Annotated in this window: 50 protein-coding genes and 1 pseudogene; 20 read left to right on the forward strand and 31 right to left on the reverse strand. The window is 63.0% G+C overall.

What is annotated here, in order from left to right; translation table 11 throughout:
• Positions 1-114 precede the first annotated feature (114 nt).
• Together pdxT and pdxS are read right to left on the reverse strand one after the other, a co-directional pair.
• A complete protein-coding gene (gene pdxT / locus QP884_RS10370; protein ID WP_284821961.1) occupies positions 115-705 on the reverse strand; it encodes a pyridoxal 5'-phosphate synthase glutaminase subunit PdxT in 591 nt (196 codons plus the stop codon).
• Entirely contained in the window at positions 699-1,601 is a 903-nt protein-coding gene (pdxS, locus tag QP884_RS10375) for a pyridoxal 5'-phosphate synthase lyase subunit PdxS (RefSeq protein ID WP_040424867.1), read from the reverse strand. Before pdxS ends, pdxT begins: the two co-directional genes overlap by 7 nt.
• 81 nt (positions 1,602-1,682) lie before the next feature.
• Between pdxS and QP884_RS10380 the strand changes: the two genes are divergently transcribed.
• The 4 genes from QP884_RS10380 to metX all read left to right on the forward strand — a co-directional run bounded on the left by QP884_RS10380 (position 1,683) and on the right by metX (position 5,790).
• Positions 1,683-2,987 (forward strand): PLP-dependent aminotransferase family protein, encoded by a 1,305-nt coding sequence (locus tag QP884_RS10380; protein ID WP_239278051.1) that lies wholly within the window; start codon positions 1,683-1,685, stop codon positions 2,985-2,987.
• 37 nt (positions 2,988-3,024) lie between these two features.
• Positions 3,025-3,186, forward strand: coding sequence for a hypothetical protein (locus QP884_RS10385; protein WP_239278052.1), 162 nt, complete (start codon positions 3,025-3,027; stop codon positions 3,184-3,186).
• A 172-nt stretch (positions 3,187-3,358) separates the two neighbouring features.
• Entirely contained in the window at positions 3,359-4,675 is a 1,317-nt protein-coding gene (locus tag QP884_RS10390) for an O-acetylhomoserine/O-acetylserine sulfhydrylase (RefSeq protein WP_284821962.1), read from the forward strand.
• Complete coding sequence (gene metX, locus QP884_RS10395; protein WP_284821963.1) at positions 4,672-5,790, forward strand: homoserine O-acetyltransferase MetX; 1,119 nt, start codon at positions 4,672-4,674, stop codon at positions 5,788-5,790. Before QP884_RS10390 ends, metX begins: the two co-directional genes overlap by 4 nt.
• A 114-nt stretch (positions 5,791-5,904) precedes the next feature.
• Here the strand turns inward: metX and QP884_RS10400 are convergent, their stop codons facing one another.
• The 3 genes from QP884_RS10400 to QP884_RS10410 form a co-directional block, all read right to left on the reverse strand.
• A complete protein-coding gene (locus QP884_RS10400; RefSeq protein WP_284821964.1) occupies positions 5,905-6,885 on the reverse strand; it encodes an HNH endonuclease signature motif containing protein in 981 nt (326 codons plus the stop codon).
• Positions 6,886-7,010: 125 nt separating this feature from the next.
• A complete protein-coding gene (locus QP884_RS10405) occupies positions 7,011-7,325 on the reverse strand; it encodes a DUF3017 domain-containing protein (RefSeq protein WP_284821965.1) in 315 nt (104 codons plus the stop codon).
• The gene (locus tag QP884_RS10410) at positions 7,322-8,170 is read right to left on the reverse strand and encodes a bifunctional methylenetetrahydrofolate dehydrogenase/methenyltetrahydrofolate cyclohydrolase (protein ID WP_284821966.1); all 849 of its coding nucleotides are present in this window, start codon (positions 8,168-8,170) and stop codon (positions 7,322-7,324) included. Before QP884_RS10410 ends, QP884_RS10405 begins: the two co-directional genes overlap by 4 nt.
• Positions 8,171-8,193: 23 nt before the next feature.
• Here QP884_RS10410 and QP884_RS10415 point away from each other — a divergent pair, with 23 nt between their 5' ends.
• Entirely contained in the window at positions 8,194-8,664 is a 471-nt protein-coding gene (locus QP884_RS10415) for a tRNA (cytidine(34)-2'-O)-methyltransferase (protein WP_005322648.1), read from the forward strand.
• Here the strand turns inward: QP884_RS10415 and QP884_RS10420 are convergent.
• Both QP884_RS10420 and QP884_RS10425 read right to left on the reverse strand, forming a co-directional pair.
• The gene (locus QP884_RS10420; protein ID WP_284821967.1) at positions 8,648-10,003 is read right to left on the reverse strand and encodes a PH domain-containing protein; all 1,356 of its coding nucleotides are present in this window, start codon (positions 10,001-10,003) and stop codon (positions 8,648-8,650) included. The two genes, QP884_RS10415 and QP884_RS10420, sit on opposite strands and share 17 nt — an antisense overlap.
• Complete coding sequence (locus QP884_RS10425; protein ID WP_179387420.1) at positions 10,000-10,461, reverse strand: PH domain-containing protein; 462 nt, start codon at positions 10,459-10,461, stop codon at positions 10,000-10,002. The genes QP884_RS10420 and QP884_RS10425 overlap by 4 nt, the downstream gene beginning before the upstream one ends.
• A gap of 111 nt (positions 10,462-10,572) precedes the next feature.
• Between QP884_RS10425 and QP884_RS10430 the strand changes: the two genes are divergently transcribed.
• Genes QP884_RS10430 through QP884_RS10445 form a run of 4 tightly spaced genes read left to right on the forward strand, consistent with a single transcriptional unit; the run spans position 10,573 to position 12,135 of the window.
• Positions 10,573-11,121 carry a hypothetical protein gene (locus QP884_RS10430; RefSeq protein ID WP_284821968.1) on the forward strand — a complete coding sequence of 183 codons (549 nt, stop codon included), beginning with the start codon at positions 10,573-10,575 and terminating at the stop codon, positions 11,119-11,121.
• The gene (locus QP884_RS10435) at positions 11,114-11,332 is read left to right on the forward strand and encodes a helix-turn-helix domain-containing protein (RefSeq protein WP_255632123.1); all 219 of its coding nucleotides are present in this window, start codon (positions 11,114-11,116) and stop codon (positions 11,330-11,332) included. Before QP884_RS10430 ends, QP884_RS10435 begins: the two co-directional genes overlap by 8 nt.
• Before the next feature lie 42 nt (positions 11,333-11,374).
• Positions 11,375-11,638, forward strand: coding sequence for a helix-turn-helix transcriptional regulator (locus QP884_RS10440; protein ID WP_005322660.1), 264 nt, complete (start codon positions 11,375-11,377; stop codon positions 11,636-11,638).
• A complete protein-coding gene (locus QP884_RS10445) occupies positions 11,638-12,135 on the forward strand; it encodes a hypothetical protein (RefSeq protein WP_284821969.1) in 498 nt (165 codons plus the stop codon). Before QP884_RS10440 ends, QP884_RS10445 begins: the two co-directional genes overlap by 1 nt.
• Here the strand turns inward: QP884_RS10445 and QP884_RS10450 are convergent.
• On the reverse strand, positions 12,132-15,251 hold the full coding sequence (locus QP884_RS10450) for an error-prone DNA polymerase (RefSeq protein ID WP_284821970.1): 3,120 nt from the start codon (positions 15,249-15,251) through the stop codon (positions 12,132-12,134). The genes QP884_RS10445 and QP884_RS10450 overlap by 4 nt on opposite strands.
• 137 nt (positions 15,252-15,388) lie before the next feature.
• Here QP884_RS10450 and QP884_RS10455 point away from each other — a divergent pair, with 137 nt between their 5' ends.
• The 3 genes from QP884_RS10455 (at position 15,389) to QP884_RS10465 (ending at position 18,037) form a co-directional block, all read left to right on the forward strand.
• On the forward strand, positions 15,389-16,252 hold the full coding sequence (locus QP884_RS10455; RefSeq protein ID WP_284821971.1) for a MetQ/NlpA family ABC transporter substrate-binding protein: 864 nt from the start codon (positions 15,389-15,391) through the stop codon (positions 16,250-16,252).
• Between the two features lie 70 nt (positions 16,253-16,322).
• Positions 16,323-17,360: a methionine ABC transporter ATP-binding protein gene (locus tag QP884_RS10460; protein WP_284821972.1), complete on the forward strand. Its 1,038-nt coding sequence runs from the start codon at positions 16,323-16,325 to the stop codon at positions 17,358-17,360.
• The gene (locus tag QP884_RS10465; protein WP_005322670.1) at positions 17,357-18,037 is read left to right on the forward strand and encodes a methionine ABC transporter permease; all 681 of its coding nucleotides are present in this window, start codon (positions 17,357-17,359) and stop codon (positions 18,035-18,037) included. The genes QP884_RS10460 and QP884_RS10465 overlap by 4 nt, the downstream gene beginning before the upstream one ends.
• 38 nt (positions 18,038-18,075) lie before the next feature.
• Here QP884_RS10465 and QP884_RS10470 read toward each other — a convergent pair whose 3' ends face one another.
• Positions 18,076-18,936 carry a sucrase ferredoxin gene (locus QP884_RS10470; protein ID WP_284821973.1) on the reverse strand — a complete coding sequence of 287 codons (861 nt, stop codon included), beginning with the start codon at positions 18,934-18,936 and terminating at the stop codon, positions 18,076-18,078.
• A 110-nt stretch (positions 18,937-19,046) separates the two neighbouring features.
• On the opposite strand from QP884_RS10470, the gene QP884_RS10475 reads away from it, so the two are divergent.
• Positions 19,047-19,604, forward strand: coding sequence for an AMIN-like domain-containing (lipo)protein (locus QP884_RS10475; protein ID WP_284821974.1), 558 nt, complete (start codon positions 19,047-19,049; stop codon positions 19,602-19,604).
• Here QP884_RS10475 and QP884_RS10480 read toward each other — a convergent pair.
• Both QP884_RS10480 and QP884_RS10485 read right to left on the reverse strand, forming a co-directional pair.
• Complete coding sequence (locus tag QP884_RS10480; RefSeq protein ID WP_284821975.1) at positions 19,601-21,124, reverse strand: DNA polymerase Y family protein; 1,524 nt, start codon at positions 21,122-21,124, stop codon at positions 19,601-19,603. The two genes, QP884_RS10475 and QP884_RS10480, sit on opposite strands and share 4 nt — an antisense overlap.
• Positions 21,121-21,717, reverse strand: coding sequence for a hypothetical protein (locus QP884_RS10485; protein WP_284821989.1), 597 nt, complete (start codon positions 21,715-21,717; stop codon positions 21,121-21,123). The genes QP884_RS10480 and QP884_RS10485 overlap by 4 nt, the downstream gene beginning before the upstream one ends.
• Positions 21,718-21,847: 130 nt before the next feature.
• On the opposite strand from QP884_RS10485, the gene QP884_RS10490 reads away from it, so the two are divergent.
• Both QP884_RS10490 and QP884_RS10495 read left to right on the forward strand, forming a co-directional pair.
• Complete coding sequence (locus tag QP884_RS10490) at positions 21,848-22,267, forward strand: hypothetical protein (protein WP_005322680.1); 420 nt, start codon at positions 21,848-21,850, stop codon at positions 22,265-22,267.
• A gap of 137 nt (positions 22,268-22,404) precedes the next feature.
• A complete protein-coding gene (locus QP884_RS10495; RefSeq protein WP_284821976.1) occupies positions 22,405-23,442 on the forward strand; it encodes an HNH endonuclease signature motif containing protein in 1,038 nt (345 codons plus the stop codon).
• Positions 23,443-23,508: 66 nt separating this feature from the next.
• Here QP884_RS10495 and guaA read toward each other — a convergent pair whose 3' ends face one another.
• Complete coding sequence (gene guaA, locus QP884_RS10500) at positions 23,509-25,083, reverse strand: glutamine-hydrolyzing GMP synthase (protein WP_284821977.1); 1,575 nt, start codon at positions 25,081-25,083, stop codon at positions 23,509-23,511.
• 33 nt (positions 25,084-25,116) lie between these two features.
• Between guaA and QP884_RS10505 the strand changes: the two genes are divergently transcribed.
• Positions 25,117-25,488 carry a hypothetical protein gene (locus QP884_RS10505; protein WP_284821978.1) on the forward strand — a complete coding sequence of 124 codons (372 nt, stop codon included), beginning with the start codon at positions 25,117-25,119 and terminating at the stop codon, positions 25,486-25,488.
• Between the two features lie 111 nt (positions 25,489-25,599).
• On the opposite strand, the gene QP884_RS10510 is transcribed toward QP884_RS10505, so the two are convergent.
• Positions 25,600-26,763 carry a GuaB3 family IMP dehydrogenase-related protein gene (locus QP884_RS10510; RefSeq protein ID WP_005322688.1) on the reverse strand — a complete coding sequence of 388 codons (1,164 nt, stop codon included), beginning with the start codon at positions 26,761-26,763 and terminating at the stop codon, positions 25,600-25,602.
• A gap of 7 nt (positions 26,764-26,770) precedes the next feature.
• Entirely contained in the window at positions 26,771-28,291 is a 1,521-nt protein-coding gene (guaB, locus tag QP884_RS10515; protein WP_284765977.1) for an IMP dehydrogenase, read from the reverse strand.
• A 119-nt stretch (positions 28,292-28,410) separates the two neighbouring features.
• Here guaB and QP884_RS10520 point away from each other — a divergent pair, with 119 nt between their 5' ends.
• Complete coding sequence (locus QP884_RS10520) at positions 28,411-28,782, forward strand: DUF5319 domain-containing protein (RefSeq protein ID WP_005326826.1); 372 nt, start codon at positions 28,411-28,413, stop codon at positions 28,780-28,782.
• A 3-nt stretch (positions 28,783-28,785) separates the two neighbouring features.
• Here QP884_RS10520 and QP884_RS10525 read toward each other — a convergent pair whose 3' ends face one another.
• Positions 28,786-29,541 (reverse strand): hypothetical protein, encoded by a 756-nt coding sequence (locus tag QP884_RS10525; RefSeq protein WP_284821979.1) that lies wholly within the window; start codon positions 29,539-29,541, stop codon positions 28,786-28,788.
• Between the two features lie 65 nt (positions 29,542-29,606).
• A complete protein-coding gene (locus QP884_RS10530) occupies positions 29,607-30,179 on the reverse strand; it encodes a sigma-70 family RNA polymerase sigma factor (RefSeq protein ID WP_284821980.1) in 573 nt (190 codons plus the stop codon).
• Between the two features lie 306 nt (positions 30,180-30,485).
• Between QP884_RS10530 and QP884_RS10535 the strand changes: the two genes are divergently transcribed.
• Entirely contained in the window at positions 30,486-30,788 is a 303-nt protein-coding gene (locus tag QP884_RS10535) for a WhiB family transcriptional regulator (protein WP_005326832.1), read from the forward strand.
• Between the two features lie 28 nt (positions 30,789-30,816).
• On the opposite strand, the pseudogene QP884_RS10540 reads toward QP884_RS10535, so the two are convergent.
• From QP884_RS10540 to QP884_RS10560, 5 genes and pseudogenes are all read right to left on the reverse strand, one after another.
• A pseudogene (locus tag QP884_RS10540) lies at positions 30,817-31,705 on the reverse strand (AAA family ATPase); the annotation flags it as partial.
• A gap of 64 nt (positions 31,706-31,769) precedes the next feature.
• Positions 31,770-33,386, reverse strand: a complete 1,617-nt coding sequence (gene groL / locus QP884_RS10545; RefSeq protein ID WP_284792314.1) for a chaperonin GroEL — start codon at positions 33,384-33,386, stop codon at positions 31,770-31,772.
• An 8-nt stretch (positions 33,387-33,394) separates the two neighbouring features.
• The gene (gene groES, locus QP884_RS10550; protein WP_005322702.1) at positions 33,395-33,688 is read right to left on the reverse strand and encodes a co-chaperone GroES; all 294 of its coding nucleotides are present in this window, start codon (positions 33,686-33,688) and stop codon (positions 33,395-33,397) included.
• A 186-nt stretch (positions 33,689-33,874) separates the two neighbouring features.
• Positions 33,875-35,116: an FtsX-like permease family protein gene (locus QP884_RS10555; protein ID WP_284821981.1), complete on the reverse strand. Its 1,242-nt coding sequence runs from the start codon at positions 35,114-35,116 to the stop codon at positions 33,875-33,877.
• Complete coding sequence (locus QP884_RS10560; protein WP_284821982.1) at positions 35,100-35,705, reverse strand: ABC transporter ATP-binding protein; 606 nt, start codon at positions 35,703-35,705, stop codon at positions 35,100-35,102. Before QP884_RS10560 ends, QP884_RS10555 begins: the two co-directional genes overlap by 17 nt.
• Before the next feature lie 112 nt (positions 35,706-35,817).
• Here QP884_RS10560 and QP884_RS10565 point away from each other — a divergent pair, with 112 nt between their 5' ends.
• Positions 35,818-36,960, forward strand: a complete 1,143-nt coding sequence (locus tag QP884_RS10565; RefSeq protein ID WP_284821983.1) for a sensor histidine kinase — start codon at positions 35,818-35,820, stop codon at positions 36,958-36,960.
• The gene (locus QP884_RS10570) at positions 36,957-37,592 is read left to right on the forward strand and encodes a response regulator (protein ID WP_005322707.1); all 636 of its coding nucleotides are present in this window, start codon (positions 36,957-36,959) and stop codon (positions 37,590-37,592) included. Before QP884_RS10565 ends, QP884_RS10570 begins: the two co-directional genes overlap by 4 nt.
• An 18-nt stretch (positions 37,593-37,610) precedes the next feature.
• On the opposite strand, the gene QP884_RS10575 is transcribed toward QP884_RS10570, so the two are convergent.
• The 10 genes from QP884_RS10575 to QP884_RS10620 form a co-directional block, all read right to left on the reverse strand.
• Entirely contained in the window at positions 37,611-39,074 is a 1,464-nt protein-coding gene (locus QP884_RS10575; RefSeq protein WP_284821984.1) for a metallophosphoesterase family protein, read from the reverse strand.
• A 122-nt stretch (positions 39,075-39,196) separates the two neighbouring features.
• On the reverse strand, positions 39,197-39,625 hold the full coding sequence (locus QP884_RS10580; RefSeq protein ID WP_005326848.1) for a hypothetical protein: 429 nt from the start codon (positions 39,623-39,625) through the stop codon (positions 39,197-39,199).
• A 91-nt stretch (positions 39,626-39,716) separates the two neighbouring features.
• Positions 39,717-40,760, reverse strand: coding sequence for a tRNA (adenosine(37)-N6)-threonylcarbamoyltransferase complex transferase subunit TsaD (gene tsaD, locus QP884_RS10585; RefSeq protein WP_005326850.1), 1,044 nt, complete (start codon positions 40,758-40,760; stop codon positions 39,717-39,719).
• A 9-nt stretch (positions 40,761-40,769) separates the two neighbouring features.
• Positions 40,770-41,258 (reverse strand): ribosomal protein S18-alanine N-acetyltransferase, encoded by a 489-nt coding sequence (gene rimI, locus QP884_RS10590; protein WP_284821985.1) that lies wholly within the window; start codon positions 41,256-41,258, stop codon positions 40,770-40,772.
• Complete coding sequence (gene tsaB, locus QP884_RS10595; protein ID WP_284821986.1) at positions 41,255-41,962, reverse strand: tRNA (adenosine(37)-N6)-threonylcarbamoyltransferase complex dimerization subunit type 1 TsaB; 708 nt, start codon at positions 41,960-41,962, stop codon at positions 41,255-41,257. Before tsaB ends, rimI begins: the two co-directional genes overlap by 4 nt.
• The gene (locus QP884_RS10600; RefSeq protein ID WP_284814307.1) at positions 41,962-42,471 is read right to left on the reverse strand and encodes a hypothetical protein; all 510 of its coding nucleotides are present in this window, start codon (positions 42,469-42,471) and stop codon (positions 41,962-41,964) included. The genes tsaB and QP884_RS10600 overlap by 1 nt, the downstream gene beginning before the upstream one ends.
• Positions 42,472-42,634: 163 nt before the next feature.
• Positions 42,635-44,224: an aspartate:alanine exchanger family transporter gene (locus QP884_RS10605; RefSeq protein WP_284821987.1), complete on the reverse strand. Its 1,590-nt coding sequence runs from the start codon at positions 44,222-44,224 to the stop codon at positions 42,635-42,637.
• 89 nt (positions 44,225-44,313) lie between these two features.
• Positions 44,314-44,814 (reverse strand): tRNA (adenosine(37)-N6)-threonylcarbamoyltransferase complex ATPase subunit type 1 TsaE, encoded by a 501-nt coding sequence (gene tsaE / locus QP884_RS10610; protein WP_284821988.1) that lies wholly within the window; start codon positions 44,812-44,814, stop codon positions 44,314-44,316.
• Positions 44,804-45,907, reverse strand: a complete 1,104-nt coding sequence (gene alr, locus QP884_RS10615) for an alanine racemase (protein WP_284821990.1) — start codon at positions 45,905-45,907, stop codon at positions 44,804-44,806. Before alr ends, tsaE begins: the two co-directional genes overlap by 11 nt.
• 82 nt (positions 45,908-45,989) lie before the next feature.
• Entirely contained in the window at positions 45,990-47,513 is a 1,524-nt protein-coding gene (locus tag QP884_RS10620) for an ABC-F family ATP-binding cassette domain-containing protein (RefSeq protein WP_150850432.1), read from the reverse strand.
• Positions 47,514-47,698 lie beyond the last annotated feature (185 nt).

The following is a 47,698-nucleotide window of genomic DNA, read 5'->3' on the forward strand; positions in this document are numbered from 1 at the left end:
ACGTGCTCTCAAAGAAAATGCTCCCCACTAGTTGTTGGCAACTGATTTCTCAGTCCAACTAATGGGGAGCAGTTCATTGATTCGCTGCGGGGCGGCTTTGGTGTGTCTGCATGCTTAGAAGCTGTCGAGCCAGGCGGCGTGCACGCGGGCGTCGCCATTTTCTTCTGGGTGGAAGCTCAGCGCCGTTACGCGGCCCTGGCGCACGCCGACCACCGCGTCGCCGTCCTCGCCCGGCACCGTCGCGATGACCTCGACGCCCTCGCCCACGCGGGTGACCAGCGGGGCACGAATGAAACTCGCCTCAATGTCGAGCGTTTCCTCGCCCGCCGTCACCGGAACCGTGCGCTCTTCGGAAAAGCGCTGGTTGCCAAAGGCATTGCGGCGTACAGTCACGTCCAATAGCCACAGGGTTTGCTGCCCCGGCGCGGGGTTTTCGAGCTCGCGGGCGCAATAGATAAGCCCCGCGCAGGTCGCGAGCACCGGCATTCCTGCGGCCGCGGCGTCGCGCAGCGGCGCGGCCAGCCCGAAGCTACGCGCCAGCTTGTCGATAACACTCGACTCGCCGCCCGGGATCACCAGCCCGTCGAGCCCGTCCAGGTCGCGCGGCACCCGCACCCGGCGCGTAGCAACACCGAGCACGTCCAGAATGCGCTGGTGCTCCTCGACGCCGCCCTGCAGCGCCAGCACCCCGACGGTGGCTACCATCCGCGCTCGGCCAGGCGGTGCGGTGCAGGCACGTCGTTGACGTTGATGCCCACCATGGCCTCGCCCAGGCCGCGGGAAAGCTTGGCGAGTTCTGCGGGGTCGTCGTAAAGCGTGGCAGCCTTCACGATGGCTTCCGCGCGCGCTGCTGGATTGCCGGACTTGAAGATGCCGGAGCCGACGAAGACGCCTTCGGCGCCCATCTGGCGGACAAGGGCGGCGTCGGCAGGCGTGGCCACGCCACCGGCCACGAAGAGCACAACCGGAAGCTTGCCGGTCTCCGCAACCTCTGCAACCAGGTCGTACGGTGCCTGCAGCTCCTTGGCCGCGACGTAGAGCTCGTCTCGGTCCAGGTGGCGCAGGCGGGCAATCTCGGCCTTAATCGTGCGCAGGTGCTTCACGGCCTCGGAGACGTCGCCGGTGCCGGCCTCGCCCTTGGATCGAATCATGGCCGCGCCCTCGGTAATGCGGCGCAGCGCCTCGCCCAGGTTGGTGGCACCGCACACGAACGGCACGTCGAAGTCCCACTTATTGATGTGGTTGACGTAATCGGCCGGGCTGAGCACCTCGGACTCGTCGATGAAGTCCACACCCAGCTCGCCCAGGATCTGCGCCTCCACAAAGTGGCCGATGCGGGCCTTGGCCATGACCGGGATATCCACGGCCTCGACGATGCCCTCGATAAGCTCCGGGTCAGACATGCGGGCCACGCCGCCCTGCGCGCGGATATCGGCCGGCACGCGCTCCAGCGCCATCACGGCCGACGCTCCCGCATCTTCCGCAATGCGCGCCTGCTCCGGCGTGACGACGTCCATGATGACGCCGCCCTTCAACATATCGGCCAGTCCTCGCTTCACGCGCGTGGTAGCGCGTCCTTGTTCATTTACCTGTTCAGTCATAGGTGCCATAGTGGCCCACATAATTGGTACAAGACAAGAGCCATTTTCAGCGTGTTGGATTAGACCACTTATGATGGGCCCGTGCCCCTTCGCCTCGATCCCTCTGATACGCGGCCGCTGCCCGTGCAAATCGCCGCCGCCTTGCGTGCCCAGGTCGCCGCCGGCGTCCTCCTGCCCGGCGAGCGCGTTCCTTCGACCCGCCACCTGGCTTCGCAGCTCGGCATTTCCCGAGGCAGCGTGGTCACCGCCTACGACCAACTCACGGCCGAGGGCTACCTCACCGCCGCGGTTGGCTCCGGCACCGTCATCAACCCACTGCTCCCCCACGCGCGTGCCCCACGGCCGGAGCCAGCCCCCGAACCGGCCGCTGAGCCCGAACTGGTGTCGCTGACACCCGGCCTGCCCGACACCGCCGGCATCCTCACCCCTGAATGGAGGGCCGCGTGGCGTGCGGCGGCCGTCGACCCCTCCGGCGATCTGCCCCGCGAGGTCGCCGCGCACCTGCGCCACATGCGCGGGCTCACCGTGGACCCAGCCTGCGTGCTGATCACGGCCGGCGCCCGCGACGGCCTCTCCGTTCTCCTGCGCTCCCTCAGCCGCCACCTGCGTGTGGGCGTGGAATCCCCCGGCTACCCCAGCCTTCGCCGCGTACCCCAGGCTCTCGGCCACACGTTGGTGGAAATCCCCACCGACCCCGACGGCGTCACCGTGCCTGCGGCCGATCTCGACGCCCTCATCGTCACCCCCAGCCACCAATACCCCTACGGCGGCTCGCTGCCCGCAGCCCGGCGCGCCGAACTCGTCGAATGGGCCCGCGCACACGACGCCCTCCTCATCGAGGACGACTTCGACTCCGAACTGCGCTACGTCGGCCAGCCACTGCCCGCCCTAGCCGCGCTCGCCCCGGAACACACCGTGCTGCTGGGTACCTTCTCCTCGGTCATCTCCCCCTCGATTGCCTGCGGCTACCTCGTCGTTCCACCGCGCCTGCGCCCGGCCGTTGACCGCGTACGCGATATCTTCGGCCAACCCGTCGGTGCCATTCCCCAGGCCGCGCTCGCCCACTATCTTGCCAGCGGCGCTTTACGACGCCACACCGGCCGCATGCGCCGCACCTATAAACGCCGCCGCAACCTCGTGGCCGAAACGCTCGGCACCATCGAAGGCGCACAACTCCTCCCCATCCACGGTGGCCTCCACGCGGTATTGCTGTGCGACCCGGCTGTGGTCCCCCGCGCCGCCGCCCGCGGCATTAAGCTCACCCCGCTGCGCGACTATTGGGGCGGCGCCGACGCCGAAGACGGCGTCGTCCTCGGCTTCGGCCACCTCAGCGACTCCGAGCTGCGCACGAGCCTCACCGCGGTCGCGGCCGCATTAGGCGAGTGATACCGTAGCCCCAAAGACCATAAAAGAAAGGTGATAAATGTCCCTCGGCCCGCTTGAATTTCTACTCATACTCATTCCGTTCCTCATCCTCGCCGGAATCATCGCCATCGTGGTCAAGCTCGTGCGCAATAGCAACGAAACTCGTGCAAACACCCGCCGCATTGCCGATCAGCTCGAGGAACAAAATCACCACCCGTAGAAACTCTTAGCCACGAGGCCACGTGCGCTGCCGCGAAAGCCCCGCCGTGCGCCTTCCGACGCCCACATAAAACTCGAGACTGACCGCTTAGTCTATTTTTATTCTCGCTCCTGCCAGCAGGTTTCACTAAACCCGCTCGCAAGACATACCGCTTGGTCTAGTCTTGCCAAGCATGACGACGAAATACGATAACTCCAATTCCGACTGGTCCTTCGCTACCCGCTCCGTACACGCGGGCCAAAACCTCGATGGGCACCACAATGCCCGCAACGTGCCGATTTACCAGACCACCTCCTACGTCTTTAACGACGCCGAGCACGCGGCCAACCGCTTCAATCTTTCCGACGCCGGCCCCATCTACACCCGCCTGACCAACCCCACCCAGGACGCGCTGGAAGAGCGCCTCGCTTCCCTCGAGGGCGGCGTCGCGGCCGTCGCCTTCGCTTCGGGACAAGCTGCCGAAACCGCGGCCATTTTGAACCTCGCCTCGGCCGGCGACCACATCGTGACCTCCCCGCGCCTCTACGGCGGCACCTCCACCCTCTTTACCGTCACGCTCAATCGCCTAGGCATCGACGTCACCCTCGTCGAGGACCCGGATGACCCGCAGTCCTGGCAGGACGCCGTCCAGCCGAATACCAAGGCCTTCTACGGCGAGACCTTCGGCAACCCCGTGGCCGATGTTCTCGATATCCCGGCCATCGCCGAGATCGCCCACAATAACCAGGTCCCGCTCATCGTGGATAACACCATCGCCACCGCCGCCCTCGCGCGGCCGCTGGACCTCGGCGCGGACATCGTCGTGGTGTCCACCACCAAGTTCTACACCGGAAATGGCTCGGCCATCGGCGGCGCGATTATCGACGGCGGCTCCTTCGACTGGACCGTCACCCGCAACGGCGAGCCCGTATTCCCCTACTTCGTCACCCCGGATGAGGCCTACCACGGCCTGAAGTACGCCGATCTCGGAGCCCCAGCCTTCGCGCTCAAGGCCCGCGCCGGCCTGCTGCGCGATACCGGCGCCGCCATCTCCCCCTTCAACGCCTGGCTGACGCTGAATGGAATCGAGACGGTGGGGCTGCGCGTCGAAAAGCACAATGCCAATGCCCAGGCCGTTGCCGAGTACCTGGAAGGCCACGCCAAGGTCACCAAGGTCAACTACGCCGGCCTGGATTCTTCGCCGTATAAGGCCACCAAGGAAAAGCTCGGCTACGCCTACACCGGCTCCGTGCTCTCCTTCGACATCGACGGCGGCCGCGAGGAAGCCTGGGCGTTTATCGACGCCCTCAAGCTCCACTCCAACCTCGCCAATATCGGCGATACCCGCTCCCTGGCCGTGCACCCGGCAACCACTACGCACTCCCAGTCCGACGAGCCTGCGCTTGCCGCGGCCGGCATCACCCAGTCCACCATCCGTCTGTCCGTTGGCATCGAGCACATCGATGACATCATCGCGGACCTCGAGCTGGGCTTTAGCGCGCTGGCATGAAGCTAGTTAGCATCGGCGACTTCCACACCGAAGCCGGCGCCACGCTTGCCGACGCCCACATTGCCTACCACCGCTTCGGCCACCTCCTCGGCGATCCCCACGGCCGCAATAACGTCATTGTGGTTGAACACGCCTTGACCGGTGATTCGAATGTGGCCGAGTGGTGGGCCGATCTGGTCGGCCCCGGCAAGGCGCTAGATACGACGAAGTGGTGCGTTATCGCCACCAACGCACTGGGCGGCTGCGGCGGCTCCACCGGCCCTGCCTCCCCGCACCCAGACGACGGCCGCGCCTGGGGCTCGCGCTTCCCCGCGCTGTCGGTGCGCGACCTCGTTGCGGCCGAGCGCGCCGCGCTCCGCGAGCTCGGCATCACCCACGTCCACGCCATCATTGGCGGTTCGATGGGCGGCGCGCGCACGCTGGAGTGGACGCTGATGTACCCCGAGGCCGTTGATGCGGCCTGCGTCATTGCCGTATCGGCCCGCGCTTCCGCCTGGCAGATTGGCATCCAGTCGGCGCAAATCGCGGCCATCGAGCAGGATTCCTTCTGGCATGGCGGCGATTACTACGCCTCTGCGCAGCGCCCGCGCGAGGGGCTGGCGGCCGCGCGTCGCATTGCGCACCTGACGTATCGCGGCGAGCAGGAAATCGACGAGCGCTTCGGTGTCCAGGCCCAGACCGGCGAGAATCCGCTCGGGCCCTACCGCCGCCGCAATGAGCGCTTTGCCGTCAACTCCTACCTGGATTATCAGGGCATCAAGCTGGCCGATCGCTTTGACGCCGGCTCCTACGTCACGCTCACCGAGGCGCTCAACCGCCACGATATCGGCCGCGGCCGCGGCGGCCTTAACCGCGCGCTGGGCTCGTCCGAGGTGCCGACCATGGTCGTCGGCGTGGACACGGATATCTTGTACCCGTATCACCAGCAAGAACACATCTCGCGCAACCTCGGCAACCTGCTGGCGATGGCGAAGGTTGTCTCCCCGGTAGGCCACGACGCTTTTCTTACCGAGTCACGCCAGATGGATCGCATCTTGCGAAACTTCCTCACCCTTTCCCAACCGGACCCGAGCATCGATTCTGCGGCGGGCGATCCCACGGAGTATTCGATTTAAAGGCTCGCCGCATCTGAGATCGCCAAAGCCGCGCAGCGCGCACTAGCTATAAGCGGTGCGGCACGCTGCGCTGGTCCTATGGCCGGTCGTGGCGAGCAGAGACGGGACGGGGGCTCAGCCGTCTTCGGGCGGTGAGGCCCAGGGCGGGCGCCAGACGATACCTTCGCCGGGGCGGCGCTCGAGCCGACCGCGGCGCGGCGGCGCATTGGGGTCATCATCATTGACCCCGTTGTGATATTTGCAGGCCATGGTGAGGTTCTCGGGATTCGTGTCCCCGCCGAGCAGCCACGGGGTGAGGTGGTGGACTTGGCATTCATCCGCTGGCGTATGGCAGTCGGGCCACGGGCACACTGGATTTTCCGCCATCGCCATCTGGCGTTGCTTCCATGTAGCCCGGCGCCGCGATTGATAGAGGTTTACGGGGCCGGTGACGGGGTGGATGAGGGTGATAAGGCCGACGTCGGCAAGCGCGCGGCGGGCAAGGTCCGCACCGGAGATTTGCGCACCATTGGTTAGCTGCAGGGTGACGTCCTCGCCGTGGATGACCTTGACCATCTCATTGAGGGTGAGCACCACATTGGTGGTGATTGTGGAGGCGGCGGCACCCTGGGAAAAGACCCGGCGGGCATCGGCGACGGTGGAGACATGGTTATTAATCTCTGCCACCAGTTCGGACTCAGCGGTAATGGTCAGCGTCCACAGGTCATCGCGGCGGCGGGTCAGGCGCACGCCCTCAGAGCGCTTGGTGGTGCGCTCCTCGCGCACAAGGCGGCGGGCGCGCTTTTCAATCTCGCTGGTAGCAACGCGCAGGGCGCAGAGTTCCTCGCGCAGCGCCCAGGCCGCACGCTGGGTTTTCATCTTCTGTGCGTAGTGCTCGATGATTTTTAGCGCGTCGAGCGGCAGCGTAGTGCGGCGGGCGGTGCGCTGTTTGGCGCGAAAGGAGGTGCAGCCGAAGTAGGTATCGGCAAGGCGTGCGAACTCGGCGGCTTCGCGGTCGCTAAAGCCCTTATCGACGAGCTCTTCTACCGACAGCCCAGCACACTCCTCGATGAGCACCATCGGGGAGTTCACGGCTGTCAGGTAGGTCGAAATCATGGCCCTGAGCCTAAGCGGGCCGCGCAACCCGACGCGCGGTGGCGGGCGCTGGCCTGTGGATAACCGCCGGAACTACACCTTTTAGGGCCGAGATGGGTGATGGTTCTACAAAAGCCTGTGGATAACTAGCTGCCGAGCGAGTCTACCGAAAAGGCCAGAAAGGCCATCACGGCGCCGAGCAGGCCGGTAAAGCAGGCATCAAAGCGGCGCGAGCGCACGGCCAGCACGCCGACGCGGCTGGAATCGCAGGTAAGGCGAACCACTGTGAGCCACAGCAGGGCGAGACCAAGGAGGAACGTGGCCCGGCGCCAGTACTCGAATGCCGCGTAGCCGCCGGAGATGACCACGCCGGCCACGAAGATGCCGATGGCTGCCCACTGCGCGGCGGGCGGCAGCGGGGAGGGCGCGAGGCCGGCGTCGTGCGGATTGTCTAGATTCACGCCAACTTTTCCGCGCGCTCGACGATATTGCGCACCAAGAAGGCGCGGGTCAGCGGGCCGACGCCGCCCGGGTTCGGCGAGACGAATCCGGCCTTGTCCCAGCAGTCTGGGTGGATGTCGCCGGTGAGCTTGTCGTCGACGCGGGAGACTCCGACGTCGAGAAGCGCGGCGCCTTCCTTAATCATGTCCGCAGTAAGCATGTGGGGCTGGCCGGCGGCGGCGATGACGATATCGGCCTCGCAGGTCTCGGCGGCCAGGTCTTTGGTGCCGGTGTGGCACAGGGTGACGGTGGAATTCTCGCTGCGGCGGGTAAGCATCAGGCCGATGGGGCGACCCACGGTAACGCCGCGGCCGATGACCACGGTCTTGGCGCCGTCAAGCTCAACGCCGAAGCGGCGCAGCAAGTGCAAGCAGCCATTCGGGGTACACGGCAGGGGCGCATCCTCGTTGAGCACGAGCTTGCCCAGGTTGACGGGGTGCAGGCCGTCGGCGTCCTTTTCGGGGTCGATGCGCTCGAGTATGGCGTTTTCATCCAGGTGCTTCGGCAGCGGGAGCTGGACGATGTAGCCGGTGCAGGCATCATCAGCGTTGAGTTCATCAATGACGGCCTCGAGTTCTTCCTGCGTAATATCGGCCGGCAGGTCCTTGCGGATGGAGTTGATGCCGAGCTTTTCGCAGTCGCGGTGCTTCATCTTCACATAGGACTGGGAGCCAGGGTCCTCGCCGACCAGGACGGTGGCGAGGCCGGGCGTAATCCCCTTGTCCTTCAGCGCGGCCACGCGCTGGGCGAGGTCGGCGAAAATCTCGTCGCGGTACAGTGTGCCATCTAGTTTGGTAGCGCTCATAGCCACCATCCTAGACTGAAGGCATGAGCCAGCTGCACATTGTCTTTGATAACCCAGTCATCCCTACTAATACGGGCAACGCCATCCGTACGGCCGCGGTGACGGGCGCGAGCTTGCACCTGATTGAGCCGCTGGGCTTTAATTTCGACGATAAGCACTTAAAGCGCGCTGGACTGGATTATCACGATCTGGCCGATGTGCAGATTCACAAGGATTTTCAGGCCTGCATGGACGCGCTGCCGGGGGCGCGCGTCTTCGCGTTTACCACGCATACGGATAAGTGGTTTACGGATATCGAATACCAGGAGGGCGATGTCTTGCTCTTCGGCACGGAGCCGACTGGCCTGCCGGAGGAGCATATTAACCATCCGCGCGTGACGGACCGCGTGCGCATTCCGATGGTGCCGGCTAGGCGCTCGATGAACCTGTCGAATTCGGCGTCGACGGCCGTATTCGAGGCGTGGCGCCAGCTGGGATTTAACGGGGCGGTTTAAGCCCTGGCAGTTGGCGGGAGCGCAGGCGGGCAAGGAGTGCGGTGGCGTCGGCAAGCGTGAGGTTGCGCGCGGCCATGCGCACGGGCCCCTGGACTAGGTCGAGGTCGACGGTGGCTAGGCCGAGCGCCTGGGAAATCGGCCCGCGGCGGTAGGTGAGCTCCTGGATATGGGAGGTGTGGATGGCCTTGACGCGGCGGTTGAGCCGGCCGTTGCGCACGATGACGTAGTCGCCGGTGAGCGCGACGGTTTGCTGGCGGTAATCCAGCGGGGAGACCCACTTGGCGCGGGCCGGCGAGGCGTAGGTGGGGGCGGCGTCGGCCGGGAGGAATTGCCGAGCTTGGGCGAGGGTGCCCACTGGCAGGATGCGGGTGGAGCCAGAAGCCTTGCCGCTTGCCGACGCCCCATACCCCGCCACCGAAACCCTCACCTCGTACCAGCCCAGCGGCCGCCAGAGGAAGGGCTGGGTAATTTGCACGGCGTGGATGCGGTCGAGGCGGATGCTTTGGCGGCGGCGATCGGCCAGGCCGTAGGTGATGTTGAGTACCTCGCCGTCGGTGCGGGCGGTGTAGCGCCAGGAAGAATCGAGCACGTTCCATGCGTTGGGGATCGCGCCGACGAGGATGGGCAGCGCGGTCGACAGCGGCAGCCGGGTGACCACGACAAGGATGAGGAAACCGACGAGGAAAAGCGTGGAGGTGCGCAACGCGGCCGCCATAAGGGAGCGCGCGATGGGGATTTCGGGCACGAGGGCTGGTTCTTCGGCCGGTTCGGCGGGTGTGTGGGCGCCGGTCGCGTCGGCGGCGGTTGCGTCGATGTCAGTGTCGGTGGCGGCCGGTGCGGGTGCGCCGTGAACGCGGGCGAGGATGTCCTCGCGCAGGGCTTCGGCGTCAGCCTTTTTGAGGTAGGCGATTTCGATGACGGATGATTGGCCGCCGGCTGTTTCTACGCGCACGGCCGCTAGCCGGAAAAGGCGAGCGATGACGGGTTCGACGACGTCGACGGCCTGGGTGCGGTCATAGCGCGCGGTGCGCAGTTGGGTGGAAAAGAGTCCGCGGCGCAGGGAGAGCTCGTCCCCGCCGAGCTGGTAGCCCATGCGGCGCCACCATAGGCCGGAGGCGAGCCACACGACCGCGCAGACCGCAACGAACCCGGCGAGCGCAAAGGCGGTATCGCGCAGAGCCTCGCCGCGGTGCTCGCCCGTGATGAAGGCGAAGATATCGCGCAAGGCCTCCAGGTTGACGTTGAGGGCGAAGGCCGCGATGAGAGCCAAGATCACTGACCACAGGCGCAGCAGCGGGGTAAGACGGTGGACGCGGCGGAAGCTTGGCTGGGTACTCATAGGCCGCTCATCCGTTCGCGGGCTTGGTGGGCAAGGCGGGTGCGGAGGGCGTCGGCAAGCGGGGCTTCCAGGCCCTTGATGGTGGCGTCCGTGCTGGCTGAGGCCGTGTGGAGCTGCAGCTTTTTCAGCCCGAGGGCGCGGTCGATGGGCCCGGAGGTCACGTCGACGAATTGGATACGGCCGTAGGGCACCACGGTGAAGGAATGCCAGAGCTTGCCGCGAGTGATAAGCAGCTCATCGTCGGTCTCGAGCCAGCCCATGTTGCGCACCTGGGCGGGGATGAGCCAGAGCAGCCAGAAGAAAAGGGCGACGAAAAGCCCGGCCGCCCAGTAGAACCACGGGGTCCACCAGAAACCTGCCGCACCGGCGGCCGCGGCGAGGACAATCATCCAGCTCAGGTGGTGGATATAGCGCGAGGTCACCAGGCGTGGCGAGACGGGATTCATTTCTTCGCTCATAGTTATTGACAGTATCAATCGGGCCATACCCTTGCGTAACTTATCGTTAATCGATATTATCGAATTACGACAACATCGAGAGTCGATAAACAATCGGCGGAAAGGATTGCCATGACCACCCCACAACCCACCTCCAAGGCCGAGCGCCGCGAAATTAACACAGCGGCCACCATCAGCCTCTTTACCATCGTCATCCTGGGCCCCACCTATCTGCGCGACCTCGCCACCGGACGTTTTTCCACTGCACTGAGCGCAGCCATCCCAGAAGGCCTAAGCAAACACAACCTCGACGGCGGACCATTCTGGATGCTCACCGCAGCGCTCGTCGTTAAGATTGCGGCTATTTTGATCATCGCGTTCTTTACCTACCGTCTGGTCAAGCCCATGCTTCGCGGGCAGGTCTTCACTACGAAAAATATTCGCTTTCTCAACGGGATGACCATCGGAATCCTTATCTGGTTTATCGGACGCTTCCCGCTCGAAGGTATGGGCAACAACTGGGCCTCTTCACAGCTGGGAATCGACTGGTGGTCCAGCCAGAGCGGAACGTCATTTGGCGAGCTCACACTGCTTTACCTCTTTGCCTGCGCCCTACAGCTCTTCTCAGCCGCCATCAAGCGCGGCTGCAAGCTAGAAGAGGAGGTCGAAGGACTTGTCTGAGCCACAAGGGCCCCAGGTAGTCTGCCACCTCGACCAAATAATGGAAGAGCGCGGCATAACCGGAGCGGCACTCGCTAAAGAAGTAGGCATCACCCCAGTCAACCTCTCCGTATTGAAGAATAATCGTGCCAAAGCCGTACGCTTTAGCACCCTCGCAGCACTGTGTGCGGCACTGGACTGCCAGCCGGGCGACATTTTCGGCGTCGAATAACAACCCTTGCCAGGACGTTGGGTTTATGCAATACTTTGACTCATGTCCCCAAAGAAGAAGCCCTCCGCACCCATTTATAACCGGGTACGCGTGCTGCGCGCCGAGCGGGACATGTCGCGCGCGCAACTGGCTGAGGCCATCGACGTCAATCCCCAGACCGTCGGAGCCCTCGAGCGCGGGGACCACTCCCCCAGCCTGGACCTAGCCTTTCGCGTCTGCGAAGTCTTTGACCTTCCGGTGGAGGCTATCTTTTCCCGCCAGGAATTTGCCCCTATGTCCACTGAAATCTATAGGAAGAATTCCTAATGGCTACCACAATTCCCGCCTCTGTTTCCCGCCGCAAGCGCTTGATCCTAGCCGGCGATATTTTTCTCGGCCTGGCCATCGTGGCGGCGGCCCTGCACTTTTTCGCGCTTGGCTTGTCTAATCTGCTGTGGCCGATAGCTGGCATTGCGGCGACCACGTGCACCACGTGGCTGCGCCAGTCCATTCGGCACCTCGACGTTCCCACTACGGAAATGGATGAGTACGAGCTGCGCCTGCATACCGACGCCCGCGACAAAGGCCTGAAAACCGCGTTGGCCACGGCCATAGTGCTCTTCCTCGTCGCCGGCGCCACCGCATGTGGGCTGCGCTTCTCAGGCGCGGAGCAGGTTGCGGTGGAGGAAGCGACCTCGGGGGCTAATATCGCCATCTTCTTTGCCAAGCTCATCTATATCCAGCTGCTGTGGATTCCGTTTGCGGTAGCCAAGGAATTGGCCAATAAGCTCAACGCGGACGAGCTACGCAGCGGCGGCAACTAGCGGAAGTCACGGGAGCCGCGGGAGAGGAATTCGCCAAAGTCCAACGGCTCGAGCTTATCTGCGACCACGCTGACCGCGCCGGTGGCATTTTGTACGATGCCGCGGATGATCATTGCCCGGGCGGTGCGGGCCAGAACTTTATGCCGCGACCACAATCCGGGTGAGACCATCACGTTCATCAGGCCGGTTTCATCCTCGACGCCCAAAAAGGTCAGGCCAGAAGCAGTGCGCGGGCGCTGGCGGTGAGTAATGATGCCAGCGATGCGCACGCGGGTGCCATCGGGGACATGGGGGAGCTGGGAGGCAGGGAGGACGTCGGCAAGCGAGGCACGCACCAGCTCCATCGGCTGCTGGTTATGGGTCACGCCGGTGGCGGCGACGTCGGTAGCCATGAGCTCAAACGCGGACATACCAGGCAGGTGCGGTGCAGCCAGCGCGGAAGTGCCAGGCAGCATACCCTCGCGCTCGGTGGCGGCAACTCCGGCCTGCCACAACGCTTGACGACGATCCAACCCCAGACACTCCAATGCCCCAGCCGTGGCCAGCGCTTCCACCTGCTCCACGCTGAGATCCGCCCGGCGCGAAAGATCGGACACGCTAGTAAAAGGCGCGGCCGCCTCCACCCGCTCGGCGGCAGACTCCCCTAGCCCCTTAATGAGATTCAGACCGAGCCGAATCTCGCCCGACCCCGTTGCGCGGGCCTGCGCACCAGAATCATTGATACTCACCGGCAGCACCCGCACGCCGTGGCGCCGGGCATCTTGGATGAGCGACTGCGGGGAATAAAAACCCATCGGCTGTGCACGCAGCAGGCCCACGCAGAATTCCGCCGGGTAGTGGTATTTAAACCACGCGGAAAAATACACCAGCGAGGCAAAGGACTGCGAGTGGGATTCCGGGAAGCCATAGGCGGAGAAGGCCACGATTTTGGTCCACAGTTTTTCTGCCACCTCGCCCTCGATACCGTTGGTCTCGCGCAGGCCGGCAAAGAAGCGGCTGCGCAGCGCGGCCATCTTTTCCGGTGAGCGCTTCGAGCCCATGGCGCGGCGCAGGTCATCGGCCTCGGCGCCGGAAAAACCGGCGGCGTCGACCGCGATCTGCATCAACTGCTCCTGGAAGAGCGGGATGCCTAACGTCTTGCCCAGGGATTTTTCCAGCACCGGATGGTCATAGGTCACCTCCTCAAGGCCATCGCGGCGGCGCAGGTAGGGGTGCACGGACCCGCCCTGGATGGGGCCGGGGCGAATGAGCGCGACCTCGACCACCAAGTCAAAGAAGCGGCGCGGCTTCAGGCGCGGCAGCGTGGCTAGCTGCGCACGGGATTCCACCTGGAATACGCCCACCGCATCGGCGCGGCAAAGCATGTCATAGACCTCCGGCTCGGCGAGGTCAAGCTCCCACAGGTGCACCTCGCGGCCAGTGGTGGCGCGCACGGCATCGATCATGTGGTGCAGCGCCTCCAGCATGCCTAGGCCCAAGAGATCGAATTTCACCAGGCCAGCGGCCGCGCAATCATCCTTATCCCACTGCAGCACAGAACGATTTTCCATGCGCGCCCATTCCATGGGCACGACGTCCGCAATGGGCCGATCGCACAGCACCATGCCGCCGGAGTGGATGCCCAAGTGGCGGGGCTGGCCGAGGAATTGCTCGGCTAAAGAGGAGACGTCGGCAGGCGGCTCAGAGGTACCTTTCGACCACGCATCGGCCGAGCCCTGCGGGTAGCCCAACGCGCGGGCGGCATCGCGCGTAGCTCCCTTGCGGCGATAGGTAATGACATTGGCCACCTGCGCGGCGCGATCGCGGCCGTGGGTGCGGTAGACATACTGGATGACTTCCTCGCGGCGGCCGGACTCGATGTCGATATCAATATCGGGCGGGCCATCGCGGTCCGGGGAGAGAAAGCGCTCGAAAAGCAGCTGCGCGGAGATGGGCTCGGCGTTTGTAATGCCCAGCGCAAAGCACACCACGGAGTTGGCAGCCGAGCCGCGGCCTTGGCACAGAATATTCTCGCGGCGGCAAAAATCCACCAGGTCGCAGACAATCAGGAAGTAGCCGGGAAAGCCCAGCTGCTTGATGACGCCTAACTCATGCCCAATCTGCTTCCTCGCCGCCTGCTTAATCTCGGCTGGGCGCGAGGCATAGCGGTCCTTGGCACGGCGCCACACCTCGCGTTCTAGCCAGCTCATCTCGGTATGCCCCTCCGGAACGGGAAAGTGCGGCAGGTTCGGGGCAAGCGCATCCCAGGTAAAGGAACACTCGCGAGCCAGACGCACAGTTTCAGCAATAAGCTCCGGCCGGTCAGGCAAAAGCTGGGCCATCTGCTCGCCGGATCGCAGCCAGCCAGCCCCCATGGGGTGGGCGTGCGGCGCGGCGGCCGCGAGGGATTCGCGCCGGGCCAGGGCCCGCTTGGCGGCGGCGAGCCGAGCTTGGTCGCGGGTCGCGGCCGCGGGCCGTGCGGTTGCGATGGCCCGCAGGTTATTGTATTTATCGAGGAAACGGTGCCGATCCGCATCCTCGGGGGACATGCTGCACGAATATTCGAGAACTATGCTGTCTATTTTTATTCTTTCGAGCAGGTTATCGATTTCTGCTAGCGCCTCCGGCCCCACCAGAAAGAAGCACTCCCCTTCCAGTTCGCGTGCCACCTCATCTAACGGCGGATAGACCACCCTATCTTTCTCCCCAGCCTCCATCCGGGCGCGCGCGATGAGGCGCGACAGGCGGCGATAGCCCTCCGGGGTGCGTGCCAGCACGGTCACCGGAGCCTCCGCGAGCGATAGCTCCGCACCATATACGGCGGGAAGTCCTGCTTTAGCTGCGGCTTCGGCAAATTTCATCAGGCCATAAAAGCCATCGCGGTCCACGATGGCCAACCCCTCAAGGCCTAGCTCCACAGCCCGGTCCACCAGCTCCTCCGGCTCGGCGGCGCCGTCGAGAAAGCTATAAGAACTTACCGCGTGCAGCTCCGCAAAGGGGACGGCGGAGTAACCGCGCCGAGCAGAATCCGCTGGTCCATGAAGGTGATTAACCGGTACGGGCGCAGCAGATTCCCGGCCGGAGAGGATGCGCTCCACCCGCGACCACGACAGTGCCTTTCCGCCATTAAATTTCACTCCACATAGCGTAATATCGAATCATTGTTCTAGACAATCCGGTGGGACGTGATGTCCACAATAGACAAAGCGGTTCGCTGATTGCTAAGTTGCTAAACAGACAAATTATTTCAACTCCTACAAGAAGGGGATTCCCCATGCAGATCCGTCGCGTAGTGGCTGCTACCGCCGCCGTAACCATCGCCGCCACCAGCCTGGTGGCATGCTCTTCCGACTCCGATGACTCCAAGACCATCAAAGTCGGCACCACCGATGACGCAAAGAAGGCCTGGGTAGCGTTCGAGCAGGAAGCAAAGAACGCAGGCTATGACATCGATATCCAGCCTTTCGCGGATTACAACACCCCGAACCAGGCTCTGGACCAGGGCGAGCTGGATACCAATAACTTCCAGCACCTGAGGTTCTTGGCGGAGTACAACCACGGCAACGGCACCAACCTGGTGCCTATCGTGGCTACCGAGATCGTGCCGCTGGCACTGTTCTGGAAGGACCACGACTCCCTCGACGGCATCGAGGGCGAAAAGGTCGCCATCCCGAATGACTCCACCAACCAGGCTCGCGCCATCAACGTGCTGGTCCAGGCCGGCCTTCTCACCCTGAAGGACAAGGACAACTTGGAGCCCACCCCGCTAGACATTGATGAAGGGAAGTCCAAGGTCAAGGTCACCCCGGTAGATGCGGCACAGACCACGTCCGCACACGGCGAGGGCACCCCGGCCATTATCAATAACTCCTTCCTGGAGCGCGCCGGCATCGATCCGAAGACTGCCATCTTCCAGGACGACCCGAACTCTGAAGAGGCAGAGCCGTACATCAATGTCTTCGCCGTCCGCGAGGAAGACGCCGATAACGAGGACATCAAGAAGCTCGCCGAGCTATGGCACAGCGACGCCGTCCAGGAGGGCGTCGACGAAGACTCCGCCGGCACCTCCGTCGAGGTGGAGCGCAGCCAAGAGGATCTGCAGAAGATCCTGGATAAGCTCGAAGCAGATCTGGACTAATCACCCTTGCTTTTACCCCGCCGGAGCCCCCGGCGGGGTTTGGCACTTTCCTAGCTAAGGACGCAAACACGTGGCAGATTCCACTCAACGCGGCACCCGCATCGAGTTCCGCGAGATCACCAAGATCTTTAAACAGAAAAAGGCGCGAGTTAAGGCACTCGACCATGTCTCCATGACCATTGAGCCCGGCGAAATTGTCGGCATCATTGGCTACTCCGGCGCCGGCAAGTCCACCCTCGTACGCATGATCAACGGCTTGGACACCCCGTCTGCGGGAGAGCTGCTGCTTGATGACACCAATATCGTTGGCATGTCCGAGAAGAGACTGCGCGGCATTCGCCGCAATATCGGCATGATTTTCCAGCAGTTCAACCTGATGAACTCGCGCACCGCGGCCGGCAATATTGAATACCCGCTGCAGCTGCAGGGCGTCGGCAAGCAGGAGCGCGCCAAGCGCGTGCAAGAGCTGCTGGATTTCGTCGGCCTAGGAGACAAGGGCAAGAGCTACCCAGAGCAGCTTTCCGGCGGCCAGAAGCAGCGCGTTGGCATTGCCCGTGCGCTGGCCACCAACCCTTCGCTGCTGCTTGCCGACGAAGCCACTTCCGCCCTCGACCCCACCACCACGCAGGAAGTCCTCGACCTGCTGCGCCGGGTGAACAAGGAATTCGGCATCACCATCGTGGTTATTACCCACGAGATGGAAGTCGTTCGCTCCATCGCCGATAAGGTCGCCGTGATGGAAAACGGCCGCGTAGTAGAACAAGGCAGCGTCTACGAAGTCTTCTCCAACCCGCAGACCTCCGTGGCCGCCAAGTTCGTGGCCACCTCGCTGCGCAACGAACCCGACGTCGTCGAAACCGACGACCTGCTTGCGCACGAAGGCCGCCTGTTTACCATCAACCTCACCGAGGAATCTGGCTTCTTCACCGCCGCCGCTCGGCTCAAGGAAGCCGGCGTGTCCATCGCCGTCGTGCACGGCGGTATCACCACGTTGCAGCAGCATTCCTTTGGCAAGCTGACCGTGCGGCTTAGCGGTGATAATAACGCCATCGAGGAGTTCTACCGCACGCTTTCTACCACCACCCAGATTGAGGAGATTGCACGATGACCGTCACCAACCTCGCCCAAGCCAACTGGGACCGCCTCGGCCCCTCGCTCGCCGATGCCATCGTCGACACCCTCATCATGGTCTCGACCACCCTCATCGTCTCCGGCATCCTCGGCCTTGGCCTGGGCATGCTGCTCTACACCACCCGCACGGGCGGCATCCTGCAAAACCGGTTTGTCTACGTCATTGTGAACCTGCTGGTGAACTTCGTCCGCCCCATCCCGTTCATCATCTTGCTGGCCTTTGCCCAGCCGTTGACCGTCGCTGTAATGGGCGGTTCCATCGGCCGCGGCCCGGCCACCTTCGTCATGGTGATCGCCGCAACCTTCTCCGTGGCCCGCGTGGTGGAGCAAAACCTCGTGGCCATCGATCCCGGTGTTATCGAGGCCGCCCGCTCCATGGGCGCCTCGCCGTGGAAGATCATTACCTCCGTGATCGTTCCGGAGGCCCTCGGCCCGCTGATTCTGGGCTACACCTTCCTGTTCATCGCCATCGTGGATATGTCCGCCATGGCCGGCTACGTCGGCGGCGGCGGCTTGGGTGACTTTGCCATCGTCTACGGCTACCGCGCCTTTGAGTGGGAAGTCACCGTCGTGGCCACACTCATCATCATCGTGCTGGTGCAGGCCGCCCAGTTCCTGGGCAACTGGCTTTCTTCCAAGGTCATGCGCCGCTAGCCCCTCGCTTGCCGACGCCGCCCCCCACCCCGCGCAGCCTACCCCGCGATCGGCTCCACGCCGGTCGCTACGATGGCCTGGCCTTTCTTCGGTGCATCGCCGCACGAAGAGACCACGCCTTCTACCTCGCGCTCCTCGAGCGCCACGCGCCAGCGCCGGCCGTCAGTGTGGCTGACCTCGCCGCCGTCGGTGGCGGTGAGCTGGCCATAGGAGAGGTCCTCGCCGGCGTCGATAAGCGAGCGGGCCACCGCCAACTCCGCCACCTGGCCACGCGGGCCGAAAATACCGCGCCCGCGATTTACCGGGTAGAAATACTTCCCCTTCGCCGCCGCCGCAATCATCTGCGCGGCGGCTTCTTTATTCATGCGACCAAAGGAATAGGCCCATGGCATGAGCATGACCGACGGCGCGAACCGGTGCCCCTTCGTGTGCGAGGTCTCCCACACCATATCCGGATAATCCGCCACCAGCTCCGCAGCCAGCGGCCGGCCCTTGACCGCACAACACGTATCGCGCTTCGCGTGCGTGCACACCAGCACCAGCGGCGTATCCAAAGCGCCGCCCCCATTGCGGCCAGGCCCGGTCAGGTCCAGATCGAGGATCTTCTCCGGGCCCGTCAGCAGCACGAGCTCCATCACGCCCTGTTCGGCCCACACCAGGTAGCAGCGGTGCATCTTGCCCACCTGGCGGCCGTTGCGGCCCGGCCGGCGAATAAGCTGCAGCCCTGCCATACCCTTCAGCTTGGTCTTGAGCTGCGCTGTGAGATCCGGCCCAAAGGTATCGCCGTCGAGCACGTCTCGCGACCATCCACCCGGCCACTCGAAAAGCACATAGACGGATTCCTTCTTCGCCGTGCCTGGCAGCGGCTCTACCTGGATATCTGAACAGAACTCGGTCATATACCTAAGCCTAACCTTTCTGCATTTCAGCTCACACCCTTGGCAACAATTCGGCCACGAAGTACCCCCTCAGCTATACAGTTCACGGCCGAAAATATAACCTAGGGGACATGTTGAAAGTCCGTCTCGCCGCAACGCTTCTCGTCGCTGCTTTTCTCAGCGGCTGCGCTGCCCACGAGTCGGACCCCACCACCATGGCCGCGTCTGCGGATAACTCCCAGCTCAATCCGCTAGGCCAGGCCAATATGGAGATGAAAACCCTCCGGCCGCAGGCGCCCTCCGAGCTCACGGTGACCGACGTGCGCATCGGCCGGCACGAGGGTTTTGAGCGCGTCGTCTTCGAGCTCGACGGCGGCGGCGCTCCCGGCTGGTTCGTGGATTACGCCGACACACCCACACAGCAGGGTTCCGGCAAGGCCATTGACCACTCCGGCGAGACCGCACTCAATGTCAATATCGACGGCGTGGTCTACCCCTTCGAGGCCGGCAAGGACGATCCCCGCATCGGCGTGGTGGATGCCCCTACGGAAGGAATTGTCACCCAAGTGGTCAATGGCGGCACCTACGAGGGCCGCTGCCAATTTGTCATCGGCATGACCTCTCGCAAGCCTTATTCCGTGCAGGTGCTCGATAACCCCACCCGCCTCGTGGTCGATATTCGCGATTAATAGGTCGCCTCAACCCGCCAGCGGCCGCCGGACCATACCAAGAGCCAGGCCCGCTGATGCTCTTCGTGGTCGGATTGGCCCACCACCTGCAAACGCGCTACGTGCTGTGGAGTACCGGTCCACCACTGCGTATCCACCGGCCAAGGACCGGCCCAGCCCAGCACGCGGAAACGATGCGCACCCCAGCTCAAGGCCACCGGCACCCCGGACAGGAGGGCCTCGGCGGTAACGAAGACGGGACGCTCGGCGGCGTCGATAAGCCGAATGCGCGCGGCCGGATGGTTCGGCCCACCTCCCAGCCGCGCGGGCAAGGGTGCGGGGATGCGGCCGGGCCACTCGCCCTGCGGCGGGGCGTCGCGCTGCTCGCCATAGGGCACGTACTCGATGCGCTCAGCCACCCCACGGCCGCCCACCGCCCGCGGCTGCAGCACACGATCCACCCCCAGCTGCGATTGCACGCGGGCGATCACGCGCTTGACCTGCTCCTGCGATCCTTCCCCGCCCCACAGGCCGGTGGCGGACGGGGCGGCAACCTCCACCGGCTCCAGCGCTAGGCGGCGAATGGCCGCGCCCTCACCAGTAGCGCGCGTAAGCCAACCATCGAGCTGCCAGCGCACCCGGTCCGCGGTGGCCTGCTCCGTCAGCGCTTCCTGCGTGCGCCACACCCGCGCCAGCTCCTCACCGGTGCCAAACTCCGCCACCACGCACAGCCGCAGGCACACCTTGCCGGCCTCTTCCAAGCGGGCATGCAGCCGGGCCGCTAGCTGACGGGCTGCGAAGGCCGCCGCGTCCACACGCTCGATGCGCTCTTCCATCTCCACCGCCAGATCCGGGCGCGCCAGCTCTGGGGCCACGCGCCTATCCGCACGGGCCTGGGCCAGTTCGTGGGCACGCCGGCCCGGCTCACCAAACCGGGTAGCTACCTGCTTAAACGGCAGCGCGGCTAAATCACCCAGCCGCCGCACACCCAGCTTATCCAGCTGTGCGATAAACCCCGCCTCAAAGCCCAAGGCCTCATCGGCGGCCAGCACGCCTATGGGCTGGGTGGCCAAAAACTCCCGCGAGCCGCCCTCTGGTACCACCGCTCCCACGCCGCGGTGCCGGGCCGCGATGACGGCCGTGGCAATCTCATCGGCGACGCCGAGGGTGGAGTCGAAGCCGGCGTACGAAGAGGCGTCGACAAGCATCTCTAGTGCTTTTTCCCCGTGGTAGCGCAGCGCCGCGCCCGCATCCACAATCGCCAGGCCGGGACGCAGCACCTCCACCGAGGACGCCACCGCATCCAAACCAGCCGCAACCTCCGCAAACGCCGCACCATCCCGGTCCGGGTTAGCCTCCACCACTGCGGCCTCGGGGCACAGCGCTTGGGCCTGGCGCAGGCGCATCCCGCGCCGAACACCCGCCCGGCGCGCCTTCCTATCGCACACCGCCACCGCGTGATTGCGCGCAATAACCATAGGGCCCTGCCCGCCGGCGGCCTGGATGGGCCAATCCGGAAACCACACGGCCGCTACCCTCATACGGCCTCCAACCGGCGACGCTCACCCACCGTGAGCACCCCGCGCGAGGCACCCTGCTTCGAGGTCACCTCCACGTCCATGTCCACGCCGCGAATGCGCCCGCTGCCCTTGCCGACGCCCCGATAGGCACTCACCCGCGCCCCTATCCCCACCGCCGTGCCGGGCAGGCGCGTGCCCACCGTAAGCACCGCCGCGCGCCCGCCGCGCACCTTCGCCAGCACCGGCCGAGCCTTGGTAGGGCTCACCTCGCCGGGCGGCCCATGGTGGACAACAAGGTCCAGCCCTTCCGCCAATACTCCCGCCACCATCCAGGATTCCAGGCCCGGATCCGGCACGGTTACCACGCGTTCGATAGCGCCTTCCTCGGCCACTTGTGCGAGTAGCAAATCCGGCCACCCCACCACTCCCACATACCCGCCACGGGCGGTGAGGTGACAGATAAGCTCCACTACCAGCGCCGGGCAGCTCGCACAGTGCACCACCTGCCGGCGCGCCAGCCCACCTGCAGGAAGCAAGCGCGCCAGGCCAGGGAGCGTATCTACCAGCTCTTCTTCCGGACCGCGCTCCATAGCGCGCATGCGGGTACGCAGCATCGCCACGCGGTCCGACCTACTTAGCCCGGCCACCGCTTTCTCTAGACGAACGCTCGTTTGACTCACCCGAATAGTATGAACCCTCACCCGGACACATGCAAGTGTATGTTCGAATGGTAGCCTTAGCGGCATGAACTTCAACGCTGCCTACGGCGCCATGCGCGAGCACACCACTCCCATCCCTACTCCGCCATGGGTGCGCTTGGGCTCGTCCATCCTCATCGGTGCGGCCGTGGCACTTTTGGCAAGCCGCGCGCATATCTTTGCCGCACTGGTTGGGGCGCTCGTATGCCTCGTGGCGGCCTTCGTCCTCGTCTTTGCCCACCCCTACCGCCGTGCGATGCGCGCTTATGCCGACAAGCGCAATGTCGCTCTGGTTCCCACCATCGCGCAGCTCGTGCCACTGATGATTCTGTGGCTTATGGTGATGCTCGCGCCCATCGTGGCCCTACCCGCGTGGGGCGCCGGGCTGGTGTGGCTAGTGGTCTTTGGGCTGAGCTTTTTCGTCTTCCCCCATGTGGATGGCACGCGCCGGCTCGCGTTTGCCTAATCTAAACGACACTTTTCGGGGTTATCCACAGCTTTTTCGGCCCGCGGCGGGTATGCGGGTCGGGTTATCCACAGAATCGGCCGTAGCGGTTGCGCCGGCCCTGCGCCGGTATGGGTGTGCGCCGTAGCGTTGCAGGCATGAACGCACTCGAGACCTACCTCACCGCCTTGGGCCCTGGCATGGATATCATCGCTGGGTGCCAAGGCATGTCCGGGTCCGAGCTCATGGACCGCGGCGCGCCCGATGCCATCGCCGCCGATCTGCTGCTTTTGTGCGAAAGCTACTTCGGCCGCACCAAATTTACGCGCCTGCAGCGCCGCGCTATTGCCGACGCCCGCCGCAACACCCACTCCATCGCCACCCTTACGGCCCTCGAGCGCATTGTTAACCGCGCGCCCAGCAAAAAGCAGGCCTGGCAGCTGCGCGCGGAATGCTGCGCGATGACCGGCTCGATGAGCCGCATCCTTAAACACGCCCGACGGCGCCTGCGGGAGATGAAAGACGACACCGTAAGCCCAGGCGTGCGCACTTACCGACGCCCCAATGATTACTGGACGCTTGCCATCACCGGAACCTCTAGTTTCATCGCGGATCTCAACGCCGCGCTGGCCGCGACTGGAAAGCAATCGCTCGAGGCGGTAGAAAAGATTTTCTTTGACCAAGCTGCGGCCGCGCGGGCAGAAGTGGTGACCAATGCCATCGTGCCGTTAGACAAATTCATCCGCATCCGCGACGGCCGCGGCAATGATATCGAGCTCGATCTGACCAATGGCGCCACCATCACCGGCACCGAATATCTGCGCCGCGTGCTCAACGACGTCGGCTTTGCTGGCGACAAAGAAACCGGCTACGTCACGCTCGTGCACCCCGAAGAAGGTCCAGTCAATCTCTACCGCACGGCGCGCGTGGCCAATGACAAGCAGCGCATTATGGCCGCCGGAGAAAACCCACGCTGCGCCTGGCCGGGCTGCAACCAACCGGCCGACCTCTCCCAAGTCCACCACCTCAAGGCGTGGAGCAATGGCGGGGAGACGAATATGAAAAACCTGGTCATGTGCTGCGCTTACCATAATGGTGTCAACGACGATGACCCCAACGCCCCACCTCGACGCGGCCGCCTCGAGCGGGTGGGCGGGCGCATTGTGTGGCGGCCACCGTTTACCCCGCGCGAGTAAGCGCCGCCGCTAAAACGAGCGAGAAGGCGCTCAGCACTAAACTGAGCGCCTTCTACGCATGCCGTTTTACTCCCACTCGATGGTTCCCGGTGGCTTGGAGGTGCAGTCCAAGACCACGCGGTTGACGTCCTTCACCTCGTTGGTGATGCGGGTAGAAATCTTCTCCAGCACCTCATAAGGCAAACGGGTCCAGTCTGCGGTCATGGCGTCTTCCGAGGACACCGGGCGCAGCACAATCGGGTGGCCATAGGTACGACCGTCGCCCTGCACGCCAACGGAGCGGACATCGGCCAGCAGTACTACCGGGCACTGCCAAATCTGGTCATCTAGGCCGGCATTGGTCAGCTCGGTGCGAGCAATAAGGTCTGCCTCGCGTAGCGTCTCCAAGCGCTCCTCGGTTACCTCACCGATGATGCGGATACCCAAGCCCGGGCCAGGGAATGGCTGGCGGCTAACGATCTCTTCTGGCAAGCCTAGCTCGCGGCCGACGGCACGTACCTCGTCCTTAAACAGCAGGCGCAGCGGCTCGACCAGCTTGAACTCCACGTCATCTGGCAGACCGCCGACATTGTGGTGAGACTTAATATTCGCCGTGCCATCGCCGCCGCCAGACTCGACAACGTCCGGGTACAGAGTGCCTTGGACGAGGTAGTCGACGGTGGAGCCTGCGGGGGCGTCGTCAAGCACGCCTGCAACCGCGCGCTCAAAGGAACGGATAAACTCCGCGCCGATGGCCTTGCGCTTAGCTTCTGGATCGCTAACTCCTGCCAGCTTTTCCAAGAAGGCAGCGCGCTCATCCGCAGTCACCAGCTTCGCTCCAGTGGAGGTAACGAAGTCCTTTTCTACCTGCTCGCGCTCGCCGGCACGCAGCAGGCCGTGGTCAACGAAGACACAGGTGAGGCGATCTCCAATAGCACGCTGCACCAGTGCGGCCGCCACAGCGGAGTCCACACCGCCGGACAGGCCGCAAATAGCGCGGCCTTCCTCGCCCACCTGCGCGCGGACATCCGCGATGAGCTGCTCGGCGATATTATCGGCCGTCCAGTTCTGCTCTAGGCCAGCAACCTCAGTAAGGAAGCGGGTAAGCACCTCCTGGCCATGCGGCGAGTGCTGTACCTCAGGGTGGTACTGCACGCCGGCCATCTTCTTGTCTAGGCACTCCATTGCTGCAACCGGAGCACCGGCCGACGTGGCCGTAACCTCAAAGCCTTCGGGAGCGGCAGATACGGCATCGCCGTGAGACATCCACACCTTGTGGGTAGCCTCCAGGCCTTCATGAAGTACACCGCCCTTAACATTCATATCGGTACGGCCGTACTCACGCTCGCCGGTGGAAGAGACAGTGCCACCAAGCGCATGGTTCATGGCCTGGAAGCCGTAGCAAATGCCGAAAACCGGAATGCCGAGCTCAAGTAGCTCCGGCTTGAGGGCCGGGGCGCCATCGGCATATACGGAAGAAGGTCCACCCGACAAAATGAGAGCGGCTGGATCCTTTGCTTTAATTTCCTCTACAGAAGCGGAGTTGGGGACAACCTCGGAGTAAATCTTGGCCTCGCGCACGCGACGGGCAATAAGCTGCGCGTACTGAGCGCCAAAGTCCACAACGAGGACGGGGCGCGGGGTAGTATTTGGCTTAGTCACGCCCCATAGTCTAACCCACTAAACTGATAGCTTATGAAGCGCTTGACTATTGTGCTCGCCGCGGGGCTGTTGTTGTGCGGTTGTGACGCCACCCCAACTACGGCCGAGGTGGCGTCTGCGCTGGATGAACAAGGCCCGCAACAGGTGACGCTTCCGGCCGCGGAAGTCTTTGGAAGCGAGTGGGATGAGTGGGTTCCATTGTGCGGCACGCAGCAGGCAGAGCGCGTGGGGCATCCAGAAGTAGCGCAAAATTCGGTGGTTCTACGCGCGAGCGGCGAAGAGAAGGTTGTAGAGCTCAATCCCTCGGGAGTACGCGTGTGCCCAGTCCACAACTCAGGGCAATGGCGGCCAACGACGGACAAGACCACGTGGAGGCGTGAGGGCGGCTGGCAATTGGTTTCCTAAACCACTCTCCTACCTCGCCAACTGGTATCTGTTCGGCGACGAAGGAAGCCCTGAGACAAAGAAACGCGGCTGCGCCAAGAAGGCACAGCCGCGTCAGGACTCTCGCGCGGATTAGTAGCGAACGGCGAGTTCGACCTTCTGGAAGGACTTCAGGTCGGTGTAGCCACACTTGGCCATGGAACGGCGCAGCGCGCCGACCAGGTTGGTGCGGCCGAAAGGCTCGCTGGAGGGACCGTGCAGCACGGTTTCCAGCGACGGGGCGGCCGATTCTTCTGTGGCTTCGGCCGGGGTACCGGTGGTGAGGAAATCGACGTCCAAGTCGGTATCGGCCCCGGAGAACTGGACGAAGCCGCGTGGGAAACGCGGGTGTCCGGCTGTGGCAGGCCAGTACCAGCCCTTGCCGCCGGCCTCGCGGGCTTGGGCAAGCAGTGGGCCGAGAGCAACACCATCAGCGCCGCAGGCGAAGGCCTTGGCAATATTGCCGGAGTTTTCAAACTCGGTATCGGCGATGATGTGTACATAGCGGCCGCCGGTCTCGTCGAGGTAGTCGCGGCGGGCTGCGGCGGCGTCGGCAATCGCGGTGCCCATGGCCGAGTCGATGCCAACGGTCTCGGCGTTGGTGGTCACACCCGCGCCTACGATGACGCCGGCCGCGCCGGTGCGCATCAGGTGTAGCGCGGTGGTGTAGTCGGTAACTCCGCCGGCAATGACGGGAACGTCAAGGGAGCCAATGAACTCCTTGAGGTTCAGCGGCTCGCCGCCGGTAGCTACGTGCTCGGCCGAGACTAGGGTGCCCTGGATAAACAGCAACTCGGCACCGGCCGCGATGACCTTCGGGGCCATCTCGCGAGCATTTTGGGGGGATACGCGCACAGCAACGGTGACTCCGGAGTCGCGGACTTGGGAGATGCGCTCGGTAAGGAGGGCGTCGTCAAGCGGGGCGGCGTGCAGCTCCTGGATGATGGAGTTATCGCCCGGCTGCGAGTAAATGCGGGCTAGGGCGCCCTCGAGGTCCTTGTGGCGGCCCCACAGGCCCTCGGCATTAATGACGCCTAGGCCGCCCTGCTTGCCCATCTCGATGATGAACTCGGGGGTGGCGAGCGCATCAGTGGGGTGGGACACGAAGGGGATGTCGAAGGTATAGGCATCGATGTGCCAGGTGGTGTCCACGTCCTTGGAGGAACGGGTACGACGCTGCGGCACGATGGATAGTTGCTCTAGATCGAAGGTGCGGCGGGCCTCGCGGCCGATGCCAATTTCGGCGTATTCACGCATGATATTCCTAGCGGTAGTTTGGTGCTTCTGCGATTTGCTGCAGGTGGTGCGGGTGGGATTCCTTCAAGCCCGCGGCGGTGATTTGGACGAAGCGCTTGGTCTTCAGTTCGGCCAGGGTGGCGGAGCCGGTATAGCCCATGGAAGCGCGCAGGCCGCCGATAATCTGGTGCACGATGGCATCGATATCGCCGCGGAAGGGCACGCGGCCCTCGACGCCTTCCGGAACCAGCTTGTCCTCGCTGCGGACGTCGGCCTGGAAATAGCGGTCCTTGGAGTAGGAGCGCTTCTCGCCGGAAAGTCCGCGGCCCTGCATGGCGCCCATGGAGCCCATGCCGCGGTAGCGCTTGTACTGCTTGCCCTGGTAGACCACGATGTCACCGGGGGCTTCGGTGGTGCCGGCGAACATGGAGCCCAGCATGACGGTATCGGCGCCGGCCGCCAGGGCCTTGGCGACGTCGCCGGAGTACTGCATGCCACCATCGCCGATAACCGGTACACCGGCCGGTCCGGCTACTGCGGCGGCCTCCATCAGGGCCGTAATCTGCGGCGCGCCCACGCCGGCGACGACGCGGGTGGTGCAAATGGAGCCCGGGCCGATGCCGACCTTGATGGCGTCGGCGCCGGCATCGATCATTGCCTGCGCGGCCTCGCGGGTGGCGAGGTTACCGCCGATGACATCGACCTTGGAACCGAAATCCTTTTGCACGCGGGAGACCATTTCCAACACGCGGTTGTTGTGGGCGTGGGCGGAGTCGACGACGAGGGCGTCCACGCCGGCGTCGACAAGCGCGGCGGCGCGCTGGTAGGACTCCTCGCCGGTACCGATGCCGGCCGCGACCAACAGGCGGCCGGCCGAGTCCTTGGACGCGTTAGGGTACTGCTCGGTCTTGACAAAGTCCTTGACGGTAATCAGGCCGGTGAGCTTATTATCCGCATCGACGATGGGCAGCTTTTCCACCTTATTGGCCGAGAGCAGTTCTAGGGCTTCCTTCTTAGATACACCCTCGCGCGCAACGACGAGCGGCATGGCCGTCATGACCTCGCTGACCTTGCGGTCAAAGTCAGGCTCGAAGCGCATATCGCGGTTGGTGCAAATGCCCAACAGGATGCCGTCCTCGTCTACCACCGGCAGGCCGGAGATGCGGAAGCGGGCGCACAGCGCGTCTACTTCCCCGATGGTCATATCCGGGCGGGCGGTGATGGGGTCGGTGACCATGCCGGACTCGGAGCGCTTCACAATCTCTACCTGCTCGGCCTGGTCCTCGGTGGACAGGTTGCGGTGCAGCACGCCGATGCCGCCCTGACGGGCCATGGCAATAGCCATGCGGGCCTCGGTCACGGTATCCATGGCGGCCGAGGCAAGCGGGACGCCGAGGCGGATATTGCGGGTAAATTGCGCGCCGGTATCGACCTCGGAGGGCACGATATTGGATTCGGCGGGCAAAAGGAGCACATCATCAAAGGTCAGGCCGCGCAGGGCTACCTTGTTCGGGTCATCTCCACCAGTATGAATACGGTTCTCGCTCATCGAGGTCTCTCCTTAACAGGTTTAGCGGCTACCACAACTGTAGTGCGTTGCCGGCCGACGACACCATTTGGGCAGGGGGTAAATTGCCTCGGGAGGGTAAGTTCAATAGGCTCGCAGGCGTGAACTTCTTCGCCAATATGCCCCGCGATCCTTTCGCCGATGATCCGAATGACCCCGCCTCCTTCCTGGAGGAGGACGAGCAGGTCATGCCGCTTACCGACGACGACCGGATCGCCATCATCCACGACCTCGCGCTGGTGCAGAAATTCGCGTCCATCCTCGGCCCACGCGGCATCGATGGCATCTTCTTCCTGTGCGAGGATTGCCAGGAAAACCACTTCTACGAGTGGGACATTATGGCCGCCAATATGCGCGCCACCCTTGAAGGCGAGCTAGCGCCGGTGCATGAGCCAGGTGCTGAGCCGGATCCCTCCCGCTACGTACCTTGGGACTACGCGTTGGGTTACTTGGATGGCCTAGAGGGCCGCTAGCTTCTACTGCTGCTGGCCCAACTCGATGGTGGTCGTCGGCTCATCCTCAACGTTGGGGTTGGGCTGCGGGTTTGGCTGCCCCTGTTCCGTGACCACCACGGTTTCGGTGGCGTACTGAGTTTCGGTCACGGTGACCTGCTCCGGCTGCTGTTCCGGTTGCGAAGCTTCTTCCGCCACGGTTTCGGTGGCAGTCTCCGTCACGGTGTGCGGGGTGGGCTTCGGTTGCGCAGCGCGCTTTTGTTCCGCCTCGCGGTTGGCGGCTACGGCCTTTTCTTCTTTGCCTTCGGCCTCATCCAGCTTGGCACGGGCGTCCTTCATCAGTTCGCGAGCGCCTTCAATATCGCCTTCGGCCGCGCGAGATTCCATCTCTTCCAGCGTGCCGGCCAGCTCCACATTGCGGGTCTTATCGCCCTTATCAAAGGTTCCGGCGTGCAGCATGGCTCCACCGGCTCCAGCGATGACTAGGGTTGCGGCCGCCGCACCGATGAGCCCATGTACGAACGGGCCGCCGCGGCGGCGCTTGCGGGCCTGGCCTAGGTCGATGACCTCAGGCTCAGCGTCGGCGCCTTCTACCAGCGGGGCTGGAGGCATCTGCTTGTCGACGTCCCCCTTTAACTCCAGCAGCAGCTCCGCCAGGTCATCCTGGCCTTCGGAAGGGTTAGTTCCCTTCGAAAGCTCGGTGAGGAATGCATCATCATCTACCAAGGGCTGGAGCTGGTCTGCAAGGCCGTCATTATCGCCGTGGTGCTTCGGTGCCATGATGGTGTCTCTCCCCCTTCCTTTCTGTTAAAAGATATCTGCTGTACGAGTCGGCCGTTAGGCCCTTAGCGCGCAGTTTCCTGGGCGGCTTGCAGGGTCTTTCGCAATTGAGCGAGCGCTCGGTGTTGTGCGACACGAACCGCGCCTGGGGTAGAACCCACAATTTCCGCGGTCTCTTCTGCCGACAAACCGTTGAACACGCGCAGAATCACGATGTTTTTCGCCTTGTCACTTAACGTATCGAGCAAGGCGCGCATTCTGTTACTACCGTCGGCCTCCAGTGCCCACTCTTCAGGGGTGGCATCATGCGCGGAGTCCTCTGGAATTTCTTCGGTAGGGGTGGACTTATCGCGCCCCATGGCGCGGTGGGCATCGGTGACCTTATTGAACGCAATGCCGTAGACATAGGCCATAAACGGGCGACCTTTGTCCTCGTAGGAGCCAATAGAGGTGGCCACTGCAAGACAGATCTCCTGGGCTACATCCTCCGCGGTGGGTTGGCGACCGCCGCCGATGCGGGCGCGGCAGTAGCGCAGCACCTGCGGGTGAATGATCCGCAGGACTTTTTGCAGCGCTCGACGGCTGCCGTCGACGGCATGCGGGACGAGATCCGCTAGCTCCTGTTCCTTATCACTCACGTATGCACCCTCTGACATGTTTTAGACCGGTAACTAACCATATTGGCACACGGGAAGATTATGCAAAGGCAACGCGCGGCCCCAGCGCGTGCGCAACCCGAGCGGAAGAAAATTCACAAACCGTTAACCTTTGTCGTTTCCGCTGGTAAACCGTGGTACCGGAGGGGAGATCAAGGGAAGAATACCTAAAAGTCAAAAATAGGTAACCCATCGTTAACCCACGCGCGAAACACTACGTGAGGTTGCTTTCCGTAACGCTGCGGAAGCAACACAAGAATTCTCGCCCTTACAAAGGAGCTAAGTAACGTGTCTCAGCCTCATTTGCTTCCCGGTCCCACCGCTGACCTGTGGGATTGGCAGCTACAAGGCGCCTGCCGCGGAGAAAACTCGGACGTGTTTTATCACCCAGATGGCGAGCGTGGCCGTGCCCGCGCCCAGCGCGAGAACCGCGCCAAGGCCATCTGCAATTCCTGCCCGGTCATTGATCTGTGCCGCGAGCATGCTCTGCAATCCGCCGAGCCTTACGGCGTCTGGGGCGGAATGAGCGAATCCGAGCGCGTCGTTGCGCTGCGCCAGCGCCGCCGCGCCGCCGCGCCGGTCAACGCTTAAGGCAGAAGGTTAGGGGGGAGACGAGGGCGTCGGCAAGAAAGCGCCCCGTCACCGAGTCTTGCTGCTCGGCTAGGTCGGCTGGGGTGCCGCTAAAGACCAGCTGGCCGCCGGCCGAACCGGCGCCGGGGCCCAAGTCGATGGCGTGATCCGCATGCGCGAGAACGGCCAGATCGTGGTCGATGCAGATGACGGTGTGCTCGGAGTCCACCAGCTCATCCAGCAGCGTCAGAATCCGGGCGGTATCTGCCGGGTGCAGGCCGGTCGTGGGCTCGTCGAGGACCAGCACATCAGCGGTGGACTTCCTATCGCTCAGGTGCGCTGCGAGCTTGAGGCGCTGGCGCTCGCCGGAAAAGGTAGACAGCGGCTGGCCTAGGGTGACATACCCCAGGCCGACGGTGCACAGGGTATCGCAGATTTTCGCCGCGGCCGGTGCCCTCGCATTCGGGACACATGCCGCCGGTGCGCTCGAACCGGCGCACCTCCTTGGTGCCGTTGACCTCGATGGCGCCCTGGCCGGAGGCGGAGGGCACATTAAAGGAGTAGGCCGCCGGGCCGCCGGCGCGCGGGGTGGCCATGCGCGAATACAGCACGCGCAGCATGGCAGTGATATCGGTGGCGGTGCCAAAGGTGGAGCGCGAGGAGGCGGCCATGGGCTCCTGGCCCACCACGATGGCGGCCGTGAGATGCTCTAGCTTATCGACGTCCGGCCGGGCCAACGACGGCATAAACCCCTGCACGAATCCGGGGTAAGTCTCGTTAATAAGCCGCTGGGACTCGGCCGCGATGGTGTCGAAGACCAGGGAGGATTTGCCGGAGCCGGATACGCCGGTAAAGACGGTGAGCTGGCGCTTAGGGATGGACAGGGAGATATTGCGTAGGTTGTTTTCGCGTGCGCCGGTGACCTTGATGTATTCCACGGGCCTAGTCTAGGTACAACAAAACCCGTCGCGCGGGAAGCGGGGCGGGCGATGTTGGGAAGGTTTAGTGCTGGTGGCCGTGACCGGCGTCAGCAGGCTGCTCTTCCTGTGGCTTTTCCACCACGGAGGCCTCGGTGGTAAGAACCATGCGGGCCACGGAGGTGGCGTTGACCACGGCGGAGTGGGTGACCTTCACCGGGTCGATAATGCCGTTATCGATGAGGTTGCCGTACTCGAGGGTATTGGCGTTGAAGCCCTCACCGTTGGACATCTCGGCGACGCGGGAGACGACGACGGCGCCGTCGAGGCCAGCGTTTTCGGCGATCCAGTAGGCCGGGCGGGTCAGGGCGCGGGCGACGGCAAGAACGCCGACCTTGGCCTCGCCCTCAAAGCCCTCGGCGAAGGACTCGAGTTCCTTGGAAATCTGGACCAGCACGGAGCCGCCGCCGGCGATGACGCCCTCTTCAACGGCCGCGCGGGCCGCGTTGATGGCGTCTTCGACGCGCAGCTTGCGCTCGTTGACCTCGGTCTCGGTAGCCGCACCAACGCGGATGACGGCCACACCGCCGGAGAGCTTAGCCAGGCGCTCCTCGAGCTTTTCCTTGTCCCAGGTGGAATCGGTGCGCTCGATGTCGCGTCGGATGTGCTCGCGGCGTTCTTCTACTGCCTCAGCGGTGCCGCCGCCATCGACGATGACGGTGTCATCCTTGGTGATGGTCACGCGGCGGGCAGAACCGAGCACGTCAAGGCCAGCCTCGTTGAGGTTGACGCCCACCTCTGGGTCGATGACGGTGGCGCCGGTAACGACGGCCAGGTCATCCATGAATCCCTTGCGGCGCTCGCCAAAGTACGGAGCCTTAACGGCCGCGACCTTGAGCACCTTGCGGATGGAGTTGACGACGAGCGCCTGCAGCGGCTCGCCCTCGATGTCCTCCGCGATGATGAGGGTCGGGCGATTGGTCTCGGCGATCTTCTCCAGCAGCGGCAGGAAGTCCGGCAGGGAGGAGATCTTGTTGCGGACGAGCAATACTGCGGCGTCGTCCAGCACGGCGTGGTAGGTCTCTTCCTCCGTAGCGAAGTACGGGGAAAGGTAGCCCTTGTCAAAGGAAATACCCTCGGTGACGTCGACGGCGGAGTCGATGGTCTGGGATTCCTCGACGGTGACCACACCGTCCTTGCCCACCTTGTCCATGGCGCCGGCAACCATCTCGCCAACCTCCGGATCGCGGGAGGAGACGGTAGCTACCTGGGCGATTTCGGAAGAGGAGTTGACCGCGGTGGCCCGGGCCTTGAGCTCCTCGACGGCCTTTTCGGCCGCCGCCGCGATGCCGCGGTTGAGCTCGATGGGGTTGGCGCCGGCCGCTACGTTGCGCAGGCCCTCGAAGATCAGCGCCTGGGCCAGCAAGGTAGCGGTGGTGGTGCCGTCGCCAGCGATGTCATTGGTCTTGACCGCAACGGACTTGACCAGCTGCGCGCCGAGGTTCTCGAAGGGCTCCTCGATGTCGATATCGCGGGCGATGGTCACGCCGTCATTGGTGACGGTGGGACCACCGAAGGCCTTAGACAGCACGACGTTGCGGCCGCGCGGGCCGAGGGTGACCTTGACGGCATCAGCCAGCGTATCGACGCCGCGCTGGATTCCCTCGCGGGCTTCTTGGTCGAATGCAATGAGCTTTGCCATAAGTGGGCCTACTTCTCGATGACGGCGAGCAGGTCACGGGAGGACAGCAGCAGGTACTCCTCACCGTTGTACTTCAGCTCGGTGCCGCCGTACTTGGAAAAGACAACGGTATCGCCCTCGTTGACGCCTACCGGGGTGACCTCACCCTTGTCGTTGGTGCGGCCTGGGCCTACGGCAACGACGGTAGCTTCCTGTGGCTTTTCCTTGGCGGAATCCGGGATAACCAGGCCGGAAGCGGTGGTGGTTTCAGCTTCTACGATCTGTACGAGGACGCGGTCCTCGAGAGGCTTGATGTTTGCCATGATGTTTCCTCCGTAGTGTTCGTATGCGCGCCGGTATGGCGCGCGCGTGCCGGTTGTGGATGTCCAGCACAGCCGTCGTCGCGGGTGAACAACTGTGGGTCAAACAACCTGATTAGCACTCTACCCTCGTGACTGCTAACCCTCAACAATGACCCGGCCCACATTTCTACGCCCTCAGCGATCCCTTCAGTGCTCCCGTTGCCCGGCGCGCACGAAGCCGGCCAGCGCCAGCTTGACGACGCCCACAGCAATAAACATGGCACCAAAAATCACGACGAAGGCCGACCACCACAGCTCGTCTACCAGCGTTCGGGCGAAGGGGACCTGTGGGGTGAGCAGGTGGTGGAGAGGGAGGAGCGTCGCCAAGCACAGCGCGCACACCACGCCGGCCGCAGTCAGGGTGAGGCACGCCGCCTCCCCTACTTGCACGCGCGCCCAGGCCGAGGGAGTGGCGCCGGCCAGCGTGAGGCCGCGGATATCGGAGGCGATGCGCCCGCGCATCAGCAGCGAGGTAAGCACGGCGCCCACGATGCTGGGGGCAAAGACCGGCCCTAAAAGGGCGACGAAGACCTGCCACGAGGACAAGGTGCCGCCGACGCCTGCGTCGTTTCCAAAGCGCAGGCCCGAGCCGACGGCGACGATAAAGCCGCCGATGAGTACCCACGGCACGATGTGTGGGGTGGAAAAGTGCCGGCGCACGCGCACGTTGGCCCCAGCGATGCCGGCCGCGCGGGTCCATTGGTCGATGCCGGGCATGAGCCAGGGCAACAAGAGGGCGACGAGGATGACAAGCCCCATCTCGGCCGAGAGGAGGTCGCCGGGGTCATCGATGTGCAGGCACCCGTAGACCGTGCCGCCGATGGCCGCGGCCGCAAGCGCGAATTTCACCAGAAGCCACGCCGGATGTGCGGGAGTACGCGGCCGGAACACGCGGCGCAGTGGAGGCAGCGCCCCCACCACGGCCGCGGACGTGCAGACGGCTACCGCAATGGCGGTGACCTGGCCGGTTATGGCGATATCCGGCATGGGGATGCCGTCGCTGCGCAGGGCGTGCACGCACGGGGCGAGCAGAGGGCGGGCCGGCAGCACGCCGAGGAGTCCAGCGGCCGCGCTGACCGCTGCGACTTGGCCCAGAATGAACGCAACAATCATCCACCCGGGCATGCCCACCATGCGCCAGGAGCGGTAGACCGGCTCGCGCTCGGAGATGATAAGGCGCATCTGCGATAGCGTCACCAACACCACCACGCACAGGGCCATGCCGAGCACCGTGCCGCCCAGCGGGCCGGCGGGATTTTCTTCAGCGTCGGAGGAGGCCACCAGCATGGCCAGCGCCAGCGTGCACGAGGCGGAAGACACCACCAGGGTCAGCGCCACGGCCAGCCACGAAAGCCAATTGGACTGTAAGTCCTTAAGCCACACCAGCATGGGCCGCCTCCTCTAAGGAGATGATCCTGTCGGCCGCCTCAGCGGCGAGGTGCGAGTGAGTCACCATGACCACGCTGGCACCATCGCGGGCGGCGGCGCGCAGGTGGGAAAGTACGGTGGATGCGGTGGCATCGTCAAGCGCGCCCGTAGGCTCATCAGCGAAGATATAGGGCGCCTGGGCCAGCAGTACCCGGGCGACGGCCACGCGTTGCTGCTGCCCGCCGGAAAGCTGCGCGGGCAGGCGGCGCTCCAGCCCAGCAAGGCCGAGCGAGTCAAAGACCTCCGCCACCTGGCCGCGTGCAGGGCGCCGGCCGGAAAAGCGCGCGGTCAAGGTGGCATTGCGCTGCGCGTTGAGGGATTCCAGCAGGTTATAGTCCTGGAACACAAAGGCCCGCTGCTTGCGCCCCGGCGCATTGACTCGGCCGGAGGTGGGCTTATCCAGCCCGGATAACAGGTTCAGCAGCGTGGTTTTCCCGCTGCCGGAAGGTCCCATGATGGCGACGAATTCGCCCGCGGCGATGGACACAGTGACGCGATTGAGCACGGTGTGGCGGCCGTAGCGCTTGCTGAGGTTATCTGCTTTTAACATGCCCTTGATTCCACTCGGCCGCGCAGAAGAAAGACATGGAGTGGGCCGCCCAGAAAATGGTAGAGCTAGCTCTACTGCCCCCACCGCGGCAGGGCGGCTAGGCTCATGGGTTATGCGAACCCTCAAAGCCTGCGCGTGGAGCCTCGTCCTCGGCGCGCTATTTATCCCGGCGTTGGTGGTTTCGGTGCTGATGCTGCCGTGGATTCCGCTGGTGGGACGCGCCGCGGAATTTGTCGGCCGGTTGGGTGCGAACTGGATGGGCGTGGAGATCCCACCCCGGCGCGCGGGACGGTGGTTTGATTGGCAGCAGTTTTATCACCTTATTGTGCAGCTATTGATTTCGGCTGCCTGCTTTGCCGCGTGGACTGCCGTGGGTTTTACGGCGGGCGTGCTGGCAATTGCGCCGTTCGTACCAAATACCGAATTCTCCTTTGGCGGGTGGTCTACCTCCAACCGTCCGCTCATTTTCTTTACCTGCTGGCTTACCGCGGCGTTGCTGGTGGCTTTATTGGTAGGGCTTAACCGCCTGTTGGTCTTGGCGTCGACCTCGCTGACCCGGCTGGCGTTGAGCCCTTCGGCCGAGGAGTTGGCGGCCTCGCGTGCCACGCTTATCGATGCCTTTTCCGGCGAGCGCCGCCGCATCGAACGCGAGCTGCACGATGGTCCGCAGCAGTACCTCACTGCGCTCAAGCTCAACTTGGCCGCAGCGAAATTGCAGGCCCCTCCCGAGGCGCAACCGGCCCTGGCCGATGCGGAACATAACGCCTCATTGGCCTTGGCCTCCCTGCGGGCGACGGTGCGTGGCATTGCCCCGCAGGTGCTTTTCGACGCCGGACTTATCCCCGCCCTCGACGAACTCCTCGCCCACTCCGGGCTGGAGACCGAACTACACGTCGAAGGCGCCGAGCGCTCCGTGGATGAGACCACTGCCCTGCTGGCTTACCACGCGGTGGCCGAGGCGCTTACCAATGCTTCCAAACATGGCGCGGCCACCCAGGCGACGGTAACAGTTGCTTTTGGGGACACGCTGCGCTTAGACATCGTTGATAATGGCACCGGACCCTGCCCCGGCCCCGGAGCTGACCTCGGTCCCACGGCCAAGGAGCCAGCTGAGACGGGCACCGGTCTCGCCGGGTTGCGCGAACGCGCCGCCACACTGGGCGGCACGGTGAACTTTTCCGCAGCAGATGACGCGGCTGCGCGCGAACGCGGTGGTCGGCTGCAGGTCGAATTACCGCTGAAGGAGGCGGAATGAAACTACTACTGGCGGAAGATTCCGCGCTGCTGCGCGCGGGGCTCGAGCAGCTACTTAGCGCCTTGGGCCATAGCGTTACGGCAGCCACGGATGCCGAAGAACTGCGCGCTATTGCCGGGCAGGAAGATTTTGACCTCATTATCAGCGATGTGCGCATGCCACCGACCATGACCGACGATGGCTTGCGCGCCGTGCATGACCTGCGAGCGGCCAATCCCACCCAGCCGGTGGTGGTGTTGAGCCAATACGTAGCGGCAAGCTACCTCGACCAACTCTTGGAGCACGGCGGCTTTGGCTACCTGCTCAAGGAGCGCGTTTCTGATGTGGAAGAATTCGTGCGCACGCTAGACGAGGTCGCCCGCGGCGGCACCGTGGTGGACCCCGAGGTGGTCACAGCGTTACTGTCGGCGCGGCGTACTGGTTTAGCCCAGCTCACCGCCCGCGAGCGGGAGGTACTGGGGCTTATGGCCCAAGGATTGAGCAATAAAGAAATTGAAGACACGCTCGTTCTTACCGCCGGAGCGGTAAGCAAGCATGTCTCCAATGTGTTTATGAAGCTCGGGTTTCGGCCCGAGGATTCCAACCGGCGGGTCAAGGCCGTATTGGCGTGGCTGCGCCATACGGAGCGCTAGCCAATGGGGCGACGCTAGCTACTTCTTCGAGCTGAGCCCGCCGAAAATATCGCTGGAGCTCAGGGAGCTGCCGTCCTTCGGATCCTTAGGCACCGCCGGGGTGTCTGGGTCGGTGGACTCGGCGGAGTCGGCGGGGTTGGTGGCGTCGTCGGCAGGCGCAGCGCCGCGATCCTTCTTCTTGAGGGAAACCTTGTCCACCAGCGTGTTATCGCCTTCGTTGAAGGTGGTGAAGGTGAGCTTGTCATCGGAGACGTCCACGCGCATGTAGTCCTCGGTGTAGTCCTGGCGCCACATGGCGGTGGATTCGTGGGCAAGCTTTGGATCGATGGTCTCCATGCGCGCGCCCTTGTGCTTTTTGTTATTCACGTCGGTGAAGTCGTAGTACTTGCCGCCGCCCGCGGTGGTGGTGGTCAGGTACAGCGCCTCGCCATCCTTGGGCTCGAGAACATCGCCGCGCTGCGGCTTCTTTTCAGGCAGGACCGGCTTGTTGTTCTTCATCAGGTGGCTGCGGGTGTAGATGTGGTCGTGGCCGGAGAGCACGGCATCGACATTGAGTTCAGACAGCACCGGGGTGAGCTTCTCGCGCAGGTTGGTGACGTCCTTATCAAAGTGATGCGAGCCCTGGGAGTACGGGCCGTGGTGCATGCCGACGACGATCCAGTCATTATCCGCGCCGCGGGATTCGATGGCCTCACGCAGGAACTGCTCGTGGCGGGCGATATCGGCGTCGGAAGAAGCATTGGAGTCCAGGCCGATGAAGAGTACGTTATTGCGTTCGAAGTAGTGGTCGCGGATATCGTCCGCTTGGTGTGGGTTGGAGAAATGCTCATCATGATGCTTCATGGTGAGGTTATAGGTCTCGTGATTTCCCGGGACCGTGTTGGTGGGGATGTGACGGATCTCCGGGGCGGAGAAGTATGCATCGTACTGCGGTACCTGCGCACCCCAACCCTCCACCTGGTCACCCAGGGACCAGATCATGCTGGCATTCGGCACGTGGGAGGCCGCGTGACCAATGGTCTTGCGCCACTGTTCGGCTTGGTCATCCACCTTGAGGTCCACGCCGATCTGCGGGTCAGCGACGGTAAGGAAAGACCAGTCATCGCCATTGGAGCCGGTGTTAAAAGTCTCTGGCTCGGACCAGCCGCCTTCCTCGGATCCGACGCGGTAGGAGTACTCCGTATCCGGCTGCAGGTTGGTAGCGGTGGCGAACTGGGACTTATACAGCAGGGCGCCGTAATCGCGCTCATCGGCGCGGAAGGTCGTGGTGCCTTCTGGGCCGGTGATCTCGAGGACCTCGTCTGCCTTGGACTTCGTGCGCCAGGTGACCATGACCTGGGATTCATCCTCGCCCGGTTGCAGGATGGTGCGGTAGATGGGCGAGTCAGCGGCCAGCGCCGGGGTGGCGGGCACGATGGCGGTGGCGCCACCTACTGCGAGGGCGGTGGCGAAGGAGGCGACGAAGCGCGACGAACGGAGCATACAGTTTTCACCTTTGGTGTCTTAGAAGAAGCGGTACGGCTCCCTAGAACACCATAAGAATGTGAACACCGTATTACGAGCGCGCGAAAAACGCTTGAACCCTACCTGTGAGGGGCTGGGGTTTAGAGGCTCTTATCGGAGTTGATAACGGCCGCGCGCCAGAGGGTGTATTCCTCCGGGTTATCTTCGCGGTAGTTCTTCACTGCGCGAATGCCCTGTTCCACGGATTCGATGACGGTATCGATGGTGGTGTCTTCGCCCTCGGCATCAACGAAAATGACGGGGCCGCAGATGGAGCGGATGGGGTCCTGCAGGAAGGCGGCGTTGCCGGTGGCGGCTGCGTTGCGTGCCAGGGAGGCTACCGGGTTCGGCTCGGCGCCTTCGGCCTTGGCCTCGGGGTTGTAGAGCGCGGCGTAGGTGGTGCCATCTTCCTGGAAAACAACGGAGACGCGGTCCTCGGTGGTGCCGCCCAGGAACTGGTTGGCGTGCTCCAGCTCGAACTCGAGCTTGCGGCGGGTGAGATCAGGGTTGACAAGGAAACCGACGGTCATGAGAGAAAGCTCCTTCATAAAGCCAAGAGGGCATGAACGCTCTTTAGAGTACCGGCCCCCTGCCCCGCCTGCAGCGCGGGCGAGAAGAACTTTAGGTTAACTGCGGCTCTTCCACATCCAGCTGGGTATCGGTGCCCACGCCAAGGCCAGAGGGCTGGGCGCCTTCGTGGATGAGCTGCGCGCCGATGGCCGCGATCATCACGCCGTTATCGGTGCACAGGGAAAAGCGCGGCACGCGCAGCTCTACTCCAGCGGCGGCGCAGCGCTCGGCGGCCAGCTCGCGCAGGCGGGAATTAGCGGCCACGCCGCCTCCCAAAAGCAGCACGCGGGCGCCGGTGTCCTCGCAGGCACGCACGGCCTTGGCGGTCAGGACATCGGCCACGGCTTCTTGAAAGCTGGCGCAGACATCTTCCACGCTGATGGTCTCCCCTGCCTTTTCGGCGCGCTCCACATAGCGGGCCACGGAGGTCTTGAGCCCAGAGAAGGAGAAGTCGTGGCGGTGCGGGCCGCGCAGATCCTCGGCGCGGGACATGCCGCGCGGGAAATCGATGGTGGCCTCGCCGCGGGCAGCGAGCTTATCAATCACCGGACCGCCCGGGTAGCCCAAACCAAGGAGGCGGGAGACTTTGTCGTAGGCTTCACCGGCGGCGTCGTCAAGCGTAGAGCCCAACTCGCGCATGGGCTTGCCGACGGCCTCTACTTCCAACAACTGTGTATGCCCGCCCGAGACCAAGAGGGCCACCGAGTGCGGCAGCTCTTCGCCTTCTAGGTTGGCCACGGCAACGTGGCCGCCGAGGTGGTTAACGCCGTAGAAAGGTACGCCCCAAGCCGCGGCATAGGCCTTGGCGGCCGAGGCTCCCACCAGCAAGGCACCGGCTAGACCCGGCCCCACGGTGGCGGCGATGGCATCCGGCTTTTCGATGCCCGCCTCATTCAGCGCTGCTTGCATGACCTGCGGCATGGCCTCAAGGTGGGCACGGGAGGCGATTTCCGGGACGACACCGCCGAAACGCGCGTGCTGCTCCATGGAGGAAGCAACGGCGTTAGCGATGATCTCCATGTGGCCGTCCTCGCGCAGCTCGACGATGCCCACGCCGGTTTCATCGCAGGAGGACTCGATACCCATGATCTTCATGACTGCTCCTTAATCTTCTGGGCGCTCGGACTGGCGCGGGCGCACCATCACGTGCGCATCCGCCCCGGAAGGTTGGTAATAGTTCTTGCGGATCCCCTGCTTGGCAAAGCCGTAGCGCTCATACAGGCCGATAGCGGGATCATTGCCCACGCGAACCTCGAGGAAGACCGGGGCGTCCTTGAGATCCGCGATGTGGCAGATATTGTCCATCATCATCCGCGCGATGCCGCGGCGCTGCGCGGCGGGGTCGACGCCAATGGTGTGGATTTCAAACTCCGGGTCCGCGGCCGGGCCCATCATGCCGATGCCCGCATAGCCCAACAGCTTTACGGTCGCCGGTTCCTCGATCGCACCTTCCACCCCGAAATAGAAGTTGAAGGGCTGGGCCATTTCTTCCCGGAAAATCCGGCTGGACCACGGAGTTTCGCCTGGGAAAAGGACCTCTTCCAGCTCGGCGCACCGAGGTGTATCGGCCGGGGTCAGCTCGCGTAGCTTCACAGCTCGACCTTCGGGATGGCGGCAGAAAGCTGTTGCTGCTTCGGCGGGACCGCATCCGGGCGGCGTAGGTACAGCGGCACGACGGGAGCCGGTTCTGCCTCGAGGTCGGCCGCGGCAACGAGGGCCGACGCGGTCGGATGGGCCGCGCGGTGTGGAAGGGTGGCAAGCTTCTCGGGGAGTTGCTCAGCAAGGCGGTCAGGAATGATGACCTCGGCGGTGGAGGCAAGTTCCACTTCGAGTTCGGCCGGTTTCGTCACCGCAGGACCAGAAATGCGCTGCACGCCGGAGTCGGTAGCGCGGTAAGTGGCCCAGTAAATCTCCTTGCGGCGAGCATCGGTAGCTACCAAGGCGGTGGCTTCGTCGGCCGCGGCGGCAGGATCTACGTGAAGCTCGGCGGCGGCCGCGATGGCATCGTGGGTGCAGATGCCGTGGAGGGGGATAGAGAGGGCGTCGGCAAGCGCGGAGGCCGTCGCCATACCCACGCGCAACCCGGTAAATGGACCCGGGCCCACGCCGGTGACCACCGCATCGAGATCGGAATACTCCATGCCCGCTTCTGCGAGGACCTCGGTGATGGTAGGAATGAGCAGCTCATTATGCGCGCGGGTATCCTCCAACACACGCTCGGTGGTCTGCCCGGTGGCGGTATCCACTACCCCGGTAACCAGGGCGGTGGTGGCCGTATCGATCGCGAGGACGCGCATTAGGCGACCATCTTCCAGGTGCCATCCTCGCGCTGGAAGCCCAGCGGCTGGGTGCCCTGGATCATGGGAACGCCGCCATCAAGGCTCTGGCCCTGCTGCTCCATGGCCTTGACCTGCATGTCAATCATCTCGCACACCTCGACCTTCTCCGGATCCAGCTCTTCGATGAAGGGCTTAGCGCTCTGGGAAATGGCTACCGCGTAGCTCTTGCCTTCCGGCACCGCACCGTCTTCAAAGGTGATGTTCTCGGTATCGATCTGTGCCTCTTTAACCTTGTCTTCACGCATGCCCGGGCAGATGAAACCAATGGCAGGGTATTCCTCGCCATAGACGTCGGTGGGCATGACGGTCATGACCTCCAAGTTATTTGGCGCCTTGGCCAGCGTGGAGGAGAGGTTTCCCTCTAAGTGGTTTTCCTCGCGCAGTGTGGAGGAAGCAAGAAGAACCATCATGACAACGATAAAGATGGCGATGATGGCGGCGGTGAGGTTGCGAGCGAAATTAGTCATGGGGTGAGTATGGCTCCTTGAAAAATGTTTAAGTATCAGGCGGGCGGCGGTAGTTCTGGCAACCGATGCTACCTGGTTCACCGCAACACAAAACCCACAGGGTAGTGCCTGCCAGTGTAGGCGGGCGACCCTGTGGGTGAGTAATTAACGCGCGAGATTGCCGCTATAGCAACAGCAAGAGCAATACCTGCGAGGCAATAATCTTGCCGATAATTGTGGTGGGATAGACCGTGGCCCATCCGCGGCCGGCCAGCTCGGTGCCGGTTTGATCACGAATATAGGCAAAGACTGCGGGGTTGGTGGTCATGCCGGCCGCACAGCCCATGGCTTCGTCCCACTTGAGCTTCAGCACCAGCATGCCGATGACGCCGATCAGGATGGCGGAGACCAACGTGATGATAAGGCCCACGCCCATGATGGTCAGGGAGGATGGATCCGTCAGGGCATCGCGGAAGGAGGCGCCGGCCGAAGTGCCCACGCCGGCGAGGAACAAGGTAAGGCCCATATTGGACAAGGTCTCACGGGTGTGGAATGGCATCTGCCAGTTCAACGGGCCGGTACGGTTGAGGTAGCCCAAGAGCAGGCCGACGACCACGGGGCCGCCACCAAAGCCCAGCTGCAGGGTGGAACCGCCCGGCATCGGAATCGGAATGAGGCCAAGCAGCATACCCAAGGACAGGCCGATGGCCATGGACAACAGGTCCGCATTACCCAACGCGGCCTCAGAGTCGCCGAGGTATTTGCGCACGTACGGCAGGCGGCTCGGGCTGGTGACCACGCGAACGCGATCCGAGTAGTTGAGCACGGTGTCCGGGTGCGGGACGAGGTCCTTATCGCCCTTACGGATACGAGCGATGATGAAGCCGTGGTCGAGGGCCTTGATCTCGCGGACAGACTTACCGGCAATTTCCGGGTTGGACACGGTAACGCGACTGTACTTGAGACCGGCTTCCTCGGTCAGCTCCACTGGGTGTTCCTCACCCAAGATCTCAATGGCCTTGTCGACGGCCTCTTCGGAGCCATTGAGCAGGTATGCTTCACCCTCGCACAGTGGCATTTCCGGGACGGCGAGGCGATGGCGTTCCTCATCGGAGATGATACGAGTAGCCACCACGGTCTGGCCGGTAACGCGGTAGATATGGCCAGCGGTGTCATTGAAGTTCTTGGTCAGGCGCACGCCTTTGGCTACGAGCTCGGCGGGAATCATGCCCTCTGCGCGGGCATCTTCCTCATGGTTGGCTTTGACAACCTTGGCGCCGATGGCGGCGACGAGAATCGCGCCGATTACCGCACCTGGGTAGGCCAAGGAGTAGCCAACGACCGGAGTGGAATCGCCCACCATTTCCACCACAGCGGCCATGCCCGGCGTGGAGGAGAGCGAACCGGCGAACATGCCGACGGCCTCTGGCACGCTCAGGCCAAAGCCACGGATGAGGCCATAGCCAACCGCAACCAAGACAACCAACATGCCCAGCATGAAGACGGTGAGCTTCCAGCCGCGGGTTTTAAACTCGCGAACAAAGGAGGGCCCGAAGCTGAGGCCAATGGCATAAACGAAGATCGCCAAGCCAAATTGATAGACCAGCGGCGGAATTTGGATATCCGGATTGGCAGTAGATAGACCCAGCGCCACAAACATCGCAGCCGCGGCACCGAGAGAGATGCCGAAGATCTTGATCTTGCCAATCGCTAGACCCACCGCCATGATGACGAAGAGAGAAAGCAAAGGACTTGAGGCGAGAAAATTCAACACCTTAATAGAATTACGTAGTGGTTATACCCGGATCAAGTCAGCGGTCTGGGATATTCATCACTTAATCCCCCTTAAGGTCAAGATATGTGCTATACAACACCTTGCCAAGACCATGTGAAGCGGCGAACATCCTCTTCTGCGCCGGCATAGTCCACCGGCTCGCGGTCAATGCTGATAAATAGGTAGCGCTCCGCAATCTGCTCTACTAGTCCCCCGCCCCATTCGGCAATAACCACGGCGTCCTCTAGCTCCGTGTCCAGATCCAGCGCGTCGAGCTCTCCTAGCGGATCCCCGGAATTAGCACCGCCTTCATCGAGCAGGCGGTAGGCATCCACATGCACAAGGTCTGGTCCACCCACCGTGGAGCGATGCACGCGGGCGATAACAAAGGTCGGCGAGGTAACGCGACCTTTAACGTGCATGCCCTTGGCGACGCCCTGCGTCAGCGTCGTCTTCCCAGCCCCCAACGGACCATCCAGGATCACTACATCGCCGGCTTCAAGCGCCGCACCTAGCTCTTCACCAAAGGCATAGGTTTCTTCCACCGTGGATAGGTCGCGGCTGCCAGATTCCGGAAAGCTACTGCGCATCTTCTTCTCCTATATATTCGCGTTCGGTGCGGCCATCGGGCAGGCACACCACCTCATAGTTGATGGTGCCTGCTGCCGCGGCGAGATCCGTAGCCGATACTCCCCCGTTGCCAAAGATCACGGCGTCTTGCCCTGTGTCCACGCCATGCGGGTTCTCACCTAAGTCCACCACAATCTGATCCATGCAGATTCTTCCTACCTGCGGGTAGAGGTGCCCACCAATGCCCACGCGCAGGTCGCCCTGATAGCCGCGCGGCAGACCATCGGCATAACCACAGTCCACTGTGGCCAAAAATCCCGGCTTATCCGCCTTCCAGGTCAATCCGTAGCACGTACCCTCTCCCGGTTTGATGGGCTTGACGTTAAAAATCTGCCCGGACCAGGTCATGGCCGGGCGCAAGCCGTGTTCGCGTCCTTCGATGGGCTCCAAGCCATAGCAAGCGGCGCCTACGCGCACCTGCTCGAAATAAGAGGAAGGACGCGTCAGTACGGCAGGTGAATTGGCCAGGTGATTGACTGGGCATTCCAAACCAATCTCACGCGCGAGCTGCAAGGCCGTGCGGAACGCCTCTTCCTGGGCGTCATTGTGCGGATTATCCGGCTCATCGGCACACGCAAAGTGGGACATGAGCCCAAGCACCTTGATGTGCGGGGCATCGCGCAACACCTTAAAGGTCTCTGCCCAATCCTCTTCATCCACACCGGAGCGGTGCATGCCGGTTTCCACCTTGACGTATACCTCAGCAGGAAAATCGGCCTTGACCAGCTTATGCGCCTGCTCAAGGGAGTTGACCGCTACCTCGATTCCATTGGCCAAGGCTTCTTCGAGAATTTCATCTGTTTGCCAAATCCACGCCACGATGGGCGCATCCACGCCCGCGCGGCGCAGGTCCACCGCCTCCCGCAGGGTGGCCACGCCAAAGCAATCCGCACCGGCGCGCGCCATCACCGGCACAACCTTGGCCGCGCCGTGCCCATAGGCATCGGCCTTGACCACGCACATGAGCTTGACCTCAGGCCCCACCTTTTCCTTGATGAGGCGGACGTTGTGCGCAATGGCGGAGAGATCAATCGTGGTTTTCAGCATGCCCACCATTGTGCCACTGCTCACCCTTGGGCTGAATTCGGGCGGGGTGTGGCGCACTGACTCGCGATACCTCCACCTTGGAGTCGGCTCATCCAATGTCCTCTATAGAAACTTGCCTCGTAAGTTTGATCCGCGAGCAGAAATCTTCATCATGGCTAACCACTAGCAATGCGCCCCGATAGTTTTTCAAAACTGAGACCAACCAATCAACAGTTGAAATATCAATGTTGTTAGTCGGCTCATCGAGCATTAGCAATTGCGGCGCCGGATCCGCTAAGAGCACTCTGGCGAATTCCGCCCTAAATCTTTCGCCTCCCGAGAGGGTCCCTGTCAACGCATGAACCGAGTCAGATTGAAACAACAACTGAGCTAGCTGATCACGGATGAACTGCGGATCCTCTCGTGGATTCGCGTTGGTAACCACGTCCCATACGCTTAGAGAAGGATCTAATCCAATTCGTTGACGCAAATACCCCGAGTTGCCGATCACGTAGCCCGCCTCACCGGAGTTAATTCGGTTTAAGAGCGTGGTCTTGCCACTTCCATTTGGTCCTGACAAGCGCACCCGTTCTGGGCCGACAATCGTCAGCCCAGGAATCGAAATAACCCGCTTTCCTTCCGGCAGCTCAGTTTGTGGCAGCTCGATATAGACCGAATCATCATCTCGTATGTTTCGCTCAGCTCGAGCTAAAGAGCGTTGGGCCGCTTCAACTGCGCCTGAATGGATTTGCGCTCTGCGTGATGCCGTCTTTTCGGATCGCTGCTTATCAAGCTTCATCGTCATGCCTGGTTTGCGCTTCGACTCCGCGAACTTCTTTCCACGGCGCGCATCACGCGCAATTCGTGTTTGCATTGCTTGTTGTTCGCGGAGTTGCTGCTTATAAGTCGCCTTGGCGGTAGATACTGCTTTCTGAGCTACTTCCTGTTCTGCATTAATCGTGGCTAGGTAGTCGGAATAGTTGCCTTGGAAGAAGCGTAGGTTCCCATCCCTTAATTCCGCTACCTCGGAAACTACATCCAACAGGTCTTTGTCATGGCTTACCACTAGCACCGGCGCCGCGGCATTTACCAACATATCTTTCAGATGCTTCTTAGCAGTTCCGTCGAGGTTATTGGTCGGTTCATCGAGGATAATGAAATCCGGCTCGGACAAGAAAACCGCCACCAAAGCGACGCGGACCGCTTCGCCTCCAGAGAGGCTTTTGATAGGGCGGTCCAACGGGATATCCAATCCGGCGGCGGAAAGGGCAGCGGCAATGCGCTCACCGACGTCCCATTGCTCCCCAATTAACTCATAGAGTTCTGGTTCATACTCACCGGCTTCGACTGCGGAAATCGCCGTGAGCACTTGGGTGACACCGAAGATGTCTGCTACTACATCATTTTCATTCCAAGCAAGGTCTTGTGGCAGGTACGCTATCGATTCCGGCTTTTCCACCGTTCCAGCAGTAGGCAAGATTTTGCCAAGGATGACGTTTAACAGAGATGTCTTTCCTGCACCATTATCCCCAATCAGCGCAGTTAAAGGGCCAGAAAAGGCACCGTTTAGGCCACTGAAGCAGGTTGTGCCATCGGGCCATACTAGGGAAAGGTCGTTCAATAAAATAGGCATGCTTAAATCCGTTCTTCCTTTAGTGTTTTACGCAAAAACACGACGGATGAGCACTGCCTACTCCTTTCACCGACAACAATTGCTCCCAATAGCATAACAGTTTCAAGCCTTGAGTTCAGAGGGTCGTTGCAACACTTTCCCTTAGGAGGGTGTTGTTGTGTCTGGGGTTGTCGGCCCGTTTCATT

Source organism: Corynebacterium tuberculostearicum, assembly GCF_030229345.1.
Taxonomy (GTDB): Bacteria; Actinomycetota; Actinomycetes; order Mycobacteriales; family Mycobacteriaceae; genus Corynebacterium; species Corynebacterium tuberculostearicum_G.

What these genes read in the sequence shown, in the direction of transcription:
- QP884_RS10455 (WP_284821971.1), top strand. Translation starts at nt 15,389, where the DNA reads ATGCAGATCCGTCGCGTAGTGGCTGCTACCGCCGCCGTAACCATCGCC.
- QP884_RS10490 (WP_005322680.1), top strand. Translation starts at nt 21,848, where the DNA reads ATGAACTTCAACGCTGCCTACGGCGCCATGCGCGAGCACACCACTCCC.
- QP884_RS10580 (WP_005326848.1), bottom strand. Translation starts at nt 39,625, where the DNA reads ATGACCGTCGGTTTCCTTGTCAACCCTGATCTCACCCGCCGCAAGCTC.
- QP884_RS10445 (WP_284821969.1), top strand. Translation starts at nt 11,638, where the DNA reads ATGGCTACCACAATTCCCGCCTCTGTTTCCCGCCGCAAGCGCTTGATC.
- QP884_RS10575 (WP_284821984.1), bottom strand. Translation starts at nt 39,074, where the DNA reads ATGCTCCGTTCGTCGCGCTTCGTCGCCTCCTTCGCCACCGCCCTCGCA.
- QP884_RS10600 (WP_284814307.1), bottom strand. Translation starts at nt 42,471, where the DNA reads ATGACTAATTTCGCTCGCAACCTCACCGCCGCCATCATCGCCATCTTT.
- QP884_RS10555 (WP_284821981.1), bottom strand. Translation starts at nt 35,116, where the DNA reads ATGCTGGTGTGGCTTAAGGACTTACAGTCCAATTGGCTTTCGTGGCTG.
- pdxS (WP_040424867.1), bottom strand. Translation starts at nt 1,601, where the DNA reads ATGACTGAACAGGTAAATGAACAAGGACGCGCTACCACGCGCGTGAAG.
- QP884_RS10420 (WP_284821967.1), bottom strand. Translation starts at nt 10,003, where the DNA reads ATGAGTACCCAGCCAAGCTTCCGCCGCGTCCACCGTCTTACCCCGCTG.
- QP884_RS10475 (WP_284821974.1), top strand. Translation starts at nt 19,047, where the DNA reads ATGTTGAAAGTCCGTCTCGCCGCAACGCTTCTCGTCGCTGCTTTTCTC.
- QP884_RS10565 (WP_284821983.1), top strand. Translation starts at nt 35,818, where the DNA reads ATGCGAACCCTCAAAGCCTGCGCGTGGAGCCTCGTCCTCGGCGCGCTA.
- QP884_RS10470 (WP_284821973.1), bottom strand. Translation starts at nt 18,936, where the DNA reads ATGACCGAGTTCTGTTCAGATATCCAGGTAGAGCCGCTGCCAGGCACG.
- QP884_RS10440 (WP_005322660.1), top strand. Translation starts at nt 11,375, where the DNA reads ATGTCCCCAAAGAAGAAGCCCTCCGCACCCATTTATAACCGGGTACGC.
- groL (WP_284792314.1), bottom strand. Translation starts at nt 33,386, where the DNA reads ATGGCAAAGCTCATTGCATTCGACCAAGAAGCCCGCGAGGGAATCCAG.
- metX (WP_284821963.1), top strand. Translation starts at nt 4,672, where the DNA reads ATGAAGCTAGTTAGCATCGGCGACTTCCACACCGAAGCCGGCGCCACG.
- QP884_RS10525 (WP_284821979.1), bottom strand. Translation starts at nt 29,541, where the DNA reads ATGGCACCGAAGCACCACGGCGATAATGACGGCCTTGCAGACCAGCTC.
- QP884_RS10570 (WP_005322707.1), top strand. Translation starts at nt 36,957, where the DNA reads ATGAAACTACTACTGGCGGAAGATTCCGCGCTGCTGCGCGCGGGGCTC.
- tsaB (WP_284821986.1), bottom strand. Translation starts at nt 41,962, where the DNA reads ATGCGCGTCCTCGCGATCGATACGGCCACCACCGCCCTGGTTACCGGG.
- QP884_RS10415 (WP_005322648.1), top strand. Translation starts at nt 8,194, where the DNA reads ATGAGCCAGCTGCACATTGTCTTTGATAACCCAGTCATCCCTACTAAT.
- QP884_RS10510 (WP_005322688.1), bottom strand. Translation starts at nt 26,763, where the DNA reads ATGCGTGAATACGCCGAAATTGGCATCGGCCGCGAGGCCCGCCGCACC.
- QP884_RS10390 (WP_284821962.1), top strand. Translation starts at nt 3,359, where the DNA reads ATGACGACGAAATACGATAACTCCAATTCCGACTGGTCCTTCGCTACC.
- QP884_RS10425 (WP_179387420.1), bottom strand. Translation starts at nt 10,461, where the DNA reads ATGAGCGAAGAAATGAATCCCGTCTCGCCACGCCTGGTGACCTCGCGC.
- guaB (WP_284765977.1), bottom strand. Translation starts at nt 28,291, where the DNA reads ATGAGCGAGAACCGTATTCATACTGGTGGAGATGACCCGAACAAGGTA.
- groES (WP_005322702.1), bottom strand. Translation starts at nt 33,688, where the DNA reads ATGGCAAACATCAAGCCTCTCGAGGACCGCGTCCTCGTACAGATCGTA.
- QP884_RS10465 (WP_005322670.1), top strand. Translation starts at nt 17,357, where the DNA reads ATGACCGTCACCAACCTCGCCCAAGCCAACTGGGACCGCCTCGGCCCC.
- QP884_RS10430 (WP_284821968.1), top strand. Translation starts at nt 10,573, where the DNA reads ATGACCACCCCACAACCCACCTCCAAGGCCGAGCGCCGCGAAATTAAC.
- QP884_RS10485 (WP_284821989.1), bottom strand. Translation starts at nt 21,717, where the DNA reads ATGCTGCGTACCCGCATGCGCGCTATGGAGCGCGGTCCGGAAGAAGAG.
- QP884_RS10505 (WP_284821978.1), top strand. Translation starts at nt 25,117, where the DNA reads ATGAAGCGCTTGACTATTGTGCTCGCCGCGGGGCTGTTGTTGTGCGGT.
- QP884_RS10560 (WP_284821982.1), bottom strand. Translation starts at nt 35,705, where the DNA reads ATGTTAAAAGCAGATAACCTCAGCAAGCGCTACGGCCGCCACACCGTG.
- tsaE (WP_284821988.1), bottom strand. Translation starts at nt 44,814, where the DNA reads ATGCGCAGTAGCTTTCCGGAATCTGGCAGCCGCGACCTATCCACGGTG.
- QP884_RS10495 (WP_284821976.1), top strand. Translation starts at nt 22,405, where the DNA reads ATGAACGCACTCGAGACCTACCTCACCGCCTTGGGCCCTGGCATGGAT.
- QP884_RS10620 (WP_150850432.1), bottom strand. Translation starts at nt 47,513, where the DNA reads ATGCCTATTTTATTGAACGACCTTTCCCTAGTATGGCCCGATGGCACA.
- tsaD (WP_005326850.1), bottom strand. Translation starts at nt 40,760, where the DNA reads ATGAAGATCATGGGTATCGAGTCCTCCTGCGATGAAACCGGCGTGGGC.
- QP884_RS10385 (WP_239278052.1), top strand. Translation starts at nt 3,025, where the DNA reads ATGTCCCTCGGCCCGCTTGAATTTCTACTCATACTCATTCCGTTCCTC.
- pdxT (WP_284821961.1), bottom strand. Translation starts at nt 705, where the DNA reads ATGGTAGCCACCGTCGGGGTGCTGGCGCTGCAGGGCGGCGTCGAGGAG.
- QP884_RS10480 (WP_284821975.1), bottom strand. Translation starts at nt 21,124, where the DNA reads ATGAGGGTAGCGGCCGTGTGGTTTCCGGATTGGCCCATCCAGGCCGCC.
- QP884_RS10400 (WP_284821964.1), bottom strand. Translation starts at nt 6,885, where the DNA reads ATGATTTCGACCTACCTGACAGCCGTGAACTCCCCGATGGTGCTCATC.
- QP884_RS10410 (WP_284821966.1), bottom strand. Translation starts at nt 8,170, where the DNA reads ATGAGCGCTACCAAACTAGATGGCACACTGTACCGCGACGAGATTTTC.